This window comes from Rothia sp. HMSC065D02 (assembly GCF_001815285.1).
Lineage (GTDB): Bacteria > Actinomycetota > Actinomycetes > Actinomycetales > Micrococcaceae > Rothia > Rothia dentocariosa.
Window position 1 is genome coordinate 63,915 of sequence record NZ_KV820074.1, and the last position, 57,671, is coordinate 121,585.

Consider the following 57,671-nt stretch of genomic DNA (forward strand, 5'->3'; position numbering starts at 1 on the left):
CACATAAACAACCGGGAAAAAGACGTCATCCCACACATCAGTATAAAAACCCATAATATTTCTACTCCTTAATCAAAATAAACGCTCATCATGATGCGGAAATAAAAAATTTGAGGGTCATCCATGAAGTGGCAGTACCCCAATCATAAATAACCCTCAATATATACGAACGTGCTTATATACTATTCTGTATCGTCAACATCTTCACTATGCACCAGGTGCACCTTTGAGGCAAGAGCAGGGTCATAAAACGGTGATTCAGGATAATACCGAGGATCAGCAACATAGATACCCGTAGCCTGCGGATCATGGTTTATAACCCCACCAAAGAGCTGACCTGTCTTATCGTAGAGAGGGTCCGGGGCACCGTTCGGGAAATTCCTTCGCTGTTCTTCCTCAAAATCAGACCACGGATACCGCACACCCTCACCGGCAATCATCACATTCTCAGCACCCATCAGCTCCTCAAACTGCGGAATATACGAGGTGGGAAGACCAACACCATATCCCACCACCACAGGATACTCTTCATAGATATACCCACGAAGATCAGAATAGTAGTAGCTCATACGTTCAGCTAATTGAAGCGCATACTCCGGGGCATAAAAAGGCGAACACTCTTCCCGTACGCTAAAGAGATCTTCAAAGTTCTCATAGAATACAAAAAGACCCTGACGCATATCATTCCAATCAGCTTCCTCAACAGCATCTTTAACCCAAAACCCATTCACCCACTGATCTGGAGCAATATTAAACCCAAGCGCTCGTAAAAGCCTGCGCCCGAGTTCATGCGAACTATCTACCCCGGCACAATCCACCTCAACAATAAACCACCCCTGTTCCTGCAGGCGAGGCTTCATGATTTTCTCCCAGTACCCGCTCTCCCGAGTGAACACAGGAACAATGAACTCATCTTTATATTCGCGTTTGTATGCCATTATGACCTCCCTTAAAAGATCCGAACAAAGGTTTCATAATGATCTGGAGTGTAGTACATACTCCCGTCAGACCCCACAATTAAACGCTCTTCACCTGCAGCACTCATTTGATTAGGAATACGTGCTCGCCTCCTAACCTTGTATTTCGTATACTCTATCTCATTCCCAGCGTAATCATGCGTGGGAAGGATACGAGCTTCCTTATTATCAAAAGGCAGAGGATCCGGCACATTCCCAAAACCCTCAGGCTTATGATCCTTATTTTTCCAGTACACTTTCCCATCTTCATAAAGAGATTTAGCCGTTGGAACCACATCATCAGGAATTGTTCCGGTGTACTCATCCAGATTAGTCACTATAAATTTATGAGAACCAACCTGAGCCTCAACCGTATTACCATGTCGGGTAACATCCCTAAAACCAGTCATCGCCGTATCTAGATTAGGCTCACCAACTTCAGGACGCCACAGGGCAAACCTAGGTTCACCTTTAGATAGATCGGCGGGAGAATGCTGCCCATTGAGCTTTTTGTAGTAATCATCCCTCAATTTCCTAGCTTCGTCGAACCCGTACACGCTGTACGTTCCAGGCTCTTCAGAAGGCACATACCGAGAGCTGTCCTTAGTACTCGTCACAAGAGTCTTTTTGAAATCATCACCAGCAAGATATGTGGCCGTCTGATCACCATTTTGCAGCTTAGAACCCGGAGGATGCTCCACCCAAGATACATGCCTGTCAGCCGTAACAGGATTCTCCAATGCCGTAGAATCACCCGCCACACCTTTTGCTGGAGGCAACCCTTCAACCTTTGGTTCCTCAACAGGTTTCAGCTGCACCTCAGGCTCACGCACACCACCAGGCTTAACAGCCTGCATACCAGCAGCACCAGACCCAGCACCCGAAGCAGGCGGAACCTCGCCCACCTGCGGAGCCTCCACAGGCTTCACCGGAACCTGCGAAGCACCACGAGAAGCGCCAGAACCCTCTACCGGAGCAACCTGCGGAACATCAACACGCGACACCGCAACCGGCGGAACCTCCGTCGCAGAGCGAGCACCACCAGCACCAGCAACAGGCTTAACCTCGATCTTAGGGTAACGAGTTTCCTGCAACTCTCGCGCAGGAGATTTCAGAATTCCGTAACCGGCATCACCAGGCTTTAGGCGGGTGTAAAAACCAGATTCGCCTGCTTGAAGAATTTTACTCTCTGCGGCACCAACTAACCTAGTATCGAACTTAGCCATTGAGGAAGGGGCTTGCCCAGGAATAGACAAACGACCACCACTTGTATTAAATTCGACACCTTTGCCAGACCGAACAACCCTATATACACGACCTATTAGCATAAAGAGTGCTTCGCTACCAGCACCTATCAAACCGTCTATTTGTAATTGCCTAGGGTCAATCTTTCCATTTTCCCATCGCTGGATAATCCACGAGGTGCCAACTCCCCCAAGATACCCTGCAGCGAACGGGCTCAAAGGGGTACCGAGCATCATCACTGACAGAATCATGACTGCGCCATTACGCAGTTCTTCTGGATGAGAATTTATCCAGCCTACTGGGTCTTTAAGGAAGTCTTCCCAGAATTTATTCCAATCATCAATAGAACTGGACCAAAAACGATTCCATTTGTGTTTAACGTCTTCCCAAAACTTATTTAAGGCGTCTCGTTGCACATCTCCGTTCTTAACACGTCGTATATATTCCGTCATCACCTCAACCGGAATAGGCTCTAATCCTGTGGGGTCGTGCAAATTCACCGGATCACCCGATGCAAACAGATACGACGCACCCATATACCCCGCCCCGACCACAGGCTCCACAGGATCCGGCGACAAAAACCCAGCCGTCACAGGATCATACAAACGCGCACCCATCAACTCACCACCAACGGTTGCTAACGCGCCCTGAGCCGTCAAACCCACACCAGCAGGCAAACCCGGCAACCCATTACCAGCAGCTGCAGTGGTGTTGCTTCCCCAAGTTACCGGGGAAGCGGTACCGAAGATATCCGTGCCAAAACTATATACTCCCGCACCTGTACCGGTGAGGATACTATCGCGCCCGCCAAGCACAGACCCCGCCGAAACTACCTCGGTAACACCAACACCCACCAACGAAGCAACATCAGGTACCGTCGTATCCCACACCAGCGGCGAGACAACAGCCCCCTGCCCATCCTGCTGACTCCCAACAGCCACCGGCATATTCCGAACCGACGATGCCGCAAACCACACCGTCGAGTTACCCGTCAGGGAATCCTCACCACCAGCAGCCACATGACTGCCCAGCAAAGACTCAGGGGTGTGGTTGATGCGCTCCACCCGCTCTAAAGAACCCAGAGCATCCCAGCCCCACGTCACAGCAGCACCAGTATGATCAGTCGCCCCGGTACGGAAACCCCGCACATCATAGGAATACTGAATCGACCCTGTACACACCAAAGATGACGCATCTAAACCGGCTAGATCCTCCACCACACCCGCAACAGGTGCAACGGAAGAACCACCATCCTCCAGCGCCTCATACAGGCGTACCGTCTGCACCCGCTCCCCCACATAGGAAAACGCACGCACCCGAACCAGGACACCTTCCTGATGGGTTTCTTCCCTCATAAGCAACCCGACCGGATCATACACCCACACCACCGACACATCATCCGAACTCACCGCACGGATCAACCTGCCGGAAGCATCATAGGCGTACTCACACCAGGAACCCTTAACGGTATCTTCCACCCGAGTAATCTTCCCCGCAGGATTCCGGCGTACCCGCACACCCTGCACCATACCCGACGATGAACCACTAGGCTCGTCGGCCTCACCGAGAACTTCCTCGGTGTACCCCATAACGGCTCCGGACGTATCACGCACCCACGAAGAGATACACTCCCCAACCTGAACACGTTCCAAATACCCCAGCGCATCATAAGCAAACTCAGCCACGCCAGGCTTATCGCCAACACTCGATGAGTCCTCTACCCCGATACCGGCAGGGATCTGCTGCGTAGACCTAATACGCCCGCCCGGAGAATACCCATACACGGTAGAACCATACGGAGTAGTTCGCTGAACCACATTCCCATCAGCATCATAGGAGTACGCTAGACTCCACGCACCCGTAGATGCGAACACCTCAGCCGCAGAAGCATTTTCGGCAGCGGATACTCGATTACCCGCTGCAAAGAACGCCGTATCAGAAACCTCATCCCCGAGTTTCGGGGCAGAATCCACCCTCACCAAACGTCCCAAAGCATCTGAGACATAGGTCGTCTGGACATACACATCAGCTTCGGATTCCGCGCCATCTGAGACACCGATAGAAGACCTACCAGCAGTTGTTGTTGCACTCGCGTTAGCAGAACCAACGGTGGTTGTTGCTGTAGCGACCGTAGCAGCTGCAGACCGTTGAGCGCCCAGCCGTGCCAGGTTCTCCCCCGCCAGATAATCCTTCACCGTCAGGCACCGACCGGCTCGATCCCGCACCCACGCACACGCCAACTGGCCCAAGCGCTCACCTGGCTTAGCCACATGCATACTCGCCACCTCACCGGCGCCATCATACGCATACGACACCCGCGAACCATCCGGGTTCATGACTTCAGTGCACCGGTGCGCGCCATCATACGCATACTTGGTCACCGCCCCGAATGAGTCCGTAACCGACACCACATTCCCCACCGCATCATAGGCATACGAAGTCGTCGCAAAACCCTCAGACGTAGCTACCCGACGCGCTAGCAAACGCCCCGCACCGTCATAATCAAAAAAGCATGTTCCACCCACGCCGGAAACAGCCTTAACCACACGCCCACACGCATCATAGGAGAACGACCGGGTGCCCCAAGCAGCATCCACACACCGCACCACACGCCCGGCAGCATCATAGGCATACCTGCCCACCAGCTTAGTCCCAGCACGACGCTCCAGCAGACGCCCACAGGCATCATACACAAAAGACTCCACTACCACGCCAGCACGAGTCTTCGCCACCAAACGCGAATCCGCATCATACCGATACTCAGTCATCACCCCATCAGCATCTGTCACTGAGGCAACCCGACCACACGCATCATACGAATACTCCGTCACAGCCCCCGAGGCACTCACCTGCCTGAGCACCCGCCCGGCGGCATCACACACCTCACCCGAAACCTGACCAGCAGCATCAGTGCACGTCCGCAACGCATGGGCACCGGGGACCCTCACCAGATTCTCTGTCGGATCCTGTACACGAACAGGCTCTGAAGCACCCTGACGATGCGCGGGCTCCCGATCCCCTTCACCCGAGGAGGCAGTCGTAGTGTTAGTCAAAAACTGATACGCCCACGACGTGACTGCCCCAGACGGGTCACTACTGCTCATCACCCGGCCCAGCGCGTCAAATCCCACCGTCGCGGTGTTCCCAACACCGTCCTGATGCGTGATCTCACCGGCAGCACCATCTCGACTTACCCGTGTGAGCACACCCGTCGGATCGGTGTGCTCCACCAAAGTATCAGCAGCGTTATACCTGCTCGCCCACACATTCCCGGCTGGGTCAATCTTTTCTGTAACCCTGCCCATACCATCATGAACAAACTTCGTCACATGCCCTAACGGATCAGTCTCAGCAACCGTGTATCCCAGCTCGTTGATCTCACGCACGGTACGGGCACCATCAGGTGCCACCTGCGCAACCAGCTCCCCAGCGGCGTTGTACTCAAACCGGCGCACACCCCCAACCGCATCCGTGATACTGGCGACTTTACCCGCAGGAGTATATGTATATACATTTGGGTTCCCCACCGGGTCAATCACCCGAACAGGACGCGAGGCAACGTCATACTCAACCCGCATAGTTGCCCCCGATGGAGAGATCACCGCCACCGGTCGATCTTGGGCATCATACTCAACTTTGAGCATGTCGCCCACAGCGTTAAGCACCCCGGTCAGATTCCCCCGAGCATCATAGGAAAGCCGCGTCAAGACCCCTGTCGGATCTGTCACTGACGATATCTGCCCCGCCGACGTATAGGTATACCGGCTGGTGGCACCATCAGTCGTCACCGCAACCGGCTGACGCGAAAAACCCTCCTCAGCATACTCATATGAAATAACCTTCACAGGAGCATCTTTACGAATCCACTCATCCTTCGAGCCATATGTCCGCTTGTGAACCGGTCGGTCCAAGTCGTCATACTCGGTAATACTCATCGCACCTGTAGAAGCAAGCTCCTTCACCACAAGCCCACGAGTATTCGCAGACCGCACCGTCCGCGACCCTTCAAGGTCGGTCACCTGAATCCGGTTCCCAAACGCGTCATAAATAAACCGAACCGTAGACCCTTCCGCCGACGTAACCGAGACTAATCGCCCTTTACTATCAGACACCCACGTATTCGGATGCAGCGCCCGCTCAGCAGTATCCGCAGTACCAGAGTCCTCAGAATCGATCTCCAGGGTGTTCTCATGAGTACCGGTGGTAATCTGCGTAATCCCACCCGGCAAATACGTATAGTCAATCACACGACCATGCTCACTGACCTGCTGGGTAACACGCCCCGGATTATCCGGATCCCCATACACATTAGTCACCTCACGCACGCCGCCAGTGCCCGTGACCGTCTGCACCAAGCCATCCTCGGTATGCGTATACACGCGCGAGGCAACCACAACGCCGCAAGCCGCAGCAGTACCACCCTTGACAGCACTCTCAGGCTCATCCACGGGATCGGATGTTGTCTGCGAGGCTAGGGCGCAGGTTGTCGCCTCTGCCAGATGTCCCGTCTCACTATAGGCATACTCCACCCGAGATCCAGCCCCAGTAACAGCCACCGCACGCCCAGAAACATCATCATACGAGAGGCGGATAGCCTTACCGAAAGCACCCACCATAGCCCGCACACGAGAGGAAGAACCACTATTGGAAGCGTCCTCATAGATAGCGGCAACCGCAGAACCAGGTTCCGACCCCCACGAGCCCAGCCAGGCACCGCCCCGCGTATAGTAATGGTACTGCCCGGTATTATTCGACACCGCATAAAACTCACCGCCAGAGACCGCTTGGTCAGAATGCTCAGCGGCCAAAGAAATCACAGCAGCAAACCCAGCACGCGCAGCCTGCACACGCACGCCATCGTTAGCCTCATCATGAACAGCACCATTCTCAGAATCAGAAGCCTGAGACGCAGACGAATCCGCTGGGTTCACCGTATATCGATGCAGCCACCACGCCTCCCCAGCAGCCCGAGCAAATCCAGCTCCAGAACGGGCAAAGAAAACCTGCCGTCCGTCAACATCAGCCCACACCACGCCCGAAGCAGTAAACCCCAAATGCGTATCCACCGTAGAAGACCACCCAGGCCCAAACGCACCCACCGGAGCCGCATACCCCTCATGCGTAGACGCCGCCCCAGCAGCAGCGATACTGTTATACATCCGCACCAACGACACAGACCCGACAGAAAGATCCCGCTCTTCCTCAATGAAATTCCCCGTCGCCACATTCACGGGATCGTTTGCATAACCACTCGATGGCTGAGCACCATAAACCTGAACATCCGGTACATGAAGACGTTTACGACCAGCGCTCACGCCAGCTTGTTGCAAAGAAGCCGTCAAAGCAGCATCTGAGACCGTAAAATGCACTCCGGCTCCAGCCTGACGGAATGCTTGAGCAACCTGAGATATCCAAGTAGCATCATGCGTATTATCGATAAGCCATTCCATAGTGGCTTTCAGAAGACCGTCGATAACAAGCATTCCCCACTGACACTCGGTTAAATACCGGTTGTACGCAGTGTCAATAGAGGAAAAATAAAATTCCATATCAGGGTTAAGAGTGTCTTGTATAAAAGAAACATATTTTTCCAAAGCAGCTGGTTCAGCTGAGGAGACCCCTGCCGATGACTCAATCCTGTTAGCTAGTTTCTCGCTAGAAGTCATGGATGTATCAATTTCCGTGCTCCGTTTACCTTCAGGATCATCAGGGTTAACAACAATATTTGGTTCTTCAGAAGCTACATAGGAAGGCTTGGGATAATATGATCCAACCCGGTCTTTGCCACGACCGTTATTAACCTGCTTAGTTGTATTTAATTCTGCTTCACGTGCTTTACGCCGGTTCTCCTGTTCAATCTCAGCAGCATGTGCGATCTGTTGAACAGCCTTAGCTGCACGCCTACAGGCATCTGCTAAGCGTTTTGCATCATCCATGCATTGTCCATAGTTGAGGACAAACAACGTAGCATACTGACCCCGAAATTCTTGTGCGGCATGCATACCTTCAGTACGGATTTTTCCATAATAACTTTCCAACTTGTCAGCGGCACTATTAAAGGTATTTGCTAATGCAGCAGCTTCAACTTGTTTGTATTTCAGCTCGCTGGTGTTTACATGGTAGTACTCATTGGTCAGGTCTTCTTGCATGCGCCAAACTCTTTCCGGAAGAAGGCTTAATAGTGAAAATACCTTTTCATCTTACAAGGGTTCTTGAAAATAATCTGTACTTTCGGTAGAGGATTATAAAAATGTTCAAAATTTTTTACTACGATTTCATGTTCTTGAAGTCCTCCTTCTTTGGAGTTCAAAACCCTATATGCCATATGTGCATGCACATAGAAGAGCGGCCCTTCGGTCATGGTGACCGGAGAGCCGCTCGATGGGTGAAGCTATGTTTTAGGATCAGCGCAGCAGCCAACCATAGATGCGTCTATTTCGTGCTTGCCTCGCGGGCTGCCTCTTCGACTGCCACCCATGAGAGCATCGCACATTTGACGCGGGCCATAAACTTTGAGACCCCGGAAAATGCCGCCATATCGCCGTATTCTTCCTCATCCAGAGTAATCTGACCGCGCGAGCGCAGCATCTCGCGGAACGCATCCACATGGTTCTGCAGCTCCCCCACAGTCATGCCCGGTGCCATCTCAGAAAGTACCGATGCCGCCGCCATCGAAATGGAACAGCCGTCGCCTTCCCACGAGACTGATTCGACAACCTTTTCGCCGTTTTTCTGCTCATCAGAAAGCACGAGACGCAGGTTGATTTCATCTCCGCAGGTGGGGTTGTACTGGTGGTTGTCGGCGCTGGCGTGGCCGGCGGGTACCTCCACCAGGTGTTCGCCGGTGCGCTGCTTTGAGTGTTCCAGAATAATGTCTTGGTAGAGCGATTCTAGCGACATGAATTATCCAATCCTGTGTATATGAGTAACGGCTTCTTTACAGCCCGAAGTAGGGGCGTACCTCGGCGAGCGCGGCAAGGAATGCATCTATGTCTTCGGTGGTGTTGTAGAGGTATGCGGAGGCGCGGGTCGAGGCCGTCAGCCCGGCGCCGCGGTGCAGCGGCTGGGCGCAGTGGTGACCTACGCGCACGGCGATGCCTTTCGTATCGAGCAGCTGTCCGGCGTCGTGCGGGTGTACCCCGTCGATGCCGAGGGAGACGAGCCCGGCGCGTTTGTTCGGGTCGGTGGGTCCTAAAAGGCGCACGCCCTCAATGTTCTGCACGCCAGCCACGAGCCGCGCGCCGAGTTCTTGTTCCCAAGCGTGTACGTTGTCCATGCCGAGGTGCTGCAGGTAGCGTACTGCCTCGGCAAAGGCGACGGCTTGGGAGACGCGCTGGGTTCCCGCTTCAAATTTGATGGGGGCGGGCATATAGTCGGCGTCTTGGAGTTCGACGCGGGTGATCATGGAGCCGCCGGTGAGGAATGGGGGCAGGGCGTCGAGGAGTTCGGCGCGACCGTAGAGTGCGCCGATGCCGGTGGGGGCGAGCATTTTGTGCCCCGAGAATGCGGCGAAATCGACATCGAGTGCGGGGAAGTCTACCGGCATGTGGGGTACGGATTGGCAGGCGTCCAGGACAGTGAGGGCACCGACTTTTTGGGCGAGTGCGACGAAGCGCGGCACATCCGCAATGGCGCCGGTGACGTTGGAGACGTGGGTGAAAGCGAGTATGCGGGTTTTCTCGGTAACGAGTTCGGCGGCGGCTTCGTAGTCGATCTGTCCGTCGTCGGTGGCGGGGATGTGCTTGAGGGTTGCGCCGGTGCGTTGGGCGAGGATCTGCCAGGGTATAAGGTTGGCGTGGTGTTCGATTTCGGTGGTGAGAATTTCATCGCCGGGTTTCAGGGCAAAACGCTGGGCTTTTTCGCCGCCGAGTCCTTGGGAGGCGTTGCCTATTGAGTAGGCGACAAGGTTGAGCGCTTCGGTGGCGTTGGAGGTCCAGACGATGTTTTCGTCGCGGGCTCCTACGAAGGCGGCAACGGTGGTGCGGGCCTGCTCGAAGAGTTCGGTGGCTTCAACGGCAAGAGTGTGCGCGCCGCGGTGTACCGCAGAGTTGGCGTGCAGGTAGAAGTTGCGTTCGGCATCGAGAACTTGGAGTGGTTTTTGGCTGGTGGCGCCGGAATCGAGGTAAACGAGCGGGTTGCCGTTGACGACGGTGCTGAGAATAGGGAAGTCTGCGCGCAGCGCTCGCACGGTGTCGTCGTTGAGCGGCGTGTTGGCGGGGACTGAGTATTCTGCCACGGTTGTTCCTTTTCTCTTGACCGGTTTCAGGCGCGCCGCATGGCTTCGAGACCCCCTGCTGCTAGCACGTTAGGTCGGGGCTGTACGCCCGGGCTTAGTGTCTGTGGGGCTATAACGTCATGCTTTTCTAGCTTATTCCTTGGCGCGAGCAAAACCTAGTTAGGTGTGTGCAACAGCCTAGGAAATCTGCCTCACCATAGCTACGGGCGTAACGGGGCGTCATGTTTACTGCGGGGCGCACCCGGCAGATGTAATGTAGAGGCACCGAATTGTGCGGTTTGTTGAGCGTCCGTGCCCTGCACATATTTAGGATGCGCTGTGAAAGCGCTGCTGCGCCGCCGTCAACCCGTCGGTAATAAGCATGGCGACCGCATCGACGGAGTTGTCGATCAGGAACGGCAGGTCTTTGGCTTCGGCTGCCGTGAAGGGTTTGAGCACATAGTCGGCGGTGTTCATGCGCCCGGGTGGGCGACCGATGCCAGTGCGCACACGGTAATAATCTTTGGTGCCTAGCGCCTTGGTAATATCGCGCAGGCCGTTGTGGCCGCCTTCTCCCCCACCAATTTTGAGTTTGATGGTGTCGAAGGGAATATCAAGCTCGTCGTGCACCACGATTATGTGATCGGGGTCGATGCCATAGAATTTTGCGACCGCAGATACGGGCCCGCCCGAGGTGTTCATGTACCCGAGGGATTTCATGAGTACAACCTTGGGGCCGCCTATGCCTAGGCGACCTTCGACGACTACAGCGGATGCTTTGGAATGCTTCTTGAAGGTGCTGCCCATTTCATGGGCGATTTTATCGAGCACCATCTGCCCGATGTTATGGCGGGTTTTCGCGTATTGCGGTCCGGGGTTGCCCAGGCCGACGATGAGCCACGCATCAGACATGTTCTCGTGTACCTTCCTGCGGGTTATAGGGTGAGGAATAAAAAATGCTCGGTAGAGACTACTCGGTAAACCGGATAAAACTATGGACGGGTTAGGCGGTTACTAGTCGGCTATCTCGCACCTGAGCCAAACGGTAAAGATGGGTGTACGCCGTAAGTTGGCGGGGAATATGGAAGCGGCTCGCACCCGCCAGAAGCAGATACGAGCCGTACCGTTGCCGAAAAACCTCTAAAGCGGGTTCCGGCGTAAACGTTGATGCGCCGCGCGCTCCTTCGTCTACCTAACCTTAGTCGACGAACAGCAGGTCGATGTGCTGCAGTTCAGGGCGGATCGGGTGACGCTGAATATCCTGCACGCGAGTCTTGAACTGTTCACCATCAACCTCGATCACCAGAACGACGTCCTTGTTACGAACAGCCAGGGTGGTCTCGTGGCCGGGAAGGGTCACGTGCTTAGGCTCTTTGCCATTGCCGTAGATAACGGCAGGGATATCACCAACAGCGCGGATGCGGCGTGCATAGCCCTTACCGAAATCGGTGCGGGGCTCGGCAGTAATTTTAATTTCAGACATGGTAATCTCCAATCTTTGATGATGGGTAATGCGCCAAGAGAATAATGGCGCAAATCATGGGATTCCATGCGCCACCTCGTCGATAACGGCAGAACCTGCCCTCGCCTTGGCTAACACTATATTCTTACAGATTTTCCAGATACGAGCAAGGATAGTTTTTCCTAGTTCCAGACTCGCACCCCAACATCAAGCGTTGCTGAGGATCCTCAGATACTCGGCGAGCGCTCCACGGTTATCGCAAGGTCGTCTGAAAACTTAAAATATATTAACAAACCGCCCTCGCCCCCATACATCATCAAGATGTGGCTGACTGCGTTTTACGTTTTGCAAAATTACATATTTGGAATTTCGAGAACACTCTCATTTTTAGTGCTTGAATCGAAACAGAAAAAATACTACCCTGTTTTCAAATGACGTTGAATAAACGACCAAAAACCAAGAAAAACAACTAAAACCCAATAAATACAACTTAAGGAGACAGCATCATGGCAAAAGATTTGAATGTGTTCGATAAAGAGTACGGTCTTTTGATTAACGGCGCGTGGACGAGCCCCGGCACGCTTTTGGATTCCTACAATCCCGCCAACGGCGAAACACTGGCGAAATTTACCGACGCGTCCGACGCTGATGTCGATGCCGCCGTCGCCGCCGCGCAGGAAGCGTTCAAAACATGGCGCAAGACCACCACAACCGAACGCGCCGCCATACTCAACAAAATCGCCGATGTGATTGACGAAAACTTGGAATTGTTCGCCTTGCAGGAAACGCTGGACAACGGCAAACCCATCCGCGAAACCCGCGCCGCAGACATCCCACTGGCTTCCGACCATTTCCGTTATTTCGCCAGCGTCATCCGCGGCGAAGAAGGCACCGCAACCCAACTTGACTCCGAAGACCTGTCCATCGTATTGCGCGAACCTATCGGCGTCGTCGGTCAGATTATTCCGTGGAACTTCCCCTTCCTGATGGCGGCTTGGAAAATCGCACCCGCGCTCGCCGCAGGCTGTACCATTGTCATCCACCCGTCTTCCAGCACTTCGCTGAGCCTGTTGTCGTTCGCCCAAAAAATCAACCACCTGCTGCCTAAAGGCGTGCTGAACATCATTACCGGACGTGGTTCAAAATCCGGCGAATACATGCTGCACCACAAAGGCTTCAACAAACTCGCCTTCACCGGCTCGACCGAAATCGGCCGCCGCATCGGTATCGCTGCCGCCGAAATGCTCATTCCCTCTACCTTGGAGCTGGGCGGCAAATCCGCCAACATCTTCTTTGACGACATGCCGTTCGACAAAGCCCTCGAAGGCGCGCAAAAAGGCATTTTGTTCAACCAAGGCCAAGTGTGCAGCGCCGGCTCGCGTATCTTCGTACAAGAAGGCATTTACGACAAATTCGTCAACGCCTTGGCGGAAGAGTTCAAGAAAATCAAAGTCGGACTGCCTTGGGAAGACGATACCCAAATGGGTTCGCAAGTCAACGCCGGCCAGCTTGAAACCATTTTGAAATATGTCAAAATCGGTGAGCAGGAAGGCTGCCGCATCATCACCGGCGGCAAAAAACTCGAAGGCGAATTGGGCAAAGGCGAATTTGTCGAGCCGACCTTGATTGAGGCTGACAACAACAACGCCCGCGTTGCCCAAGAAGAAATCTTCGGACCGGTTGCCACCGTGATTAAATTCAAAACCGAAGAAGAAGTCGTCAAAATGGCCAACGACAGCGAATACGGCTTGGGCGGCGCTGTTTGGAGCAAAGACATCAACCGCTGCCTGCGCGTCTCCAACGCACTGGAAACCGGTCGTGTCTGGGTGAACTGCTACAACCGCCTGCCCGCAGGCGCACCGTTTGGCGGCTACAAAACTTCAGGCATCGGCCGCGAAACCCACAAAATGATGCTCGCCGCCTACACGCAGGTGAAAAACATCTACATTTCCACCCGCGAAGAGCGCGAAGGGTTATATTAATTGCCTGCTGAACGCTGATTGATATGGAGAAGAGGTCGTCTGAAAATCCGGATTCGGGTTGAACTGCCCCCATCTTGAACGCTCATAAAAACCTCTTCAGGCGCTCCGCATAAGCTGGGTTCTGTATGCAACAGAACCCAGCTTTTTCAATTTCAAACTGCAGCGCTCCCGCAGTCCCCCTGCGCTACATACTTTGAACCATAAAATGGTCGTACGTAAGTTCCTATACCCTGGCGTACGATATAGTACGCCTTAATCGGAGTGCAGTATCGTTCCTTTGTCGGCAGGCTTTGTGCAGCATTGTCCCCACCATGTCGCTGTTGGCCCTGCGGCTCACGACGTAAGCGACGATTTCGCGGTTGAACAGGTCCACTACCGGTGAGAGATACAGTTTGCCGTCGCTTTGGCCAACACTATATTCTTACAGATTTTCCAGATTTGAGGCGGGCACGCAAGGAATCCCAAGGATTTCGCTTTTGCTCCCCTGCGCCTGCCGCACGCCGCTTCACCGGCAGCGCCGCCGAAGCAAGCATCAAAAGCACACAAACCCAGAAGATGACCTGCAGCTGATTCTTATAGGGTGCATCATAGGTCAAATTCACCTCATATGTTCCTGCGGGTAAAACAGTCTTGATGTATCGCCCCGGCCCGGCAGACAGCGCCATCGCGTGGCATTTCTGGGTGTTTTCAGCGTCGCAAAGTTTGCCCGTCCAGCCGGTGTAATACGATTCGTTCAGGGCGACTTCGGTTTGATGCTCAACCTCAACCCGGTACGATATCTTGCCGAACCTGCTGTACGAGAGTGGGGTGTACTCTAACCCTGCGCAGCGGCCTTCCTTGAGACAGGCATCGGAAAGATCCGCGAAGGATCCGCCCGAAAGCGGCACCACGGCACCGGCAGCGGCATAGAACCGAATAAAGTCATTACCCTTTTCGCCTTTGAACGCCTTATGCTGTTCGCGCAGTGCCGAGCTTCCTTGAACATTGGCGTATCCGCTCAGGGAATCGGTGCAGGTGAAGGCGCCTCCCAGAGCAATATTATCGTGGTCCCAATCTTTGACGGGCTGATCGGAAACGCGACGTTCAGGGCGACGCGTGTAGTTCTGCTCGCACGCCTGGTTTTGGTGCATAAGCTGCGAAATCTCAGCCCCGTAGTGCCCGACCTCAAGTCGTTCACGCGCCGAAGCCCACGTGCTTGTCACCGAGTAGGCGAAATTCAGCCCGGAGGCTACCGACAGGCAAAGCATCAGGACGCCCAAGGTTCGGGCTGAACTCTGCCGTGCAAACCGCCATAAACCGTGTGTATAGTTCGTTACAGCAACCGCCGTTAGAGCAAAAAGTACCACCGGCACGAGCATCAGCACGAGGCGAGGACCGCTCAGATTCCACGACAGCGACAGGCCGAAAATCACGATGGCGGCAGCAACGATCGAGCATCCCACCAGGATGCGACGGCGCGACACGTTGCCTTCAAAAAGCCGTTTAAGTCCCAGGCTGCCCAGAATAATCATGGTAAGCGGCACGAAGTTTTTGAAATCGTTAATCCAGAAACGGCTCAGGCTCATACCCGGAATATTCCACAGGAGCCTGGGTGCGAAGGTCGCCAGCCCCAACAGCAGAATTGACAGCCCGCCCAGCAGATAGAGCGGCAGGTTACGCCGTGAACGCCACGGCACGAAGGTGAGGGCGAGCAGAAGTGGAATCACGATAAAGAAGGGGCGCATCGCAATATCCGAGCTCATGGCCGGGTTGTCGTACGGGTAAATGAGTGAGGCCAGGTTTGGGAAAGTCAGGTGAATGCGCTGCGGGCTCCAGTCGCGCTGCCCGGTTCCCGACAGTAGCGCCGGAACATATTTGACGATGCTCAACGGTAGCGCGATGAGAATGCTGACGATGACACGCCATATCCAGGCGCGGCTTCGAGAGACGATCATCCACCCGATGCCCCACCCACCAATACACACGGCAGCGGCGATCAGCTGCCCCGGGTATATGCCGACGAAACTCTGCCACAGGATTAAGACCGCAAGCGGAATCCCGTAGCGTTTATGCCACGCCCATAACGGAGAGATGACGAGCAGGACCCAGGGCCAGTAGGCGGCGGCACGGTGAAAATCCAAGAATTGGGCGTTTGCAAAGATCGCCGGGGCAAAGAATTGCCCCACGAGGGCGATCAGCGAAACAAGGTGGTGCCCGGTCAGCTGACGGACCAATATGTACATGCCCACCGCGCCAAGACCCGCGAGCACCGCCGACGTGATAGACGATACCGTAGGGCTCCACGGCGAAATACCGTTTGCGATGCCCTGCGGCAGCACATACGATCCGCCCTGAATATTACTCCCGGCGGGGCGACCCATCCAGGTGTAGGCAACCCATTCGGGCGGGTTGAAAATCCCGCCGTTATTCCACCAATAGTAAGAATCTGAGAGGTAGTGGGCATTCGCGTCGCCGTTAACCACCGTCAGACGCATGAAGTATGACCAGTAGGTGATAACCTCAAGCGCGATTACAAGGAGTGCAACCTGTATACCCTGGCGTGCGAGAAGGTCACGGATTTTAGTCTTCACGTGCCCCGCCTAGCTGGTGCAGATACTCGGCGAGCGCATCGCGGTGATCGCGCGGGGTGAATCCGGCAGCAATAAGTTTTGAAAGATCCAGGGCAGAGTTGGCGGGGCGCGGGGCGAAGACCTGGGCGTTGGCGAAGTATTCCTCAGTGGTGGTGTTGCTTACTCGGGCGGCATCGTGACCGGTTCCAGTGTAGACGGCTCGGGCAAGATCTGCCCAGGTGATAACCTCGCCGCTATTTGACACATGGTAGGTGCCGTAGGGTGCACCGGTAAGCAGCAGATGCAGTGCTGCCCCCGCCAAGTCTTGGGTGAAGGTGGGGCGCCCCCACTGATCCGCCACGACGGCAGGATTCACGCCGCGTTCGGCCAGCGATGCCATAGTCGCCACAAAATTTTTGCCCTCGCCGACCACCCAGCTGGTGCGCAGCAGGTAGTGTTTGCGCCATGCGGTCGCGGCGCTCTCCCCCGCCGCTTTGGAGGCGCCATATACGCTCAGCGGGGCGATGGGATGCTCCACCGAGTATTCTTGCCCTACCGGCAGAGTTCCGTCGAAGACATAGTCGGTGGAAACATGCACGAGAGGAATATTCGCTTCTTCGCAGACGCTCGCTAGGGCGGCGACTCCGTGAGCGTTGGCAGCCCAGGCTTCGCGGCGCCCCTCGGGGGTTTCGGCGTTATCCACTGCGGTGTAAGCGGCGGCATTGATGACCGCACGGTATGACCGCCAGCGGAAGGCGTTTCGCCATTTTTCGGGGGTACCGAGATCGAGCTGATCACGATCCACCGCCTCAAAGGGGATATTCTGCGCGGTCAGCTGGCGCACGAGTTCACGCCCGAGCTGCCCGCTTGCACCCACAATCAGAAGAGGGTCGGGGGTAAGCGGGGTGATCTCATGTAAGCGCGGGTGTTTGCGGTCCTTCTCGGAAAGCTCAGCCTGCGCCAGGTCGATAGGCCAGTCGATGGCGGTGCTTTCGTCCGCGAGGTTCAGGAAGCTGTAGGCGGTGAGAGCATCCGCCGACCAATGATCGTTTACTAAGTAGGTGTAGGCGGTGTTTTCCTCTAGGGTTTGGAAGGCGTTGCCAACCCCGCGCGGAACGAAGATAGCGGTGTCGGGACCGAGTTCGACGGTCACGACCCGTCCGAAGCTCTCCCCCGCACGCAAGTCTACCCAGGCGCCGAAAATTCGGCCGCTCGCCACCGAAACGTATTTATCCCAGGGTTCGGCGTGAATACCGCGTGTGGTTCCTACCGAGGTGTTAAAAGAAATATTATTCTGCACCGGGTCAAAATCGGGCAGACCGGCGGCACACATTTTCTCACGCTGCCAGTTTTCCTTAAACCAGCCGCGATTATCGCCATGCACGGGCAGATCGATGACGAGCAGCCCCGGTATATCGGTTGCCCTTACGTTCAATTCTTTCGTCATTTACTGCCCCGCCTTCGCGTATTTAGCCTCAACTTCTGCCTTGAGCGGTTCCCACCAGGAACGGTTATCGGTATACCACGCGATGGTATCGGCAAGACCCGCCTCAAAGTCGGTGAACTGCGGTTCCCACCCGAGTTCTTCGCGCAGACGGGTGCCGTCAATGGCATACCGCATATCGTGCCCGGGACGGTCTATCACGTGCTCAAAGTCGTTCTCGTCTTTACCCATGAGGCGAAGAATAGTGCGCAACACGGTAATATTATTCTCCTCACCGTCTGCACCGATAAGGTAGGTCTCGCCAATTTTCCCGGATTCAAGGATGCGTAGCACCGCCGAAGAATGATCGGATGCGTGAATCCAGTCGCGCACGTTCAAACCCTCGCCGTAGAGCTTAGGAGTCAGCCCCGAGAGGATATTCGTAATCTGCCGGGGAATAAATTTTTCGATGTGCTGGTACGGCCCGTAGTTATTCGAGCAGTTCGAGATGGTCGCCTCAATCCCGAAAGAACGCACCCAGGCGCGCACCAGCAGATCCGAACCTGCCTTGGTGGAAGAGTACGGGGATGACGGGTTATAGGGCGTAGTTTCGGTGAACTTTGCGGGGTCCTCCAGCGCCAAATCGCCGAAGACTTCATCGGTCGAGATGTGGTGATAGCGGGTTCCGTGCCTGCGCACCGCCTCCAGCAGGGTAAACGTGCCGACCAGGTTGGTGTGAATAAAAGGTTCTGGGTTCGCCAGGGAGTTATCGTTATGGGATTCTGCGGCGTAATGGATGACTGCATCCGCCTGCGCTACGAGCTCGTCTGTGAGTTCACGGTCTGCAATATCGCCAACCATAAGATTAAATCTGGTGACATCAAGACCATCAAGCGAGGCTTTATTGGCGGCATAGGTCATTTTATCGAGCACTGTAACAGTGTGTTCAGTATTATCCAATAGATAATGAACAAAGTTAGAGCCAATGAATCCGGCACCGCCGGTAACGAGTAAGTGAGACATACTTTAGATTTTAGCGGTCAAAACCGAGTAATTTATACACAGGTTACGAGATAAACATGACACAATAGATATTATGAAGGGAATTATTCTTGCCGGTGGTACCGGCAGTCGTTTACACCCCATCACTCAGGGTATTAGTAAACAACTCACTCCGGTTTACGATAAACCAATGATTTATTACCCGCTTTCCACTCTTATGCTGGCGGGAATTCGTGACATTCTTATTATCACGACCCCCGAAGATCAAGAACAATTTAGACGTCTTTTAGGGGATGGAACTCGTTTTGGTGTACATTTCGACTATAAAGTGCAACCTTCACCTGATGGTTTAGCTCAAGCATTTATTTTAGGTGCAGATTTCATAGGCGATAATCCCGTTGCACTCGTTCTAGGTGATAATATTTTCTATGGTCCCGGTTTAGGAACCCAGCTTGGAAAATATGAGCAAAAAGACGGTGCAACCGTTTTTGCTTACCAAGTTGCAGACCCGCGCGCCTACGGGGTGGTGGAGTTCGACGAGAATTTTCACGCCGTCTCCATTGAAGAAAAACCGCAGGTACCTAAAAGCGATTATGCTATTCCGGGACTATATTTCTATGACAAACATGTTGTGGAATATGCGCAAAACATTAAACCTTCTCAGCGTGGTGAACTAGAAATTACCGACCTCAATCGTGTATATCTAAAACAGGGTAAACTAAAGGTTGAGGTACTGCCACGAGGTACAGCATGGCTTGATACCGGCACCTTCGATTCACTCGCAGATGCCAGCAACTTTATTCGCACCGTCCAAAAACGTCAGGGACTTTCTATCGGATGCCCTGAAGAAATTGCATGGCGCGCAGGTTGGTTAAGCAATGATGATCTTCACAGTATCGCCACCAAATTCGCCAAAAGCGGTTATGGGGACTATCTGATGCACCTGCTCAAATAGTCACAAAAAAAATTACTGCCCCGCACGGGGTTCACCACTCAAACTCAACACTCTGGAGCAATTTCAGAAATGACAATTTTAGATTTTGTGCGCACCACAAGAGCCAATCTCTTGTTGCTCATTGCTGGTATCGTGATCGGTGCCATCGCAGGGCTCGGCTATTCCCTGTTGCAGCCTAAAGTTTATGCCGCCAGTGCCTCCGGGTACGTGACCGTCGGTCAGAGTGGCACTATTGACGTACTATCCGGCTCAAACGCCGCCAAAGAACGTGCCCGCTCATACTCGGCAATCGTCTCATCAGAAGCAGTCGCCAAGATCATTCAAGAACAGAACTCTAACCTGAGCATCGGGACGATTCGCGGCAGCCTGAGCGCAACTACCGAAGAAAACAGCTCACTCATTAAGGTGCGGGCGACCGCTTCCAGCCCTGAGCAGGCACGGGTTTTGGCGAATTCGGCGCTTCACGCCACCGCTCAGTACATCGAAAATATTGAGAAGAACGGTTCGGGGAACAACAATACCGCCACCCCCGCACCTGCTGGGGAGGAAAACCAAGAAAGCGCTCAGAACAAGGTTTCTTCAACCAACCCGTCCGATACCACCAATACTCTGATTCGTGTGATTCCGCTGGATAACGCCAGCGTGAACCCGCCTCTCGTATCGCCCAACTACATGCAGAACGGACTCATCGGTGCCGGTGCCGGGCTGGTGCTCGTGTACCTGGCGATCTTCCTGCGCCGTTCCGTGGATCAGCGTATCCGCACTCGTGACGATGCCATTAAGGCGACAAACAGCAATATTCTGGGTGTGCTGCCCGTCAGCGATGATCTGGCGGAAGAAAACATCGTGCGTGCAAGCAACGATGACCATATTGCCCACGAATCTATCCGTCAGCTGCGCACGAATCTGCGCTTCGTGAATATCGATAACCCGCCGAGCTCCTTCATTGTGACCTCCGCAGTTCCTGGCGAGGGTAAGTCTACGGTCTCGCTGGCGGTGGCGCGCTCTATGGCAAGCTCGGGGCAGCCGGTCATCCTGATCGACGCCGACCTGCGCCGTCCCACCGTCGCGAAGAAACTGCACATTAACGCCAAAATTGGTTTGACACAGGTTCTTGCCGGTCAGGTTGATATTGCTGAGGCCGTGCACCAGGTAGAGGATTCCAAGCTCTTTGTGCTTCCCGCCGGGCGTATCCCTCCGAACCCTTCCGAATTGTTGGGTTCCGACAAGATGCGCCAGCTTATTGAAGAGCTCTCCAAGGAATTCCTGGTCATCGTGGATGCTCCTCCGCTGCTGCCGGTGACCGACGCATCGCTGCTCTCCCACGCCGTGGACGGTGTGATTATGGTCGGCACCGTGGGCAAGAGCCACCGCGAGCAGATGACCGAGGCGGTTGCCGTGCTGGAGCGTGTGAATTCACACCTCTTCGGTGTGGTACTCAATAAGGCTCCGCGTAAGGGCCTGGGCAATTCCTACTATGGATTTGGTTACGCCAATAGTTATGTAGGTTATGCCAGCTACTACGGTTATTCCAAGGATGGTAAAAAGAAAGTTTCTTCCGGCGCGCACGGAGCTTAAGAAAATTTCTGAATCAGATTCTTGAGTATAAAGGGCGGGAAAATAGGTGGACTATTTTTCCCGCCCTTATATTCAAAGGTTTTCGTTGTGTGAAAGGATATCGTGCACACTACACCGCAGCACAAACCTGGTACGCCGCTCAAGGCGCGTATTATGCTGGCGCACGCCTACTTTCAAAGGCTCGCGAATCTTCACGGAATAGATATTTTACATATCAAAGGATATGCGTTTAATTCCGAAATTTTTAAACCCGATAGACATAGCACCGATGCAGATCTTTTAGTACGGCCTTCTCACGTAAATACTTTTGTTCACATACTTTTAGCTGATGGCTGGAGTATTCAGGCGCATTTTGACACCGGATCCGTTTTTGAACATGCAATGACGCTTTATCACGAATCCTGGGGTCTCACCGATATTCACCGTTTCTTTCCGGGGCTCGGAAAAGATCCCGAACGTGTTTTTCAGCAGCTCTGGGCGGCACATATGCAACGCGAGATAGCGCACCGTTCCTGTGCCGTACCCTCGGTGCTCGATTCCCGGCTGATTGTAGTACTGCACCGCGCTAGGGCTAGTTCCGCCTATAACCCGGATCTTGAGTATCTGCGCGATATTCTCGACTCCTACGACTGGGCTAAACTGCGCGAACGCGCCGCCGAGTTGGATTCTTCTCTCGCCTACGCCGCCGCAATGGGTGGCTTAGAGGCGTACCGTCACGAACGCGACTACCTGCTATGGAAGTCGGTTTCCACGCGGGTGCCGAGCTATATTCAATGGGTGGGCAGGCTGCGGTCGGCACGTGGATTCGCCGAGAAAATGCGCACGCTCAAGAATATTCTTATGGTCAATCAGGATCATTTGGCAATGGAACTGGGGCATAAACCCACGCGCGCCGAAATTCGCACTAGGTTCTTTGAGCGTTTTGGGTTGGGAGGCGGCTCCCGATGAGCCCTACTACCGCGCCGGTGAGGTACCGCATCCCAGAGTATGTTGCCTTCGTACACGCTGAGGAAATTTCCGAATACGCTTCCGTCACGACGTATCTTGCCGACACACGGACCGCGCAGGTTTCGGTGTTGGAGGGGTCAGCATCCATTATTTGGGGTATTTTTGAGGAGCCGTTTTCCCTGCCCGAGGCCCTTGAGCTGATCGCCGAGCTTACCGAGCAGAACCCCGAGGATATTCGCGGGGAGGTTGAGGATTTTGTGCATCAACTCGTCGAAGACGAACTGCTGGAAGCCGTCTAAACCCCGCCCTGCCCCACTATATGAAGAGCCTTGAGAGTAAAGATCTTTACTCTCAAGGCTCTGTGTTTACGCCGGATAGGTTAGGTCTACTTACCTGAGGATGCGGTAAGTTCATCAACCGCCTGGCGTATTTCGTCGATAAAACGTTCCTCGCTAAAACGCGCGATATAGTTCTTAATCGCCTGCTTATCCCACTCTTCGGGGTTGAACTTCCGTATCGCCGCCTCAATCTGTTCCGAGGTCGGCTGTTCAATAAACACGCCGTTGAGGCCTTCGCGGATGGTATCGAGGTACCCGCCCGCGCGGTATGCGATCACTGGTTTTCCGCTTGCCCCGGCTTCTAGCGGGGTAATGCCGAAGTCCTCATGAGATACCGCGAGAAGTGCCAGACAATGCCGGTAGGCAGAACACAGCTGCTCATCGGAAATCCCGGAAATAATGCGCACATTGGGCCCTGAGAGTTTGAGGAGCTTATCTTTTTCGGGTCCATGCCCGATAATCAGCAGCTTCTTACCCGCTCGATTGCACGCCTTAATCGCCTCATCCACGTTCTTATAGGACATCAGACGTGACACCAGCAGAAAGTAGTCTCCCGCAGCCGTGAATTCCTGCAGACCCGCAATCGGTTCTTCCACGCGGGTTGCACCCCCGCAGTAAGGCGGGAAAATAATGGGTACGTCTTTGCCGTACACCCGCGCAATACGTTTCTGAATTGCGGTCGAGTTCGCCACGTAATGTTCCGACCGCGCCGCCGCGCGCTGATCCCAGAACCGCAGCAGCGGGTTTATCACCCGTAACCCCACCCCAATCACACTGTTCTTTTTCTCGTCGCCCAGGTATTGGTCGCGCAGGTACAGCCAACGCGCCGGGGAATGGCAGTACACCAATTTTTCGCCGGTGAATTTGAACCCGTGCGCCCATCCTGTGGTCGAAACTACCGCAACGTGCGCCGGAACTTTCAGGCAGGATGCGGTCAGCGGCAGCAGCGGCAGCGCCAGTCGGTGGTAGCGCCGCAGCAAGCCCACCCGATTGAGCGGACTGGTGATGATAGTCGCATTCTCAAACTCGGGGAAAGTACCTTCAGGATTGTAGAGGGTCGTGTAAATGGGGGCATCAGGGAACGCCCGGTGCAGGGCCAGAACAACCCGCTCCGCCCCACCGCGCTGCGTCAGATAGTCGTGAGCGATAGCGAGCCGAGGGGCGGTGGCAGAACCTGTATCTGCCAAACCTGCAGGCTGAGATTCCGCCGATGTCGGGAATTTTTTTGAGGCCAAAGAACGAATGTGAGCGGATGCGCCGCGCCAGGATTGTGCTACTCGATTCAGCATTAGAACACCTTCCGTGCACGCTGCGGGTACTTCACGCCTGCGTAGGATGCCGCCTCCACCTGAAGCGCTACCAACTTTTCGGCGATCTTCGCGGGAAGTTTCAGGAGTACCGCATCGAGAGTATTGCCTATCCGCCGAATATTTGCCTCGGTACTGACCACCGCGAGAGCCTTCACCGCTGCGCCCCAGAGCCCGTCGGGGTTGGGAGCCGCATGCGCATCTTCGCCGTGTTTACGCACGAAAATGGTGCGCGCGCTGCCCGCGTGCAGGGCGCGGAGAGCTCGCACGGCGGTCGTGGTCGCCTCAGCATAATGCTTCGTTTCAACCGCATCGGAAATTATGATTTTCCCGCCGGCATCAGCGATCATCTTACCCAGATCGACGTCTTCCCAGCCGTAAAGACGATAGGCGGGATCGAAGCCGCCGATAGTTCGGTACAGCTCTGCAGAGACGGACGAGTTTCCATTCCAATAGTGCCAACGCTCGGATTCGGGGGTGCTCAGCGCCGCTTCCTTAAACTTTGCGTCGTGGTAGGTTCCGTACACCTGAGAGTAAGCGGTCTTGGGGAAAATATTGTTCAGGGTGCCGATCACCCCGTCATAGTCGCGGTGTAAGCGAAGGTGGTTCGCCACATAGTCGGGCTCGGGTTCCAGATCGTCGTCGCAGCGAATCAAAATATCCGCATCCGCCGCATTATGCCCGGCGTTGAGAGCCGCCACACGCCCAAGATTTTCGGGGAACACAATCTTCGTGAGGTTCAAGGTTCCGCGGGCGATATAGTCGTCAACAACTTTTTCGCTCTGGTCGATGTCACCATCGAGGACAACGATAACTTGAAAGTCTCGTTCCGTCTGAGCAGAAAGCGCGTCTAAGGGATAGTGTAAAACCCCTGCTCCACCCCGCGACGGGATGATGACGGCTGCTTGATAGTGAGCCATAAACTGTCCTGTAGTTGTGAGAGTGAGTAATTGGCGGGAACAAGCGTGGGCATAGCGAATGCACTAGAGATATTTCTCTAAAAGGTGGCGAACTCGTTCTCTGCCTGAGTCGGGTGAATATAGTTCCTGCCAGCGCCAAAATGCCGCAGAAACAATGTCATTAAGAATATCAGATTCTTGATAGAAAGCCTGAGTTAAATGTCGAATCTTTTCAACGAGGGCCGAGGGATCCTGGGCGGGGTAAATATACGGGTAGTCCTCCCCCACGACTTCGGGAAGGGCACCCGCATCGCTGACGATCACCGGCACGCGGGCACTCATCGCTTCCGCAGCGACAAGCCCAAAGGATTCCGGGGCTTGCGAAGGCACTACCAGCAGATCGACCGTGTCGAAGAGCTTTTGCGGGGTGCTCCAACCGAGACGATCGGTGTAGCGTTCAATATTTTCAAGGGCACGGGACACTTCACGCTCTTCCTCGGCGGAAGCGAAGACGGGCGCTCCGGCAACTACGAGGCGGTATTCGGGGACGGTAACAGTACTGTTGAGGCGCTCGATCGCCTGGCAGAGGACGCCAACCCCTTTGGAAGGTGTGAGTCTGCCAAGGTAGCCGATGCGCACCACCCCGGGGACGGTGGACTTCGCCAGCGAGAGGGGGACTTCCTGCACCCAATTGGGGAAGACGGTCGCACCGGGTACGGATGCCGCAACATACTCGCTGGGAACGAGGGTTTGAAGGGCCTTTTTGCGGGCGAACGGTACTAATTTAGCGTTGGTACCCGTCGGCAGCTGATGTAGGTGCACGATGCGCCCTGCCCGTCCCCCGGTGGCGGCGGCAGGAACCAGCCCGTTACACCACAGGAGCGCATCCCGGTGCACCCGGTGCCAGAGCCGCAGCTGAACCATATACTGCATGCGCGTTTTGGCGGGCAGTACGATGCGTGTGAACCCTTCATCGGCGGCCGCTTCAATGAGATCCGGCGGGTTTGCCGGACCGATGATGACAACCTGGTAACCGAGCCCTCGCGCCACCCGAGCGATATTCAGGAGCATGACTTCGCCCCCGCCTATATCGCCGTTATTGGTGGCTAGGTAGAGTTCTTTACTCATCTCGGGTGTATCTTTCTAGGTTTTCGGTACCGATATGCCAATTATCATAAGTGAATAGTCAAATATTTGGCGATGGTTCTAGGAGTTTTTGATCCGGTTCGCGATATAGGCGGTGATTTTTTCGGGTGATTTTGGCGGTTCGATACGCCGGTCTACCCCCACGAAGTTTTCCGCCTCATACCCCGGCATGCCAAGTTCTCTGTTCCGGGAGATGGCACCCGCGCGAACCGCATAGGCCATGACAATTGCCCAGGTAAAGGTGTAGAAAACCTCGCCCAGGCTCAAACCGCAGATAAGCAGGGCGATCGCTGCGCCCTGTCCCACTCTTTCTTCGACGGTCCAGGAGGTTTTTGAGACGAAGATGCGCATCCCCACAATAATCGTGATAGCGATAACGAAGACTGTCCAGACCCAGCCGCCCTCGGTACGAAGCACTAGATAGGAGTTGTGATACACCCAGTTCCTATCCTGCAGGGGCGCGTAGGCTTCTCCGAGTCCGCTTCCAAAGAACCCCGCAGTTTCGGCTTTTTCCTGTGCCACCGCATCAATACGTTCACGGAGCATATCGGAGCCCACGCGCGAGGCAAACTGCCCTACCTGGGCATAGTCTGTGGCGAGCGTCTGCACAAGCGCCCAGACCCCGCCCAACAGGAACATCCTCACCATAAAGTTGAATCGGGAAGCGAGCAGTACCCACAGCACGCCTACCAGGTATGCCGTGATGGAGGTACGCGAGTTCGTCAGCCACACCACCGAAGTTCCCAGCACGAAGGCGAAAATACGCTCGGGCATAGTGCGCATAATGGCGAAAGCGAGTACACCGAAGATAGCGTATGCCAGGCCCGCATAGTTTTTATCGTGGAGGAAACCCACCAAAACGTTGCCATCCGAGCGCTCGGTGATTCCCAGATAGAAGGCGGGAACGTTGATCAGAAGCGCCGTGAGATATCCTGCGATGGCGGACCTAAAATGCAGCCGCCCCTCGGCAAGATTCCACATCAGAATGGTGGTGAAGATCATGCGAACTAAGCGTTGTCGCCAGTCGAAAGCATCAGCACTGGCGGTATGCAAAAGCGATACGAACATCATGTAGACCAAGCCCAACCACATAATAGTTTTCAGAGATTTAAACCTGCCAAGTTCGTACTGTGCAGGCTTAGTAAGCCCGTAGAGTGCGCCGATAACCACGGCAATCTGGCTGAGGGGCTGGTTAATGACCGGCAGCACGGTAGCGAACACCATGGCACCGAAAATTACGAATTCGGGTATGCGCAGCTGATTGCTGTTGTCCCGCACGTAGTCACCGCTCTTTTTGAGCCCGTGACTAACGCGCGCGGAGAGGTTTGCGCTATCGTTCCGGTGCTGCGAGCTAGGCGATAGCGATGTTCCTAGGTGAGTGCTCATGCTAGTCCTTGATGCTTTTGTGTTTGAGTGTAGAGTTCTGCGATCTGCGCCGTCATCTCGGCGTTGGTTACCCACGTCCATGCTGAAGGGGCCGAGGCTTCACAGTTCCGCATAAGAGCTTCTAAAACGCTATCACAGAATGCGTTCTGGCGGCGGTTAACAAGCTCGTTGGGGGCAAGAATTTCGGGGTTTCCGCCCACGTTGGTTGCCACGGTTTTTAATCCGGCGGCTTTAGCGTCCAAGAGTGTATAAGAACAGTTCTCCCAGATGGATAGCTGAACCACCATATCGCTGCGGCCCATCGCTTCTAGGGGATCGACGAACCCACTGAAGGTTACGGCATCGCTGATATGCAGCTCCCGCACCTGCTGCGCTAGGGTATCGGCAAGGTCACCTTCCCCCGCGATTTCAAGGTGCGCCTTGGGGTACACGGTGCGCAGCTGAGCGAATGCTTCTATCAGCACGTCAATACCTTTTTCGGGCGAAAGCCGTGAAAGCGAGAGGATGCGCGGCGCATCCGGTTCGGTCGGCACGCGATGCTTGTGTACGGCGGCGCGCAGCCGGGGCGCATCCACCCCGTTATAGATGATGCTCACCCTGCGAGCGCCCCATTTACGGCGCATCTGCTCGGCGGTAGAGCGCGAGACGGCAATAGCCGCATTGGTGCCCCACAGACGCACCCGGTGCACCTGTTCCATGAGTTTAGAACGCCAGGAGGTGCCGTGGTAGACGGCATCATCCCCCGCGATTCCGTGCTCGGTAGTGATGAGCGTGGGAACGGTCAGTGAGCGGTTGGCAAGCCGCCGCATCTTGAGGGAGTTGATGACGGCGGCGGCGATAACATCCGCATAGGCAAGGTGACTGTGCACGATAGTGGGCTTCTCTCGTTCAATCACGTGTGCGAGCGAGGCGAACGAGGTTCTAAAACCGCGGCTCGGTCCGAAGGGTACGGTGTGAACGGGAATATTAAGCTCGCGAAGGCGCTCGGTGAGTTTTCCCTCGGGCGCGCAGACAACCAGGCGATACCCGGGAATACCGGTTTGGGCAACGTCAAGAACATGTCGCGCCACTCCCCCGAAGTCGGGAACCGGAACAACCCAGAGCACGGTCAAAGTCTTGGCTGTACTCATGCCCCCACCAGCTTTCGTGTCAGAACGTTACGCAGGGCGGCAGAAACTCGTGTCTCAACCGTACTATGCACGCACCACGCCCAAAGTAGAACCAGCGTGAGAGCCAATATACGCGCGCCCCACGCCCCCGCCCAGGGATAGAACATATCGATCAGCATATAGCCAAGCATCGCGTGCCCCAGATACAGGGGGTACGATATTGTGCCAAGCGCGTGCAAGGGCCCGCGCGCCAAAAACGGCACGTGGCGCACATAGATAACGGCAAAAAACACCGCACATATGATGGCGACTCCCACCCCGTGGGCGCTATCGTGCATTAGGAAGGCATTGATAGAGGCCGCCGCAACGCAATACGGCATCAGCCAGGTAAACCTGCGGTCGTGGCTGTACATAAAGAACACCATGCCCAGACTAAACAGAGCCGCATGCTCGGCAACTACGCCCCACACCAGCATTTTGGGGGCACCCGTCAGGGACGCCTCCGGGTGGAATATGCAGCAGATGAGCAGCCCTAAGGTTGTCCAGCAAAAAATACCGATCGTGATCTCGCGGCGATATATTTTTCCGCGCCGCACAGCCAGGTAGAGCCCCATGAGCAGATAGAACTGTAACTCGATGGCGAGCGTCCAATACACTTGATCGACATTATCGACCAGCATAAAACGCTGCATCATCGTCGCATTAACCAGAGTCTGCGCCACCGTAATATTCCGGTCGGGATTACCGTAGAGAAAATACACAGCCGCGGCAACTGCGAGCGCCAGCCAGTAGGTTGGGTACAGGCGGGCGAAACGCGAAATACCGAATTTTAGGGCGGAACCGCTTTTGATGGCGCTCAGCAAAATCACGTACCCCGAGATGATGAAGAAAAGCTGCACCCCTAGTTCTCCGAGCGGAATAGAGTACGGTTCGGGGGCGATGCGTGGGTAGTTCTGCACGGCGGGGTACCCGAAATGGTAGGCCACAACGACCAGTGCTGCTATTCCGCGCAGCCCGTCGAGTTCGCTAAATCGTCCGGGGGTGATAAAGCTGTTGTCGAGTACTTCGCCGGGTTTTCGGGTGTGCTGAACGGTTCTTGGTGGTGTCACGAAACCGACCTACAGCCACTTTTCGAGGCGGTCTAGGGCGGTGAAGAAGCCTTCGCCGTTGTTGATATGCCCCTGCCAGATTTCGGGGATAAACGATGCTTTCGGCGCCAGCTCGCGCAGCTGCTTGCCCAGTGCAGCCCAATCGACATCGCCTTCGCCCACCTGCACACCTTCGCCGTCTACGCCGATACCGTCGACCAAGTGCAGGTGGATGGAGTGCGGTGCCAGCTGTGCTACCGCCTCCGACAGAGGAATTTTGAGGAAGTTGCATGCAAGCATGGTGTGTGAAATGTCCAGGCAGAGAGCGCTGTCGTAGGCGCGCGCGAATTCGGCGGTGTCCTGCGGGTCAAGGAAGAGGTTGTGGTACTGCTGCCCGCCCATCAGCCAGGGGTAGGGCGGCAGAGTCTGTGCTGCTAGGCGCACCCCGGCGGTATCTAGCCGTCCCAGGGCTTCGCCGATGCGCTCGTATTTTGCGGCTCGGGCGCTCGCCGGGATGTGCTTATCTTTGGTGAAGCCGCCCATCGTGACGACCATAACGGGGTCTTCATCCACCGTGAAGTAGCGGGTCAAATCGCGGGTAATGTCGATGGTGCGCTGCACCTCGGCGATGGAGCGTTCCCAGACTTCGGGGTCGCGGGAGGCCAGATCGACCAGGAAGTCCCCGGCGAAGAGGTCGGGCAGGTGGGTCGTGAAGCTCATAGGCAGTTTCTTCTCAAAGACCTCGTCAATATTGATGTCAAGGTCTTTGTAAGAGAAGTGGAATTCGAGGAAATCCGGTGTTGCCTCTTCAATCAGAGGTTTGTAGTCGTGGTAGCGCACCGGCAGGCCCCAGGGGCGTTCGAAGGTGAAGTCGCGGCGGGTTACGAGGTCGTCCTTCAGATCGCCCTCAAAAAAGAACGATCCTTCTTCAACGTCGCGTTGGATGGTACGCCCGAGCAGCTGCGGCAGGTAGTTCGGCTGCAGGCCGCGGCCGGGTGACTTGACGGCCACATCCGCCTCGGTGATTACCTCACCTTTGGCTATGCTGCGGGTCGCAACCAGTGATTTGGCCAGGTTCACGCGGTTCATCAGCTCACCGGTGGAAACTTCACGGGGCGCGGCCGTGCCGATGGATTCCTCAATGTCACGAATCTGCCGCACCATCGCCGCGAACTCTTCGGGCAGCAGCGATACAGTGTGATCGTTGCCTTCCAGGGTTTTATCGGTCGTGAAATGCTTCTCGATAATCTTCGCACCGCGCGCAACAGCAGCCACGGGCACATGGTAGCCGCGTTCATGCCCGGAATAGCCAACCAGGCATTGGCCGATCTCGGCGAGGCGGTCCATATACGCCAGGTTCACGTCTTTGAAGGGTGCCGGGTAGGTGGATTGGCATTGCAGCAGGGCGTAGGATGCGCCCGCTTTACGCAGCAGGTTCACCGAGTCCAGGATTTCTTCTTCGCGACTCATACCGGTGGATACCAGCATGGGCAGCCCGCGCGATGCAACATCACGCAGCAGTTCGTGGTTCGTCAGGTCTGCAGAGGCAATCTTCATGCCCGCAATACCGTAATCGACGAGCGCCTGCACGGATGGAGCATCCCAGGGGGTGCACAAAATATCCAGACCATGCTCCTTAACGTGGTCGAATACCTCGTACATCTGCTCAACACTCAGCGAGAACCGTGAGAGCAGATCCAAGGTGTACTGCACACCCAAGTCTTCGCCCGCAGTGGCGCCGCCGCGCTGGCGGTAGAGCGCATCCAGATCGCGCAGCTGGAATTTCACGGCGTCCGCACCGGATTCCACCGCGAGGTCCACCAGCTCTTTCGCGAAGTCCACGCTCCCCTGGTGGTTATTACCGATCTCGGCGATGATGAAGGCGGGCGCATCCTCGCTGATGGTGTGCTTTCCGATGCGCAGCACGTTCTGCTCGTCCATCGCCAACGCCACCAGATGGCCGCGTTCGTCAATAAGTGGAATATGTTCGATACCGCGCGCGAAATAGCCGCGCAAAGATTCTGGGTCGCTATCGGCGGGGGCGGTCTGCGGGTTCGTATTCGCCGCCGCCAGTGCACTGGTCTCTAGGGATGCGGTGGGATTGGCGACCAGCCAGCGTCTGAAGTCCCCGTCCGAAAGCGAACCGCGCAAGATGCCGGATTCGTTGACGAGAAAGATAATGCGCTGACCGTTGGCAGAAATTTTGTGAAGCGCAGTCAGAATCGGGTCTTCGGCGAAGACCACATAGGGCGCGATATTACGTTCGATAATCACGGTTTATGATGCTTTCTTCAAGAAAACTTGTGTTTAGTGAGAGTGAGTGTTGGATCTTTTGACGCTGAGGCTTAGCTTCTTACGCCGGGTTGGCCCTCAAGAATCTGCTTGAGCTGATGCTCGGCGACCGCAAAATCAATAGGGGCATCAATATCGACGCCCTCGACCTCATGAAGCGTGAAAAGATCAATGGTTCCTCCAGGATACCCCGCCAAACGGTTGTGGTGCTCGGTGTACACGTGAGTTTTGGTGATATAGAGCGAACCGTTCTCCCGGTACCGGAAGGTTTCTCGTGTGAGTTCCTGGCGGCGCGGGCGCGCCATAATCTCGAACTCTGCGGTAGGTTCAGCATCCGGGTGCCACCGCCAAATAAACGGGCCGATCGGGATAACCCCAACCAATGAATCTTTGCCGTTCTCGGCAAATTGACGCACCGCGCGGGCCAAGGTGCCGGGCAGGCGTACCGGGCTGGTGGCTTGCAGCAGCATGACCGCATCCGGCGCCCAGCCTTCGCCCGTGTAGAAGTCGATGGCGTGCTCGATCACCGGTTCGGTGGCTGTGGTATCTTCGGCAAGATGCGCGGGACGCATGAACGGAACCTCGGCTCCGTAGTGGCGGGCGATAGCGGCGAGTTCTTGGTCTTCGGTTGAGACCGCAACCCGCACCTCGTGCTCCCCCGCCAGTTCGTCGCGGGCGGCGAGCGCCTGCAAAATAGTCCACGCCACCAGGGGTTTTCCTGCGATCTCGCGCAGGTTTTTACGCGGTATGCCTTTGGATCCGCCGCGCACGGGAATAACGCAGAGAACTCGCATTAGTATGCCTCCAGGTAGTCGATGATGAGCTGAGCGATAGTGTGGGCGGGCTCGACTGCGGGTTGTTCGGGCGCTGGCGTGGGTTCTTCGCCCCAGCGGTTCATGCCGTAGCGTGCCCAGAATTCTTCGAGCCAAGCGGGCGGGTTCGGGTGGTATACCCATGCCGGAATACCGCGGATTGCGGCCTCAAGCACGCCGGTTGAAAAGACTGAGACTACCGGGTTCGGCACCTCGTTCAGGGGCGTGGAAGAGCGATCTATGGCGATGCCTTCTATCTCCCAGAGCGCGTGGGTGGCGCAGGAGAGTTTATCGGTTTCGCTCGGATGCGGCCGGTAGATGCCGTCGTGGCGTTTCAAAAAGCTGTGCGCGGCGCGGGCGAAGGATGCGCGCGGTAATTCCGCACCATGCATCTGCCCCAGAAATAGGATTTTGCCCAGGGATTTGGTGGTTTCGCCGTGCGTATTTTGGATAGCGCGGTAGAGCAGCTGTGAGCCGACGGTATGCGTCTGCACATCGCGACGTCCGGAAGCCCAAAATTGGGCGTCCTCGTCACTGAAGGCGAGCAGAGTTGAACCGATGGGCAGCGGCGGGGCGTGCGGAACCAGTAGCCCGTGCTGTACTACCCAGTAGGCTATGCCGCGTTCGCGGGCGAATCGGTAGGCCGCGTGACCGCGCGGCAGGTAGTGCCCTAAAGACAGTACGAGGCGCACGCCGGGCAGTTTTTCGGCGAGCTCATCGGCGCGTATCGGGGTTGCGGTCCAGTCTTTGCGGCTATAGCGTGTGCTGGCGTATTGTCCGTTGAGATATTCTGAAGCGTCGCTCGGGCACCAGAGCGCGACCCCCACCCCTTCGAGGTGTTTGAGCGGTTCCAGTAGGGCGTTGCGACTTGTGGGTGAGAACGAGTCGAGCACGATCAGTACCCGCGGTATTGCCCCACGCGTATAGAGTATGCCGGAGACCATGTCCTGTTGGTCACCTCTGCGGGCGTGCACCATGTTTTGGGCGTGTCCTTTCACCCAGCGCAGGGTTTTTTGGCGCTGCTGCCAGGCATGCCAGGCTTCGAGATCGACGGGGTAGTTTAGGCCCATAGTTTCTCCAAAATTTTGACGCGATCATCGAAGGTATGCTCGGCGAGGGTGCGTCGCTGCCCGGCCTCACGGATTGTATGCGCCCAGCGGGGTTCACGGAAGATGCGGGCGCACAGGTCAATAAGTTCTTCGGTACTCTCGTAGACCAGTACTTCGCGCCCGGGTTCGTAGTAGCGCGCCACATCGGCCCGGTCGATCAGGTGAAGTGCTCCCACTCCGGGGGCTTCAAAGGTGCGCATCGTGAAGCCGTCTTGGTTGTGGTGGATATTCAGGGTCGCCGGTGATGATGCCATGACCCCGTAGGCGGCGGATCGGTCGATATCGCGGTGTGCGGGAATTCCAGTGCCCTTGAATCTGCGGGTTCGGGCTATATCCCAGGGGTGGCGCGACCAGTCTCGCCCGTAGGCGCGCACGGGTATCCCCGCCTCGTGTAGGGCACGCAGCGTATGCTCACGGTTGGGGTAATTCGCCCCAACGAAACTGATGGCGTCTTCGGTAACCGGCGCGATCGTGCAGTGCGAATCGTAGGCGTTGGGCATATCCAAGACGGCGTACCCTAGGGAGCGCAGGTATTCGGCGTCCTGCGGACTGTAGCTTGCGAGCGCTCCGAGGCGCGGTAAATCTTCCAGGGTGTATGACATGCGACGCAGCTCGTCGTAGAGCCAGGTTCCGTAGCGCACCCCGGATTCTTCAAGTTTTTGCCACCAGGTATCCCCCAGCAGGTCCCCTTTGATGACGAGCACGATATCGGGGCGATACTCCTCAAACGCGGCGATAGCACGAGCGGTCGCCTGGACCGCGGCGGATGCGGGCCGATATTTTTCGGGCAGTTCATGCGCGAGTTTATTGCGGATACGGTCGGCAACTGTGCCGGGAGCATCGTAAATATGGGTGCGAACCTCGTATCCGGCAACGCTTAGCGAAGCCTCAATAGCCTTCCAATACCCGTGGAACGCTGGCGAAACCAGCAGAATCGTGGGGGCTCTCATCTCGTGTATCCTTTGTGGTTCTTCTCTGTCCTGTGGTCCTTCGTGCGGGAAAGCCAGGTTCGGCGCGATTACCCGACTAGTTTTCGTGCCGCGTTCCCCGCCGGATCAGCTCTAGTTCGTGGTTCAGAATCTCGCGCGGGTTCACTCGGTGGTTTCGCAGGGATCGCACCAGGTTGAAGCCGTAGTTGGCGTAGCTGGTGAGGGTTAGGGCGCGGCGCAGGTTTTTCTCGAATCCCCATTTTTCGGCGTAGATAAACCGTGCGGTGGTAAGCCATTGGCGGCGCCGGGCTGAGGGGCTGGATGCGCCTCCTTCGTGGGTGACCGTCACCTCGGGCACCAGGATGCGCGGCACCCCAATCTCGGCAAGGCGGCGCTGGAAGTCTACTTCTTCGCTGTTCATGTAGAAGCGCTCGTCCATGCCTTGTACCCGTTCATATACCGTGCGGGGCACCATCATGCAGGCGCCCATAACCCAGTCTGTTCCGTGGGGCCTCAAGGCGGTGCAGGCACTTATATCGTGCCCTACCCCGCGATGCCACAGGCGTGTGGGTTTGAAGCGTGCCAGGGGTGTGAACCATTCCCACACGATATGCCCCACGGTGGGGAATTTGCGGGCTACCCACTGGTGGTTTCCGTCGTGGCCGATTACTTGGGGGCTGGCAAGTGCCTGCGGATAGACGGCGAGCGCCGTGAGCATTGAGCTGATGAAGTTTTCGCCGAGTTCAAGGTCGCTGTTGAGGATTATCAGCCAGTCTCCACGTGCGCGTGCAACCCCGGAGTTTACGGCACTGCCAAATCCGCCGTTGCGCTCGCGGCGCACGATGCTCACGCCTTCGGTGTCGGGGAAGGGTACGGGTGAGCGGTCGTCAGAAACGATAATCTCAAGATTTTCGGGGGTTATTCCCCGCTGCGCGCGCAGGCTGGCAATTAAATTCAGTACGGGAGCAGGTTCGCCATAAAAGGGAATAATGGCGGAGATAGTTTCTGCTGACGAAGTCACAAAAATGCTTTCTGTTGCGGTTTACATCTATGTTCCGGTCATCAAACATTGTCTGTAAACGTATGTGTTTATTCGTGAGGAAACTCTCGGCATACTGTGCATAGTTGTTACCGTCATATCCTCGTGAGTGAGTGTTACTTTATAATTCTAATATAGTATCGACATATCAGGTGACTATACAGCGTATTTTGCCTCATAATAAAGGTATTGCGTGTGTAAATCCCAGGGAGTTATGTGTGAATCGTCGTTCTGAGTCTGAAGATAAAACCCGGTTAACAGAACTTGAGGGTATGCGCCCGCCGCATGTTGAAGCTTATTTTCGCGTGATGGGGTTTCTACGCCCCGGTATTGCACGGGTTTTGGATACAGTTCGCCATTCTCGCGAGAAAGTGTATATTGCGCCTCCTTTTTCTCGCGGCGGTAATTGGCTTTATCTGTTGGCGGCCGTTGATGCTGACCGTCGCGCCGATGCTGGGGATTTTTCATATATGCTCAATACTGCTGGTTTAGAACCTTGGCTTACAGAATTTCCTGCTTTGCAGGAACTCATGATGGATCCAAAAGATTTTAAGTTTTTACACCGGCGTTATTCTGGTCTTGATACCAATGTAGAAGATAGTTTTGCGCCCGGTTCTCTTGAGATTTTTGCCCGTGAACGATTACTTTCTTCTGAGAATTTTAGGCAGCACATTCTTACAGTAGGCAATATTGTAGGAAGCAATACGGTGGTGCTCAGTATTCGGCGCGGTGATTATTATTCTGTTCCCGCAATTCGGCAGCGTTATGGTATTAATACTGTGGCCTATGTACGTGAGGCCCTGGATCAGGTGCTTAAACGTATGAGTCCCAGTAATTTTGTGGTCACAAGTGATGATCCGCAGTGGTGCCGTGAAAACCTGAGTTTCCTCGAAGATATTGCCCCGGTAATCTACGATAAGACCGGCGAGGGTATGTTCGCGGATTTAGCGGTTCTTGCGAAGGCGCGCTGGCTTATTCTTACGAACACTACGTTCGGGTACTGGGGTGCTTATATGGCGCAGGCAGATCACCCCGTTGAGGTGTACGTACCGAATGCCCACGAGTACGATGCGAAAACCCGCCAGCCTATCGTGGTGCCCGGAACCGTAAGGCCGCATCCGCATTTCTCCCGTTGGCATGCGGTTAAGCCGCCGCATGGGGGTACCTGGCTTCTGCCTGAAGAAGGCGATATCGCGTAAAACCCTATAACTTCACTCTTTCACAACTCACTCATACTCAAGCACGGAAGATAACCCATGAACATCAAATTTCTCGCGCCGTTTAAATTTTCGCAGCGAATCGTATCTAACTCCCGTAGTTTTTTCTCTGGACGCCTTGAAAACTCGCGCTTTAAACCCCGTTTTCTAGACCCGGCGGTTCGCGGACTTCGCACTGGAAAACATCGGCTTTTTCTGGCGCAGCGCGATCTGCGTACCCGGCGTGAGGCACGTGCCCTGCTGAGCTCGGGGGATTTTAAGAACCGTTACCGGGAGCTAGAGAAAACCTTTGAGCTCCCTCCCCTGCCCACGACCAAGGGCGTGTGGGCGGTCGCGATGGTCAAGAATGAGGCGGATGTGCTCGAACGTTCCCTACGGCACCTGCATGCCCAGGGGGTGGCGCGCATCCTGGTGGTCGATAACGGTTCAGATGACGGTACTTTTGAGCTTCTTCAGCGACTTAGCCGTGAACTGCCGCTGAGCGTGGGGCGCGATCGGGAGCCCGCCTACTATCAGTCCGAGAAAATGACCTATCTGACCCATCGTGCCCAGCGAGCCGGTGCCACCTGGGTAGTACCTTTCGATGCGGACGAGTTCTGGTTCGGCGTTGAAGGTACGCTTGCCGAGGTTCTGTCCACCAGCAAAAATACCGTGGAAATCTCGCAGCTCTACAACCTGTTTCCTACGGCCTCGGGAGACCTGGTGCTCGATACAACCGCGCATTTTGACCCTAAGGTGTGCTTTAAATCCTGGCGGTCATCGGTCGTCACTATGGGTAATCATCGGGTGCTTCGGCCTGGGGCACAGGGCACCGATCGGGTGGTTATCTTACATCTGCCTTGGCGTTCACGGCAGCAGCTGCAGCGCAAGCTCATGCAGGGGGCAAAGGCGCTTGAGCTCACCGATTTGCCGGAAGATTTGGGGTATCACTGGCGTAAAAATGGCGAGCTGAGCGAGAAACAACTTGCCGATATTTGGTTGGATCTTATCGCGGGCAGGCCCATTCCCGTAAATCTTGCGTGGCAGCCGCGCGGAAGCCTCTACCCCCTAGGCAGCGATATACCGCAGGATGCGCACAGCCTTAAACCCTTCCTTGAAGCCCGGCCGAAGACTGCCTAAAACTAGCAATAGACCTGTGCCCGCCTTCCCCAAGATTGGGAGGCGGGCACAGTCCTACTGTTTTCAGGTCGATTCGCCCGACTACTCGGGAAGCTGCCCTAAACGCACCAGATTGGCGAACTCTTCGTTCTGCTGCTGCACCTGCGTGAAGGTTCCCTGCGCGGCGATTTCGCCCTGCGAAAGGTAAATCAGCTGATCCACATTGCGCACCGTCGAGAGGCGATGCGCCACGATAATCACTGTAATATCCCGCGAGATACGCTCGATCGCCTGGGTAATCTTATGCTCGGTCTCGTTATCCAGGGCGCTGGTAGCCTCGTCCATAATGAGCACGCTGGGGTTGCGGTAGAGTGCACGGGCAATGCCTAGACGCTGGCGCTGACCGCCCGAAAGCCGAACAGCATTGTGCCCGATCATCGTCATCAGCCCGTTCTCCAGGGAGTCCACAACCTCGGTAAGCTCAGCGACAGCCAAGCATTCACGCACCCGCGCCTCATCAATCTCATGCGGTTCAAGCCCGAAAGCAACCGCCTCCAGCACCGTAGAATCGGCGATGAAGACGTCTTGAGGCACATACCCGATGCGCTGAAACCACGCGGGCAGATCCTGCTCGATCGGCACTCCATTGCACAACACACGCCCCTGCTCGGTGCTGAAAAGCCCCAAAATTAAATCAACCAGGGTGGTCTTTCCCGACCCAGAGCCGCCCACGAAGGCGATTGACGTACCCATAGGAATCTGCAGGTTAATGTTCTTCAGCACCGGCTGATCACCGTCGGGGTAGGTAAAGGAAAGGTTCTCCACCGTAATAGTGATGGGCTCAATCTCACGGTTTACGTACTCTGCCTGAATATCAGAGTCGGGAGCAGGCGGAAGGTCGAGCTTCTTCCCCTGTTCATCAAGCATCCCAATTTCGCGGACAAGCTCATCGCTGGGTTTCTCACCGGAACGAATATTACCTAGGGACGCCACAATGCGCGTGTAGTTCGGCAGAATACGGATGCAGGCACCGGCGAAAAGGAGCAGATAGGGTGCGCTATCGACACCCTGAGTCATGCTCATGATCGCTAGAAGTGCGGCGATTCCGAGAATAAAAATAATTTCAAGGGTATACTTTGGAAGTTCTTGAAGGAAAACGTTCCGCATATTCGCATTCACCGAGTCCATGCGCTTGCTCTGGTACCGGTGCAGGTACCGTTCGGTCACACCGTGCATACGAATCTCGCGGAACCCAACCACAGCATCAAGCGCTGCATTCATCGAGCCGCGCGTAGCTTCCAGGATAATCTCGCCCTGCTCCTTATTTTTCCTTCGCAAAACGTATTGAAGCGCAAAGGCAGCCACGCCGAAGTAGGCAAAAGCGAAAAGCGCGGGAAGCGGCATAAGAACCAGCAGCATCACCATGAGCACCACGATGGAGAGTAAATCCCCGATAAAGCTCATTACACCATTTACGAAAGCGCTGTACGCCTGCCCCACAATGTCATTAACCGAGTTAAGCACCGCCGCTGCACCGCGCTTACGGTGAACCAGATAAGGCTCACGCATATAGCAGTTGAGCAGATTCACCGAGGTAATGCTCTGCTGGGTAGCAATAAACCCCAGACTCCAGCGCTTAATAACCAACGACAGTACACCCTTTATGACAAAGGCGAGCACCAGCGCGACGCCAAAAATCACGATAAGCTGCGTGCGGTCGGAGTTGCCGAAAAGTTCCGCGACAGTTCGTAAATACCCGGTAATAGGGGCGCCCATCGCCAGGTTAACGATAGGTAGAATAGCCGCCACGCCCAACATCTCGAAAAGAGACACCACGAAAAGCCCCAGGATATTGAGGATTAAAATATAAAATTTTCGTCCGGGAAAGAAGATTCTGAGTTTACGATAAATATTTTTCATAAAAACCTCACAGAGTGCGCGTGGATGCCTTGAGAATCATAATACGAGCGGGACGTTCGATCGCATGATGTGCAATAATCGCTGCAAGTATAGAAATCACCAAGATTATGAGCATCATCAAGATTCCCCGTGCATCCATGCGAACCATATCGCGCCCTAAAGAGGTCTTGATGAATCGGAAAATAACAATTTCATGGACCAGATAGAAGGCAAAACTCACCTCACCGAAATACACGAGAGAGCGGCGTATCCAATTCCCCGGTACCGGCTCACCAACCTGATGATGCGATTGCGCGCGCTGTATATAAGGCAAAATATCTATTTCATCTTTAACCATCGCAATACCCCATACTTCTGTACGGGGACCTCGATAGTGTACAGATGGCGTGTTAAAAATGCGGATACCACGAATTGCGACGTATTGATCTCGCCATTGTTGAGGGGTTTTACGAGCTTTGAGTGAATAGCTTAGCTGCCCCAGTTCAGTCCGCAGTGCGGTGAGGAATTTCATGAATTGTGCTTTCGTAAAACGGCTGGTGCCGATAAAAAATACACGTAAAATACGTATGTAGATTTTAGCATGCAGATCAGAATTATTTTCAGACTATGCATATTTCTACTTAATCTTTGCGGCGTATAAGACGTATTATGATACATAGTTTTTTCGCGAAAATTTATTCGCGTAAACACTACCGTCGTGTACTCTGCTCGTGCCTAACACAACATCGAGATACACGCTAGGAACCCTCCAAAGACTGACAAATTGTGTTCTACAGGTAAAATAATAGGTGAGTAGCCCTGCCCTGGAGGCAATGCAATGCGCTTCTGGAGCGTCCGAGACTCTGAAAGGTATCCATGGGAATTTTTAATATTCAGTCCCTCAGGGACAAATATCTGTCTGACTCTGGTGTACCTGCCGGGCAGGATAACCGTGAGTCCCCCTCCGCCGATACCGCTTCCGGACGCCGCCGAGCAGGAGGCTCCTCAAGGTCTTCCCTTCAGGACGGGGTCGCACGTTTGAGCGCGCGACACGACCTGCCCCAACGTTCCGCACGCAGCACCTCCCGTAGGTCACAGGATCTTCCACAAGAAGTACGCTCGCTCGCTGCTCAAAAGAGGAAAGCGCGAGAGGACGAATCCCGCTCCCAGGGTTTGCATCACACTGGGCCGGTAACGTCTAGCATTAACATACGCGCGGCACGCGATATTGCGGTCGCCGAAGCAGAAGAACGGCGTGCTGCAGAACGTGCTGCCGCTGAAAAACAGGCCGCAGAGAGGCGGGCGCAGCAGGCAGCCGATGCTCGCCGCCGTGCCGCAAGCATACTTTCTTCCGCTACGGGGGCACAGCGTTCCGTGGGCGGCAACCGTAAAAATTCTCAGGCGGCACCGCAGACGCAGTCAAGCCCGATGGTTCGGAAAACTAGGTCGATTAACATCGGCGAATTCCACGGCAAGATTTCAAAGCGTAAAAAGAAGCCAGAGCAGCAGATCACCAAGCCGACGACGAACAGCGCAGAGCTGGATCAAACGGTTCTCATGGATACCAACGATGTACAGGCTGCGGCGCAGCGTTACGCAAAACAGCATAAATCTCAGCAGCAGACTCCTCGCGTGGAAAATACTGCTGCGCGTACAAATTCTCCGCGCCCGAAGACCGCGCGGATACCCATAACCCAGCGTTCCACCTCGTCCCGTTCACAAGCACCCGGCGCAGCTGCGGCGCAGAACAAGCGCCCCAAGTCTGGCACAGCGCCGCAGAGGTCAGCTCAGGCGCGCACCGCATCCGCAAAAACAACCGGCGCAAAAAAGGTACGCCCCAAGAATTCGATTGCCAAGAACCCTGCAGCTCGGAATGCTGCCTTGAAGAATACGGTGCGCACCAACCTTGCGCGTCAAGCAAATGAGCAAATGGCGCAGCGCCAGCAGAGTCCTTCATCGGCGCAGCAGAACCAGAGCCAGCACACCCAGCAGCGCGCCCAGGCACATCAACCGCAGCGAAGGACCCACCAACAGCCAAGGCCCGCTGAAGTAGCTTCGCGTTCCTCGGTGCAGTCTAAGCCGGTTCAGTCGCATCTTGCGCAGTCCGACCCTGGCTACTCCCCCGCCAAAATTGTTGCCGCAGCGCAGGCTCGCGCACGTCAAGATGCTCAGACTCATAAAAAGCCTGAAACTCCCCAGCAACAGAGCACGGCATCAGCATCTACAGCAGCAACCCATAACCCGTGGAACAGCATTCCCACACCCCAGAAAAAGTCTGCTGCCGCTAATCCGTGGAATAGCATTCCGGCAACATCCAAGCAGACCCCGGAGGATATTCCAACGAGGCAAAAGCAGAGCGAACCCTCTATCAGCGAGAAACTTGCGAACAAGCCCGAGTTCGCGGGCTTCGATATGGAGAAGCTTCTGCAGCCCGGGTATAAGCCGCAGACCCGTAAAGAGGCAATCGCCATTCGCCGCGCACAGGAAGAACTGAATCTTCACAGTGGAGAAAGTCAGCAGTCTCAGATAGAGGAAACGCAGCGCCAGGAAGATGAAGCAGCCCGGCGCGAACGCGAACGTGCGGAAGTTCACCGTCAACGTCTAGAGGCTCGCCGTCGCCGAGAGGAACAGGCTCAGCGCACGCGCGCTGAAAAATCCAATGCCGGGCAGCAGAACGAGCAGACTCAGTCTGAACGAGAACAGCGCGAGCAGAATCAGGCTCAGCTGGCGCGAAAACTTGCTCAGCGTGATAATGCTGCTCGTCCCACGTCTAACGAGAGCACCCGCACAGAGCCCTCGCGGCCCGCTCACCAGACCTTGAAAGTGCGTGATGGCGCAAACAACACGCTCTCCACTTCCGCCCAGGATGCGCAGGATACGGATACGCAGAGCATCCAGCCAACAGCTCAGCCGACGGGTTTCCGTTCGGCTCCTGCTCAGGCATCTGTGCATCCGACAGCTTCCGTCCGTCCCGTAAAACGCGCAGCATCCCATGCCTCTCCGTTTAAGCTCGCGCCGGGCGAAGTTCGCTCGGGCGTGGTGCGCAGGCGCAGGCTCGCTCCCAGGCTCCAAGGGCCTATGGAAGCGGTCTTCGTGTGCACAGGGAACGTAGCGCGCAGTGCGGCGGCAGAGATTATTGCAAGCCAGCTCTCCGAAGAATACGGTCTGACCGACGACTGGATTTTCACCAGCGCCGGAACTTCGGCACTTTCGGGCTCGCGTGTATACCGTCACGTGGGTAAACAGCTTGACGAGCGCGGCTACGATATTTCCGGGTACCGCGCCAAGCAGCTCACCGAAGACATGGTGGAACGCGCTACCCTGATCCTGGTGGCGGAGGCGGAACACGCCGATTGGATTATCCGCGAATGGCCGCAGTACCACCACAAGGTTCATCTCATCAAGCAGGTAGCTAACCTGAAGCAAGAAATCGGTTCCGAGGCAGAACCGATCTCATACCTGTACAGCCATAATCAAGCACCGCGCTCAAGCGACAACATTGGTGATCCGTACCGTCAGGGTAAAGAGGCGGCACGCATCGCGGTCGATGAGATTGAAAACTCGCTCTTCGAGATTCTGCCGTGGCTCTCACAGGCACAGGTGCAGAACTAAAACAGCAGATTATGAGGTGCATAGCCTCTAAGTAGTTAATATCCCCGTCTGAGCGCTAGCGTTCTCAAACGGGGATATTTTCTCGATCCAATAACATCAACCCCGTGTCCGAACTGTCGAAGCTCGGCCACGGGGTGAATGCGATATATACGATTTAGGCGTGATCGTTGAATATGTTGGTCACGGATCCTTCGTCGAAAACCTCACGGATAGCACGTGCTATCAGCGGAGCAATCGATAGAACCGTCAGATTATCGAAAGACTTCTCGGCAGGCACGGGCAGCGTGTTAGTGACAACCACTTCGGAGGCACCGCATCCGGAAAGGATATCGACGGCTGCACCGGAAAATACGGGGTGGGTTGCCGCGATAATGACTTCTTTCGCGCCTTTATCCTTCAGAACCTTAACCGCACCAGCAATGGTTCCGCCGGTATCAATCATATCGTCGATCAGTACGCAGGAACGCCCTTCAACGTCGCCCACGACGGTTTTCGAGACGGCGTGATTCGGCACGTTAATATCGCGTGTCTTATGCACGAAGGCCAAAGGGGCACCGCCGAGCAGGGCAGCCCAATGCTCAGCCACGCGTACACGACCGGTATCCGGGGAAACGACGGTCACGTTCTCGGGGTTCTCAACGCGCCCGCGAATATAATTCGCCAGAACTGGGACAGCAAAGAGATGGTCGAGCGGACCATCAAAGAAACCCTGAATCTGCGAAGTATGCAGATCGACGCACATCAGGCGGTCCGCGCCAGCGGTCTTGTACAGATCGGCAATCAGACGAGCCGAAATAGGCTCACGTCCCTTATGCTTCTTATCCTGGCGGGCATAAGGGTAGAAAGGCGAAACTACGGTAATCGAGCGGGCGGAGGCACGCTTGAGCGCATCAATCATAATGATCTGTTCCATCAGCCATTCGTTGATGGGCGCCGGGTGCGACTGAATCACGAAAGCATCGGCGCCGCGCACAGATTCCTCGAAGCGCACATAGGTCTCACCGTTGGCGAAGGTATACGCAGAGGTCGGCAGCAGGTCATGCCCCAGTTCAGCAGCGATTTCTTCGGCTAGTTCCGGATGCGCCCGCCCGGACACCACTGCCATTTTACGCATCCCAGGATTGGTAATCTCGCTAGACATGATTGTGTTCGCTTTCCTTGTGAACTCGGTGTGTAAAAACTACTCCTGCGCGGCCTCAGCAGCCTGTGCAGACTCGGTTCCTTCACGATTTTTTAGAACCCAGTCATCAATATTGCGCTGGGAAGTCTCAGAAATAGCGAGCGCACCCGCCGGAACATCCTTGCGGATCAGGGCTCCCGCACCGGAATATGCGCCGTCTCCAACGGTGACAGGTGCCACGTAGATGCCGCCCGAGCCCATGCGGGTATGCGCGCCGATAACGGTTCGGTTCTTAGTAACCCCGTTATAGTTGGCAAAAATGGATCCCGCACCAATATTGGCGCCTTCGCCGATTTCGGCATCCCCTACGTAGGTGAGGTGGGGTACCTTGGCGTCCTGTCCGATCTGTGAGTTCTTGGCTTCGCAGAAGGCCCCGAGTTTTGAGTTTGCACCTAAAACGGTACCGGGACGCAAGTATGAGAAGGGGCCTACGGTGGCGTTTTCGGCGATGGTTGCACCAAAACCGTGGCTGCGGATGACGGTGGCACCAGATTCAATGGTCATGTCGTTTAGAGTCGTGTCCGGACCAATAGTTGCACCGGTGGCGACCGATGTTGTCCCGTGCAGCTGCACGCCGGGCAGCAGGGTTGTATCGTTTTCAAGGGTAACGGTTACGTCGATCCAGGTGTTGCGCGGGTCCACGATAGTTACACCATTACGCATATGTTTTTCCAGGATGCGTTCGTTGAGTTTACGCCCAAGCTGCGCAAGCTGTACGCGGTCATTCGCACCTTCAACCTCCCAACGATCCTCAATAGCGAGGGCGGCGGTGCGGTGCCCCTTATCGCGGGCTATAGCGAGCACATCGGTAATGTATTTTTCGCCCTGCGCGTTGTCGGTCGTGACCTCTAATAGGGCTTCACGCAGAACCTTGGCGTCGAAAGCGTAGATACCCGAGTTGATTTCGGTAATCGCCAGCTCTTGGGGGGTTGCGTCTTTGGCCTCCACAATGGCGGTAACTTCGCCCGCCTGGTCGCGCACGATGCGCCCGTAGGCACCGGGCTCTTCGATATTGGTGGTGAGCACGGTAACGGCGTTGCGTCCCTCTTCGTGGAAGTCCATTAGCTCGCGCAGGGTTTCGGCGCGAAGCAGGGGAACATCGCCGTAGGTGACCAACACGGTACCATCAACGAGATCGGAATTATCGAGGGCATTAAGACCGACTTCAACGGCTCGACCGGTGCCGGGGATGTCGTCCTGATCAACGATGGTGACCTGGGCATCAAAGTCGAGAATATGCTGGGCTACCTTATCACGCTGGTGCCGCACCACAACGGCTAGACGCTGAGGGTCTAGGTCTCGGGCGGCAGCTACGGCGTGTTCCACCATGGAACGGCCGCCTATCGCGTGCATAACTTTGGGGGTAGCAGATTTCATACGAGTGCCAGCTCCCGCAGCCAAAACAATAACAGCCGAAGGTGCCTTCCGATTTTCTGCGTTCACCTAGATGTCTCCTTGTTAGGTGTGGGATATAGCCGGAAGTCTACCCCCGAACTATTCGCTCCGCCACCAGGATTCGAACCTAGACAAACGGCTTCAAAGGCCGCTGTGCTGCCATTACACCATGGCGGATTATCCGCATGAACACCCGTCGGTTTGACGGACAAAGAAACGGATACTCCATAGTGTAGCAAAAATAGCAGCGTTCTCACACACGCCGCTCTGTGCCATCGTGAAGCCCTAATTTTTGCATTAACACGGTGCCTGTGGTGCCTCAGATGCCCTGGGATTTATCTCTCACCGGCGTGGTTTTCGCCGGATTTATACGAAGACTTCCAGGCGTGTGGGAGTCAGGCGTTACCCTGGATATGTGGCACATTTACTTGGCGGCGAAGCGCTGCACCTTCAGTTCCCTACCCGCACTATTTTCGAGGGGGTGACCGTCGGCATTAATGAGGGCGACCGCATCGGTATTGTGGGTCGCAACGGCGACGGTAAATCCACACTCATGAAGATTCTGGCGGGGCATCTTGAGCCGGACTCCGGGCGCGTGACGGCGCGCGGTGGCACGCGCATCGGGTACCTGGATCAGTCCGATGTCCTCAACGATTCCCATACGGTCGGTTACGCCCTGGTGGGCGATACTCCAGAGTATGAGTGGGCCTCCCAGCCGCGTATTCGTGATGTTATTGCCGGTTTAGTGCCTGATCTGCCCTGGGATGCGCCGGTTTCTTCACTCTCGGGCGGGCAGCGCCGCCGCGTAGCGCTGGCTGCTCTGCTGATACAGGAATGGGATGTGCTCATGCTGGATGAGCCCACCAACCACCTGGACGTGCAGGCAATTACCTGGCTTGCACATCATCTGAAAAACCGCTGGATCAAGAACGCGGGCGGCTTGCTTGTGGTCACTCACGACCGCTGGTTTCTTGATGAAGTCAGTACCGATACCTGGGAGGTTCACGATAATATCGTGGAACCATTTGAGGGCGGGTATGCGGCTTACGTTCTGCAGCGTGTGGAGCGCGATCGGCAGGCGGCCGCCGCGGAAGCGAAGCGCCAGAACCTGATGCGCAAAGAGTTGGCGTGGCTGCGTCGCGGCGCCCCAGCGCGCACCTCGAAACCGAAGTTCCGTATTGATGCGGCGAATGCCCTGATTGCCGATGTGCCACCGGTACGTAATACCGTGGAACTCAAGCAGATGGCGGTTTCCCGTTTGGGTAAGGATGTGGTGGATCTTGAGAACGTCTCGGTCACCTTTGAGGATTCTTCACTGCCCAACGGCAAACGTGAGGTGCTGCGTCGCGTAACTTGGAGGATTGCGCCGGGTGAGCGCACCGGTATTTTGGGCGTGAATGGTGCCGGAAAATCGACCCTGCTTGCCTTGGTCACCGGCTCTTTGGAACCGACTGAGGGGGGCGTGAAACGCGGTAAGACCGTCAAGGTTGCCACCCTCACCCAGCAGCTGGATGAGCTTAAAGAGGTTGAGAACGACCGCGTGTCTGATGTGATCGGCCGCAAGAAGCGCAGCTATATTGCCGACGGTAAAGAGATGTCACCCTCGCAGATGTTAGAACGGCTAGGTTTTACGAGCGCACAGCTTTCTACCCCGGTGAAGGATCTATCGGGTGGGCAGAAGCGACGACTGCAGCTTATGCTCATTCTCTTGGACGAGCCGAATGTGCTGATTCTGGACGAGCCTTCAAACGACCTGGATACCGATATGCTGGCGGCGATGGAGGATCTGCTTGATACCTGGCCCGGCACCCTGCTGGTGGTTTCTCACGACCGTTACCTCATGGAGCGTGTGACCGATCAGCAGTATGCGGTGATTGACGGTTCCTTCCGGCATCTGCCCGGTGGGGTGGACGAGTATTTGGCACTTTCTGCAGCGGGTCGGGGCGGTTCTGCCGCCGGTGTTACGGGCGCTGCATCCGCTCCAACAAAAAAGAATGATTCTTCGGTTTCTGGCGGCCAGGCTGCATCAACGAACCCTGATCCCAAGAGCACACCGAAAGTATCGGGGGCGCAGGCACGCGCGGCGCAGAAGGAATCCGCCGCGATTGAGCGTCGCCTCGGAAAATTGGGCGAGGAACAGAGCAAGCTCTCCGAACAGATGAGCATGCACGACCCCGCCGATTACGCCGGGCTTGCCGACCTGGGGCAAAAACAGCAGGCGCTTCAGGATGAGATCGACGAGCTTGAGATGCGCTGGCTGGAGCTCTCAGAACTCCTCGGATAGCCGCTCCCCTACTAAAAGAGCCTTGATGCGAATAAAACGGGTTCCTCAACGTTGCATTCACTATCAAGGCTCTTTTTATAAACTCGGGGAAACATCCGCAAGTTCCACAGCCATAGCCTTTAGGTCCGCATCCAGCCGGGGGCTGCGCAAACCCGCAGCCTGAAATAGCTCGGTGAAACGGTGCCGCCAATCTAGTCTTTGCAGCGCCATACGCACCTGGTTGCGGCTCTGCTCAGGTGTCCATTCGCTCACAAGTTGCGCCACCGCATCCAGCCCGGCGTGAGCATCCTGCGGGTCAATATCGACGGTCGCTCCATCCCACAGTATCTCGCGCGTGCTTTCGGTTTTAGGCACCTGCCCCACCACGGTCGCCCCGTGGGCGAGCGCGTCCGTCCAGCGCCCGGTAATGTACTCCTTGTTTGGGTGCGTGTACGATGCGGGGCTCACCAAAGTACTAAAAGCCAGTACAAACTTGGCGTCCGCGAGTGCTCTCTGCAAAGACTCGATGGATTCTTGATCGGTTACGCCGAACGGCGGGCGCCCCGCGAAGGTTATTCCCACTTGCCGGGCAAATTCTGCGGTGCGTTCATCGTCGTCATAGGCGGAGGGTTGGCGCCCCACACGAAGTATATCGGTGGTTTTCGGATGCGCCAGATGCTCATCGAATTTACTCCACACGTCTGCACCCCAGGGAAGCACCCGCACGTTTTTAACCCCGGCGCTGCGCCAATCGTGCACGTCGTCGCGGTCCGCCACAAAAACGGTATTATAGGTTCCGTTGGTGGCGATGGCGGGAATGCGGTCATCCCAGAAACTATCGATAACCCACCCGTAAACCCCAGCATAGCGTCGTGCAGCGAGGCGTGGCTGCACGATAGCGTAAAGCTGTCCGGGGTCGCTGGCGATAACAAGGGCGGTACGTCTTCCGCCGGGAATACGCGGCAGGCGCCCCAAAATTTTGGTGGCGGGTTTGAGCGATGCGCTCGGGTCAGGGGTGACGATGCGCGCGTCCAAGTACGATGCCATCAGGTGCGCCATCTCATGGATGGGCGCCCACCCGGCGCCTTCGGGAACGCCTACGATAATATCTACGTCGTGGGGCATGGGGTATTCATTTCGTGCGAGTTCGAGCGGGAATAGGTCGCGCGTAATTTTGACCTGAACTATGCAAAATGTGCGTCATCACACCGCGCGATATACCACTTAGTATATACGTTTTTAGGTATCGTCCGGGATACTTGGTAATCACCATGACGGAGTGGGTTTTATATCACAGACTATTGAGAGACACGGAGGCAATACTCAGTGCATCATAAATTCCGGGAGTGTTTTCTTCATGTGGATGTGCATAAACTGATCCCGTATAAAGAAAACACTCTCGCATTGCTCCCTACCAAAAAACACTCCGCTGACCGCCGCCTGCAGGTAGGCTACAATATCTTCAGACGGGCTTGCCACGGTGGTAGAGCCGCATAGGTCACACTCACTCACACGAATTCTCATGATTCAGAAACTCAAAGATTTGAAATACCGCCTGCATCTTATGCGGCGAGAACGCACAAATGCGCAAAAACGACGTGAACTCACCAAAAATGGCATTGTTTTTGGTGCCGGAACATATTGCGATCCTAGTTCCACTATTATGCCTAAGGTCGTAATGGGCACGAATTGTTTTGTCAATAAAGAAACTTTGGTGGGCGCGCATACGACTCTGGGAAATAATGTTTTTCTGGGGCCGCGCGTCACCATTTTTGCCGACACCCATGAATTTGGTTCTGCCGCTCAGCGCGCGGGAGCAAATATTACTCGTCCCGTACACATCAAAAACGGCACGTGGGTGGGGCAAAACGCTGTCATTACCGCCGGGGTTACGATCGGCGAAGGATGCGTGATTGCCGCCGGTGCCGTGGTGGTGCACGATTGTGCTCCCCATGGCGTGTATGCGGGCGTTCCGGCGCGGCGCATCCGTGACCTTGATACCGAAGGGAACTCGTACCCGGTAGCCGAGCAAGTGAAAGGAGACCGGTCGTGACTCATCCCGAGCCCGTAGCGGCATCCGTCATCATTCCGGTGTATAACGGCGCCAACTACATTACGCAGCAGCTTGATGCACTCGCAGCCCAAACCGGTAACCCTAGTTTTGAGGTGCTCATTTGCGATAACGGCAGTACCGACAGTACCAGCACCGTGGTCGAAAGCTACAGTGCCCCCTATCCCCTGCGGGTAATAGATGCATCCCAGCGTGGCGGAGCCAGCCACGCCCGCAATATGGGGGCGGTACAAGCCGCAGGTGATATCCTCATCTTCTGCGATGGCGATGATCTTGTAGAACCTGACTGGGTGGCTTCACATCTGTACGTACAAAACCTATATTCCCCTGTCATAGCAAGCGGGTCTCTGCTTCATGACCGGGTTAATACTCCCGAAGTTCTACAGGCTTACGGTCTTGAACCCGGCGATGATCAGAAGACTCTGAGCACACGCACCAGGATTTTCTACGACGATGAGCTCACCCCCTATGCTGGTTTTCTGCCGACGGTTGCCGGGGGTAATTTTTCGATTCCTCGCCGCGTATATCTTGAGGCCGGGGGTATGGATTCTTCGTATAAGAGTTCCGAAGAGACCGATTTTGCCTGGCGAGTGCAGCTTGCAGGCGTTCCGGCGGCGCTCACGCACGGGCCGCTTCTGCACTATATTCTGCGGGATAAACCTAAACGCATTTTTCATCAGCAGCGCGCCTACCAAAAATACAAGGTACTGCTGTGGGTACACTATCGACGGCATGGAATGCGCGGTCCCAGTACGAAGGCGTCTATCCTGGAGGTTCTGCGGCAGGCCCCTAAGCTTATAAACCCTGCAACCCGTTTTCGGGCGGCGTATCTGGCGGGCGGTAACCTTGGGGCGCTGGAGGGTATTCTTCAGTACCGCATTCTCAAGCGTATTCCGAAGCCGCTGCGGCTGGATACTGCGCCTATTAGAGGATTAAGGGACTATTCCTAAGGAATTAGAGCATCGCGGGGGTTTGGGTGGCGATCGCGTGACGGCCTCGGCGGCGAAGTGCTGCGGCGAGTTCATCAGCTGCGGTCGCGCCCTCCGCAAGAATAGCCACGGTAGGCCCTGACCCAGAGACAAACGCCTCAACCATGCTCTCATTATCCATGGTTAAAATAGTTTCAAGATCGGGTGTTAGGGTCACGGCTGGGCTCTGCAAATCGTTGCGAAGCTGCCTGCCAATTTCGTGGATGCGCGCAATCGGCGCCTCCGTCTGGGTTAGCGCGTGCAGCAGCCCCGAAGGAACCTGCAGCTCGCCAGCTTCGGGGTAACGTCCGGCGGCGCGTCCCTCATCGAGCTCGCTAAATACCTGCGGGGTCGAGAGTCCCTCCGAGGCGGCGACCAGTACAATATCGAGCGGAATCATGTCTTCAGGCAGCTCCACGATGCGCAGCTCGGTTCCGGTGCCCTCCCCCACGGCTAATCCGCCCAGCGGGAACGCGGCACGCACCACAAAAGGCACGTCGGCACCCAAAGGCGCAGCTAGGGCAAGCAGCTCTTCGAGTCCGAGGGTACGTTCGGTAAGCCGCTTCTCATAGAGATACTGATCGACGGCAAGAAGCGCGGCGGCGGCATCTGCCGAGCCACCCGCCATGCCCCCGGCCACGGGAACGGCCTTATCGATATGCAGGTGCAGGTTCAGATCGTTCACGGTGAGCCCGTGCGCCTGCACCATAGAGACGGCTGCACGATGCGCCAGGTTCGACTCGTCCAACGGCACCTCGGCTAGATCAAATTCTCCGGCACGGTGCTGCTGATCGACCAGGGATTCGGACACAATATCCAGGCTCAGGGTAATTCCCGGCTTCTGACCATCACGTGCGGTTACGGTTTCGTAGATATTGACCGAAGAAAAGAGCGTGGCGAGCGGATGGTAGCCGTCTTCGCGGGGGTTACCCACGGCAAGATAGAGATTTACTTTGCCGGGCGCTTTTGCCCGAGTTTCTAGAACATGCATTCTTTATCCATCTCCGGTTTCCCGGTCTTAACTTTCATCCGCCACTAAAGCTGGCACCCGATGCGCCGCCTGGGCAATCCGAATATACCCGTGAATATCTAACTTTTCGCCACGCTCAGTAGGAGTAATGCCCGCCTCGGTCAGGATCACTTCGGCACGAGCACCGGAACCAGCCCACGAAGCAAGCGCGGCCCGCAGGGTCTTCCGCCGTTGGGCGAAAGCAGCGTCAATCACGGTAAAGACTTCGTCGCGGTCAATATCGGCGAGCGGCTGCGGGCGCATCCTGAAACCCACAAGCCCGGAGTTAATCTTCGGGGCGGGCCAGAATACGTTTTTACCAATAACCCCCGCTTTAAAGACCTCAGCATACCAGCTTGCCTTCACCGAAGGAACCCCGTAAATCTTGGATCCGGGTTTCGCCGCCAGACGATCGGCAACCTCATCCTGCACCATCACCAAGGCGTGGCAAATGCTCGGAAATTGCGCGAAAAGGTGCAGAAGCACCGGAACCGCCACGTTATAGGGCAGGTTAGCGACCAGCGCATCCGGCGTGTGGGGAAGCTCAGTCACCTTGAGAGCGTCCATAAGCACCACATTAACGTTTTGTGCCTTATCGGGGCGGAATTTGGCGATAGTATGCGGTAGCTGCTGCGCCAATGGCGGATCGATTTCAACCGCTACAACCTGGCGCGCGGCATCTGCCAACCCCAGGGTGAGAGAGCCTAGTCCGGGACCGATTTCGAGCACGGTTTCGTCGTCGGTAATATCCGCTGCGGTAACGATGCGGCGAATAGTATTCGGGTCAATCACGAAGTTCTGCCCCAGGGTCTTTGTAGGGCGAATGCCCAGCTGCGCGGCAAGGTCGCGGATTTCTTGGGGACCCAGCAGGGGTTTATCGCTCAGATTTTCTCTCACCCTATCTATTCTACGGAAGGTTGCAGGTCTAGGTCGAAGGACGCTGCTCACTGGTGCGGGTAGTTACTTGAGAACTCTGCGTTTCTTCCGTATCTGCCAGAGAGTAGATTTGACGATGTTTTGGGCGTTCTTCAAGCGAGCTTTGGGGGCGGCGTAAATCCGCAGCTTGTTAAGGAGCGGCTGTTTTTTTGTCTGGTTTGCTTTATGGTACACAAAATGCGTCCCGTCTTCCTCGATAAGACTATTTCCTGTCCAACCGCACAGTCCTGGCTGCACAACCTTAATATCCACCCCAAAATCAGCGGCGAAAAGGGGCCAATCATCCGCCAGCCAGTATTGTGAGCCGCGCGCATCAATCTGCTCAATAATTTTCTGCGCCGCCGACCGAGAGATCAGGTACAGCCCTGTACAGGCAGTCCAATCACTAGCGCAGTACCCTAAACGATGACGGCCCCAAATAAACGGAGAAAACAACGACAACCGGGGATAAGGAGTGCGGGGGTTCATACGACCCATCTGGGTGGACCAGCCATCCGCAAAATTCACCACACCAATGCTGCGGGATTTTTCAATAACCCGAGAGACAATTTCATCAATGGAGGCGTGTATCAATGCATCGTCCTCAGCAACAAGCGCCCATTCTTCCCCGCTTTCTAGAAAATCACGCCACACATAAGTATGACTCAAGGCGCATCCTACTTCCCCGGGACGGGCTAGACGGCCTGCTCTCTTCTCAAAATAGACAGCATCAAATTCAGGGCTTTCCCCAGGAGCAGGTAAAGCACGCCCATCTATTCCCCAAAATATATCGAAACCTGCGCTCCCCGGGGCATTGAAGAAATGCTCAAGGCGATTTTCGTCCTTAAGAGCAACAACATATTTTTTCATTTTTCCTCTTTATATTTGAAACGGCAGCAATTTACCGGTACCCACCAGGGTACGTTCCAAATTTCATATCTTTAACAATTTTTATACGGTCAATATATTTAAGGCTTAGGGGGCTCGTGATCCTTCCCGCCAACTCAAGCCAGGGAATAGGATACTCCGGCATATACCCAAAAGCTTGAGGATCTCCGTAGCTCTCCAACAAGGATGAAAAATAGTCCATCCTACGGTTTAATTCGGTAAGCCATTCATCAGTAAACCTGCTATATGGTTTACACCCAAAAGCAGACATATTCACAATCGATTTATAATAGTTACGCTGGTCTTTCCCCAATACCCCACTTGCTGGTGACGAATTCCGGGAATTTTTTTCATGCGGCGCGATCACCCACATATCTGGGGTAGCATTAAGCTCCTCAAGAAGAGGTAACCAGGGCTTATCCATAGGTTTTATATCCATATAGACACCACCGTGATGGTGCATCAGGTAGGCACGCATATAGTCGGAACGCTGAATGTAGCTCAACTTCACGTATGAAGGGTGTAAAGGATACCCAGGAACTATATAGTCATCCAGATTATCTGGAGTCACCAGAATAACTTTACTCTCAGGGTTAGTGGAGCGAATAAGATTAAGTGATTTCCGACGGGCAGGCGTTATTTCGTTATCTCCTGTCCACACTACAAATATCTGGTTAGGGGCATCTCGAAGATTATCTTTAGGAAGTTGGGAATCGTAGAATAAGTGATTAACAGAGAAGGTACTAGAGTTTGGCACAACAACATCACCAATACGATGAGTGTATTTCTCAAGGTCATAAGAATATGGGTTTTTCTGCGAGTACCAACTGCGCATCTTATCTATCCCCGCGCCATCTTTGACATAATTAATCCATATATAATGTTTTATTCTTTTTGAAAAAGAAATGATTGACACAGCTTTACCCTAGTTCTCTCACATTAACATGCTATTGATACGTTACGGGATAGAAAGCTATTTATCGGGATACCACATCGCACAAAGACAAAATTTACTCCAGAAATTATGAAGTAAAGCCTTAAGGTGAAATATAGTATCTATCATAATAGCATATACGCGTGATAGTTCATGCAGGCTTCGACAAAGGTGGCACAAAAAATACTTATACCTTATGCACTGATCGTTACCATCGTCTAGAACCCCTCAATTCCCCAGCTACCGTACACACGCATCGAGTTCGCGCGGATAATTCGGCACAGGTCCTCTAGGTTCTGCTCGCGGTGCGCCGCCATGAACCGCACCGTATAGTTCGTCATGTACGAGGCATTCGGGCGGCCCCTAAACGGGTGCGGGGTCAAAAAAGGCGCATCCGTCTCGGCAAGAATCAGCTCAGGGCGTGCCATACGCAACGACTCCTGAATATCCTTCGAGTTTTTGAAGGTCACGGTTCCGGCGAAGCTCATGTACCAGCCCTGCTCATTGCACATGCGAGCCAGTTCAGCCCCGCCCGAGTAGCAGTGAAATACAGTACGCTCGGGGGCGCCCTCCTCAAGGAGGATGCGCACTACATCATCGTGCGCCTGCCGGTCATGAATCTGAAGCGCCAGATCGTGCTTCTTCGCCAGGCGAATATGCTCGCGAAAGCTGCGCTGCTGGGCCTCGGTGCCCTCTTCCCCGGTGCGAAAATAGTCGAGCCCGGTCTCGCCGATAGCTCGCACACGCGGTTCGGCGGCGAGCACATCCAAGGTCTCCAGAGCCTCATCAAGGGTACCGGAGGATTCCAGTTCGGGGGCGGTGTTGGGGTGAACGGCAACCGCCGCCAAAACCCGCCGGTCGGCGCGGGCGGCGGCAACCGCATACAGCGAGGAGGGAATATCGCAGCCGACCTGCACAATGGCACCTATGCCGAGTTTTTCTCCGGTATCGAGGGCATCCCGGGCAGTAATTTCTACTTCGCCATCAAGCAGGTCCATATGAGTGTGGTTATCGACGATGGCGTACGGCAGAGGCTCGGGTGCAGGCGGGAACACAAGGTTGCGGGACCGTCCGTCATCGCCCTTCGTGGAGCGGCGTCGGGTGCCTTCACCCGAAGGTTCCTGTGCTATGCCTCCCCCGGTCTCGTCCCGGTAAAGCTCGGCTCGGTAGGGCGCGGGAGTTTGCCCTTCTTCGATCTGCCAGCCATGCGGAAGCACGCTCGCCGTCAGTTCTTCTTCGCTCGGCATCTTATAGTGTGCCAAGGTTGCAAGGGAGTCTAAATATTCCTGGGTGAGTTCGGTTTGCTCGGAGTGGCTATGGCACACGGTATTCTCCTGTGGGCTGTGTTGAGGTGTGTTTATACGTTTGCATTTCGAGCGGCGAGGGCGGCTTCATAGAGTTCTCGTTTGGAGGCACCCGTTTCGGCGGCGACTGCGGCGCACGCATTTTTGAGGCGTTCCCCCGCATCCACCCGTTCGAGGACGAGACTTACTACGTCTTGCGCCTGCGGAGTTTCGGGAGGCTCGGCGCCAGCAACCACAATCACGATTTCGCCGCGCACCTGGGTTGCGTGTGCCCAGTCAGCGAGTTCGTTCAGGGTGCCACGCAGGGTTTCTTCATGCAATTTGGTGAGTTCGCGGCATACGACGGCACGCCGTTCTCCCCCGAAAACCCGGGCAAAATCTGTGAGTGTGGCGTCTACACGATGCGGCGATTCATAGAAAATCATGGTGCGCTCTTCCGCCGCCAGGGAGTTCAGCCTTCTTGTACGTTCTGAGCCTTTACGCGCCAGAAACCCCTCAAAGGTGAACCGTCCGGTGGGCAGTCCCGAGAGCGCGAGCGCGGTCAGTGCCGCCGAGGGACCGGGGATCACGGTCACCGACAGGTCGGCGGCGGCAACGGCGGATGCAGCAACATAGCCGGGGTCTGAGATGGTTGGCATACCGGCATCCGAGAGCAGCAGAACTGTGTTCCCGTCGCTGACCGCTTGCACGAGCTGGGCACTGCGTTCCGCCTCGTTATGGTCGTGATTTACGATAATTCGTCCCGTAGTGTGCACTCCCAGCCCGGAGGCAAGGGTGCGGAGCTTGCGAGTATCTTCGACGGCGATCACATCAGCGGTAGCGAGCGCCTGCCGTAACCGGTCGCTGGCATCTGAGAGGTTGCCAATAGGGGTTCCGCCGAGAATGAGAATACCTTCCTCACGCTCATCAGACGCTAGGGGCTGCATTGTTGTATCGGCGGAGGTGGTACTTTGTGTATCGCGCTCATACATTTCGTTTTCGCTCACTCCCCCAGTGTATCGTGTGTGCTTTTCATCTCGGAGGTGCTCTATGCCGCCATAGCGCTTAGTTCCGCATGATGCCGGTGTAGTTTTATAGATTTTATATATGGTCTGAGCCAGATTTTTGTGGTTTCAGGTATTTTCAAGAAGACGTGGAGGCTTACACCCT

Annotated in this window: 42 protein-coding genes, 1 tRNA gene and 1 pseudogene; 11 read left to right on the forward strand and 33 right to left on the reverse strand. The window is 55.4% G+C overall.

Translation table 11 applies throughout. The features are described from left to right. Positions 1-182: 182 nt before the first annotated feature. The 6 genes from HMPREF3016_RS01565 to HMPREF3016_RS01590 form a co-directional block, all read right to left on the reverse strand. Positions 183-938, reverse strand: coding sequence for a hypothetical protein (locus HMPREF3016_RS01565; RefSeq protein ID WP_070739652.1), 756 nt, complete (start codon positions 936-938; stop codon positions 183-185). Between the two features lie 11 nt (positions 939-949). Then, positions 950-8,350, reverse strand: coding sequence for a DUF6531 domain-containing protein (locus tag HMPREF3016_RS01570; protein ID WP_070739655.1), 7,401 nt, complete (start codon positions 8,348-8,350; stop codon positions 950-952). A 283-nt stretch (positions 8,351-8,633) separates the two neighbouring features. Further along, positions 8,634-9,101, reverse strand: coding sequence for a Fe-S cluster assembly sulfur transfer protein SufU (sufU, locus tag HMPREF3016_RS01575; protein WP_048753443.1), 468 nt, complete (start codon positions 9,099-9,101; stop codon positions 8,634-8,636). Positions 9,102-9,138: 37 nt separating this feature from the next. Beyond that, positions 9,139-10,437 carry an aminotransferase class V-fold PLP-dependent enzyme gene (locus tag HMPREF3016_RS01580; RefSeq protein WP_070739658.1) on the reverse strand — a complete coding sequence of 433 codons (1,299 nt, stop codon included), beginning with the start codon at positions 10,435-10,437 and terminating at the stop codon, positions 9,139-9,141. A gap of 306 nt (positions 10,438-10,743) precedes the next feature. After that, complete coding sequence (pth, locus tag HMPREF3016_RS01585; RefSeq protein ID WP_004006136.1) at positions 10,744-11,328, reverse strand: aminoacyl-tRNA hydrolase; 585 nt, start codon at positions 11,326-11,328, stop codon at positions 10,744-10,746. Positions 11,329-11,614: 286 nt separating this feature from the next. Further along, positions 11,615-11,899, reverse strand: coding sequence for a 50S ribosomal protein L25 (locus HMPREF3016_RS01590; RefSeq protein ID WP_037231874.1), 285 nt, complete (start codon positions 11,897-11,899; stop codon positions 11,615-11,617). Positions 11,900-12,384: 485 nt separating this feature from the next. Here HMPREF3016_RS01590 and HMPREF3016_RS01595 point away from each other — a divergent pair, with 485 nt between their 5' ends. Beyond that, positions 12,385-13,860 carry an aldehyde dehydrogenase family protein gene (locus HMPREF3016_RS01595; RefSeq protein WP_070450729.1) on the forward strand — a complete coding sequence of 492 codons (1,476 nt, stop codon included), beginning with the start codon at positions 12,385-12,387 and terminating at the stop codon, positions 13,858-13,860. Between the two features lie 223 nt (positions 13,861-14,083). On the opposite strand, the pseudogene HMPREF3016_RS11450 reads toward HMPREF3016_RS01595, so the two are convergent. From HMPREF3016_RS11450 to rfbB, 4 genes and pseudogenes are all read right to left on the reverse strand, one after another. After that, a pseudogene (locus HMPREF3016_RS11450) lies at positions 14,084-14,281 on the reverse strand (DDE-type integrase/transposase/recombinase); the annotation flags it as partial. After that, positions 14,274-16,430, reverse strand: coding sequence for a Tat (twin-arginine translocation) pathway signal sequence (locus tag HMPREF3016_RS01600; protein WP_070450731.1), 2,157 nt, complete (start codon positions 16,428-16,430; stop codon positions 14,274-14,276). The pseudogene HMPREF3016_RS11450 and the gene HMPREF3016_RS01600, both read right to left, overlap by 8 nt. Then, positions 16,420-17,856 (reverse strand): dTDP-4-dehydrorhamnose reductase, encoded by a 1,437-nt coding sequence (gene rfbD, locus HMPREF3016_RS01605; protein ID WP_070739661.1) that lies wholly within the window; start codon positions 17,854-17,856, stop codon positions 16,420-16,422. The genes HMPREF3016_RS01600 and rfbD overlap by 11 nt, the downstream gene beginning before the upstream one ends. Continuing rightward, the gene (gene rfbB / locus HMPREF3016_RS01610) at positions 17,857-18,855 is read right to left on the reverse strand and encodes a dTDP-glucose 4,6-dehydratase (protein WP_070739664.1); all 999 of its coding nucleotides are present in this window, start codon (positions 18,853-18,855) and stop codon (positions 17,857-17,859) included. A gap of 73 nt (positions 18,856-18,928) precedes the next feature. Between rfbB and rfbA the strand changes: the two genes are divergently transcribed. The 4 genes from rfbA to HMPREF3016_RS01630 all read left to right on the forward strand — a co-directional run bounded on the left by rfbA (position 18,929) and on the right by HMPREF3016_RS01630 (position 22,614). After that, on the forward strand, positions 18,929-19,789 hold the full coding sequence (gene rfbA, locus HMPREF3016_RS01615; RefSeq protein WP_004006131.1) for a glucose-1-phosphate thymidylyltransferase RfbA: 861 nt from the start codon (positions 18,929-18,931) through the stop codon (positions 19,787-19,789). Between the two features lie 69 nt (positions 19,790-19,858). Continuing rightward, complete coding sequence (locus tag HMPREF3016_RS01620) at positions 19,859-21,367, forward strand: tyrosine-protein kinase domain-containing protein (protein WP_048752898.1); 1,509 nt, start codon at positions 19,859-19,861, stop codon at positions 21,365-21,367. A 102-nt stretch (positions 21,368-21,469) separates the two neighbouring features. Continuing rightward, a complete protein-coding gene (locus HMPREF3016_RS01625; protein WP_246828414.1) occupies positions 21,470-22,315 on the forward strand; it encodes a nucleotidyltransferase family protein in 846 nt (281 codons plus the stop codon). Continuing rightward, positions 22,312-22,614: a PqqD family protein gene (locus HMPREF3016_RS01630; protein ID WP_070536177.1), complete on the forward strand. Its 303-nt coding sequence runs from the start codon at positions 22,312-22,314 to the stop codon at positions 22,612-22,614. Before HMPREF3016_RS01625 ends, HMPREF3016_RS01630 begins: the two co-directional genes overlap by 4 nt. A gap of 86 nt (positions 22,615-22,700) precedes the next feature. On the opposite strand, the gene HMPREF3016_RS01635 is transcribed toward HMPREF3016_RS01630, so the two are convergent. From HMPREF3016_RS01635 to HMPREF3016_RS01685, 11 genes are all read right to left on the reverse strand, one after another. Further along, on the reverse strand, positions 22,701-23,942 hold the full coding sequence (locus tag HMPREF3016_RS01635; protein ID WP_070739667.1) for a glycosyltransferase: 1,242 nt from the start codon (positions 23,940-23,942) through the stop codon (positions 22,701-22,703). Then, positions 23,942-24,880, reverse strand: coding sequence for a glycosyltransferase family 2 protein (locus HMPREF3016_RS01640; protein ID WP_070536183.1), 939 nt, complete (start codon positions 24,878-24,880; stop codon positions 23,942-23,944). Before HMPREF3016_RS01640 ends, HMPREF3016_RS01635 begins: the two co-directional genes overlap by 1 nt. Positions 24,881-24,943: 63 nt before the next feature. Continuing rightward, a complete protein-coding gene (locus HMPREF3016_RS01645; RefSeq protein ID WP_070739670.1) occupies positions 24,944-25,987 on the reverse strand; it encodes a glycosyltransferase family 4 protein in 1,044 nt (347 codons plus the stop codon). A gap of 78 nt (positions 25,988-26,065) precedes the next feature. Next, positions 26,066-27,391, reverse strand: a complete 1,326-nt coding sequence (locus HMPREF3016_RS01650) for an O-antigen ligase family protein (protein ID WP_246828415.1) — start codon at positions 27,389-27,391, stop codon at positions 26,066-26,068. After that, positions 27,388-28,521 carry a glycosyltransferase gene (locus HMPREF3016_RS01655; protein WP_070739676.1) on the reverse strand — a complete coding sequence of 378 codons (1,134 nt, stop codon included), beginning with the start codon at positions 28,519-28,521 and terminating at the stop codon, positions 27,388-27,390. The genes HMPREF3016_RS01650 and HMPREF3016_RS01655 overlap by 4 nt, the downstream gene beginning before the upstream one ends. Beyond that, the gene (locus HMPREF3016_RS01660) at positions 28,518-29,609 is read right to left on the reverse strand and encodes an acyltransferase family protein (RefSeq protein ID WP_070739679.1); all 1,092 of its coding nucleotides are present in this window, start codon (positions 29,607-29,609) and stop codon (positions 28,518-28,520) included. The genes HMPREF3016_RS01655 and HMPREF3016_RS01660 overlap by 4 nt, the downstream gene beginning before the upstream one ends. A gap of 9 nt (positions 29,610-29,618) precedes the next feature. Continuing rightward, complete coding sequence (locus tag HMPREF3016_RS01665) at positions 29,619-31,862, reverse strand: N-acetylneuraminate synthase family protein (protein WP_070739682.1); 2,244 nt, start codon at positions 31,860-31,862, stop codon at positions 29,619-29,621. Between the two features lie 71 nt (positions 31,863-31,933). Then, positions 31,934-32,674, reverse strand: coding sequence for an acylneuraminate cytidylyltransferase family protein (locus HMPREF3016_RS01670; protein WP_037231865.1), 741 nt, complete (start codon positions 32,672-32,674; stop codon positions 31,934-31,936). Next, positions 32,674-33,762 (reverse strand): hypothetical protein, encoded by a 1,089-nt coding sequence (locus HMPREF3016_RS01675; RefSeq protein WP_048754399.1) that lies wholly within the window; start codon positions 33,760-33,762, stop codon positions 32,674-32,676. The genes HMPREF3016_RS01670 and HMPREF3016_RS01675 overlap by 1 nt, the downstream gene beginning before the upstream one ends. Beyond that, entirely contained in the window at positions 33,753-34,751 is a 999-nt protein-coding gene (locus tag HMPREF3016_RS01680; protein ID WP_070739685.1) for a CgeB family protein, read from the reverse strand. Before HMPREF3016_RS01680 ends, HMPREF3016_RS01675 begins: the two co-directional genes overlap by 10 nt. Positions 34,752-34,827: 76 nt before the next feature. Next, entirely contained in the window at positions 34,828-35,751 is a 924-nt protein-coding gene (locus tag HMPREF3016_RS01685; protein ID WP_048754401.1) for a glycosyltransferase family 2 protein, read from the reverse strand. Between the two features lie 236 nt (positions 35,752-35,987). Here HMPREF3016_RS01685 and HMPREF3016_RS01690 point away from each other — a divergent pair, with 236 nt between their 5' ends. Together HMPREF3016_RS01690 and HMPREF3016_RS01695 are read left to right on the forward strand one after the other, a co-directional pair. Continuing rightward, complete coding sequence (locus tag HMPREF3016_RS01690; protein ID WP_048754402.1) at positions 35,988-36,968, forward strand: alpha-1,2-fucosyltransferase; 981 nt, start codon at positions 35,988-35,990, stop codon at positions 36,966-36,968. A 57-nt stretch (positions 36,969-37,025) separates the two neighbouring features. Continuing rightward, positions 37,026-38,105 (forward strand): glycosyltransferase family 2 protein, encoded by a 1,080-nt coding sequence (locus HMPREF3016_RS01695; protein WP_048754403.1) that lies wholly within the window; start codon positions 37,026-37,028, stop codon positions 38,103-38,105. A gap of 81 nt (positions 38,106-38,186) precedes the next feature. Here HMPREF3016_RS01695 and HMPREF3016_RS01700 read toward each other — a convergent pair whose 3' ends face one another. Both HMPREF3016_RS01700 and HMPREF3016_RS11100 read right to left on the reverse strand, forming a co-directional pair. Further along, entirely contained in the window at positions 38,187-40,004 is a 1,818-nt protein-coding gene (locus HMPREF3016_RS01700; protein WP_048751351.1) for an ABC transporter ATP-binding protein, read from the reverse strand. Positions 40,005-40,011: 7 nt separating this feature from the next. Further along, positions 40,012-40,515: a hypothetical protein gene (locus HMPREF3016_RS11100; RefSeq protein ID WP_048754404.1), complete on the reverse strand. Its 504-nt coding sequence runs from the start codon at positions 40,513-40,515 to the stop codon at positions 40,012-40,014. Positions 40,516-40,859: 344 nt separating this feature from the next. On the opposite strand from HMPREF3016_RS11100, the gene HMPREF3016_RS01710 reads away from it, so the two are divergent. Next, positions 40,860-43,595 (forward strand): arsenate reductase/protein-tyrosine-phosphatase family protein, encoded by a 2,736-nt coding sequence (locus HMPREF3016_RS01710; RefSeq protein WP_053089329.1) that lies wholly within the window; start codon positions 40,860-40,862, stop codon positions 43,593-43,595. A gap of 154 nt (positions 43,596-43,749) precedes the next feature. Here HMPREF3016_RS01710 and HMPREF3016_RS01715 read toward each other — a convergent pair whose 3' ends face one another. The 3 genes from HMPREF3016_RS01715 to HMPREF3016_RS01725 form a co-directional block, all read right to left on the reverse strand. Beyond that, positions 43,750-44,736: a ribose-phosphate diphosphokinase gene (locus tag HMPREF3016_RS01715; protein WP_048754405.1), complete on the reverse strand. Its 987-nt coding sequence runs from the start codon at positions 44,734-44,736 to the stop codon at positions 43,750-43,752. 39 nt (positions 44,737-44,775) lie between these two features. After that, positions 44,776-46,218 (reverse strand): bifunctional UDP-N-acetylglucosamine diphosphorylase/glucosamine-1-phosphate N-acetyltransferase GlmU, encoded by a 1,443-nt coding sequence (gene glmU / locus HMPREF3016_RS01720; protein ID WP_048754406.1) that lies wholly within the window; start codon positions 46,216-46,218, stop codon positions 44,776-44,778. Between the two features lie 58 nt (positions 46,219-46,276). After that, positions 46,277-46,347, reverse strand: a tRNA-Gln gene (locus HMPREF3016_RS01725). A gap of 238 nt (positions 46,348-46,585) precedes the next feature. On the opposite strand from HMPREF3016_RS01725, the gene HMPREF3016_RS01730 reads away from it, so the two are divergent. Continuing rightward, positions 46,586-48,454: an ABC-F family ATP-binding cassette domain-containing protein gene (locus HMPREF3016_RS01730; protein ID WP_070739688.1), complete on the forward strand. Its 1,869-nt coding sequence runs from the start codon at positions 46,586-46,588 to the stop codon at positions 48,452-48,454. Positions 48,455-48,529: 75 nt separating this feature from the next. On the opposite strand, the gene HMPREF3016_RS01735 is transcribed toward HMPREF3016_RS01730, so the two are convergent. Next, complete coding sequence (locus tag HMPREF3016_RS01735; protein ID WP_048754408.1) at positions 48,530-49,558, reverse strand: glycosyltransferase family protein; 1,029 nt, start codon at positions 49,556-49,558, stop codon at positions 48,530-48,532. Positions 49,559-49,955: 397 nt separating this feature from the next. Here HMPREF3016_RS01735 and HMPREF3016_RS01745 point away from each other — a divergent pair, with 397 nt between their 5' ends. Both HMPREF3016_RS01745 and HMPREF3016_RS01750 read left to right on the forward strand, forming a co-directional pair. Further along, positions 49,956-50,486: an acyltransferase gene (locus HMPREF3016_RS01745; protein WP_048754410.1), complete on the forward strand. Its 531-nt coding sequence runs from the start codon at positions 49,956-49,958 to the stop codon at positions 50,484-50,486. Next, positions 50,483-51,454 carry a glycosyltransferase family 2 protein gene (locus HMPREF3016_RS01750; RefSeq protein ID WP_048754411.1) on the forward strand — a complete coding sequence of 324 codons (972 nt, stop codon included), beginning with the start codon at positions 50,483-50,485 and terminating at the stop codon, positions 51,452-51,454. Before HMPREF3016_RS01745 ends, HMPREF3016_RS01750 begins: the two co-directional genes overlap by 4 nt. A 4-nt stretch (positions 51,455-51,458) precedes the next feature. Here HMPREF3016_RS01750 and HMPREF3016_RS01755 read toward each other — a convergent pair whose 3' ends face one another. From HMPREF3016_RS01755 to rsmI, 6 genes are all read right to left on the reverse strand, one after another. Then, positions 51,459-52,463, reverse strand: a complete 1,005-nt coding sequence (locus HMPREF3016_RS01755; RefSeq protein ID WP_048751343.1) for a GHMP family kinase ATP-binding protein — start codon at positions 52,461-52,463, stop codon at positions 51,459-51,461. Between the two features lie 27 nt (positions 52,464-52,490). Then, entirely contained in the window at positions 52,491-53,378 is an 888-nt protein-coding gene (rsmA, locus tag HMPREF3016_RS01760; protein WP_239661929.1) for a 16S rRNA (adenine(1518)-N(6)/adenine(1519)-N(6))-dimethyltransferase RsmA, read from the reverse strand. Between the two features lie 63 nt (positions 53,379-53,441). Then, on the reverse strand, positions 53,442-54,266 hold the full coding sequence (locus HMPREF3016_RS01765; protein ID WP_004006103.1) for a glycosyltransferase family 25 protein: 825 nt from the start codon (positions 54,264-54,266) through the stop codon (positions 53,442-53,444). A 31-nt stretch (positions 54,267-54,297) separates the two neighbouring features. Next, the gene (locus tag HMPREF3016_RS01770; protein ID WP_048754412.1) at positions 54,298-55,200 is read right to left on the reverse strand and encodes a capsular polysaccharide synthesis protein; all 903 of its coding nucleotides are present in this window, start codon (positions 55,198-55,200) and stop codon (positions 54,298-54,300) included. A 236-nt stretch (positions 55,201-55,436) separates the two neighbouring features. Next, positions 55,437-56,543 carry a TatD family hydrolase gene (locus HMPREF3016_RS01775; RefSeq protein ID WP_070739691.1) on the reverse strand — a complete coding sequence of 369 codons (1,107 nt, stop codon included), beginning with the start codon at positions 56,541-56,543 and terminating at the stop codon, positions 55,437-55,439. 32 nt (positions 56,544-56,575) lie between these two features. Then, positions 56,576-57,448 (reverse strand): 16S rRNA (cytidine(1402)-2'-O)-methyltransferase, encoded by an 873-nt coding sequence (rsmI, locus tag HMPREF3016_RS01780; RefSeq protein ID WP_070739874.1) that lies wholly within the window; start codon positions 57,446-57,448, stop codon positions 56,576-56,578. Positions 57,449-57,671 lie beyond the last annotated feature (223 nt).

What these genes read in the sequence shown, in the direction of transcription:
- HMPREF3016_RS01710 (WP_053089329.1), top strand. Translation starts at nt 40,860, where the DNA reads ATGGGAATTTTTAATATTCAGTCCCTCAGGGACAAATATCTGTCTGAC.
- HMPREF3016_RS11100 (WP_048754404.1), bottom strand. Translation starts at nt 40,515, where the DNA reads ATGAAATTCCTCACCGCACTGCGGACTGAACTGGGGCAGCTAAGCTAT.
- HMPREF3016_RS01675 (WP_048754399.1), bottom strand. Translation starts at nt 33,762, where the DNA reads ATGGGCCTAAACTACCCCGTCGATCTCGAAGCCTGGCATGCCTGGCAG.
- HMPREF3016_RS01695 (WP_048754403.1), top strand. Translation starts at nt 37,026, where the DNA reads ATGAACATCAAATTTCTCGCGCCGTTTAAATTTTCGCAGCGAATCGTA.
- HMPREF3016_RS01655 (WP_070739676.1), bottom strand. Translation starts at nt 28,521, where the DNA reads ATGAGTACAGCCAAGACTTTGACCGTGCTCTGGGTTGTTCCGGTTCCC.
- HMPREF3016_RS01635 (WP_070739667.1), bottom strand. Translation starts at nt 23,942, where the DNA reads ATGCTGAATCGAGTAGCACAATCCTGGCGCGGCGCATCCGCTCACATT.
- HMPREF3016_RS01595 (WP_070450729.1), top strand. Translation starts at nt 12,385, where the DNA reads ATGGCAAAAGATTTGAATGTGTTCGATAAAGAGTACGGTCTTTTGATT.
- HMPREF3016_RS01735 (WP_048754408.1), bottom strand. Translation starts at nt 49,558, where the DNA reads ATGCCCCACGACGTAGATATTATCGTAGGCGTTCCCGAAGGCGCCGGG.
- HMPREF3016_RS01645 (WP_070739670.1), bottom strand. Translation starts at nt 25,987, where the DNA reads ATGAGTAAAGAACTCTACCTAGCCACCAATAACGGCGATATAGGCGGG.
- HMPREF3016_RS01640 (WP_070536183.1), bottom strand. Translation starts at nt 24,880, where the DNA reads ATGGCTCACTATCAAGCAGCCGTCATCATCCCGTCGCGGGGTGGAGCA.
- rsmI (WP_070739874.1), bottom strand. Translation starts at nt 57,448, where the DNA reads ATGCAGCCCCTAGCGTCTGATGAGCGTGAGGAAGGTATTCTCATTCTC.
- HMPREF3016_RS01570 (WP_070739655.1), bottom strand. Translation starts at nt 8,350, where the DNA reads ATGCAAGAAGACCTGACCAATGAGTACTACCATGTAAACACCAGCGAG.
- HMPREF3016_RS01700 (WP_048751351.1), bottom strand. Translation starts at nt 40,004, where the DNA reads ATGAAAAATATTTATCGTAAACTCAGAATCTTCTTTCCCGGACGAAAA.
- HMPREF3016_RS01650 (WP_246828415.1), bottom strand. Translation starts at nt 27,391, where the DNA reads ATGAGCACTCACCTAGGAACATCGCTATCGCCTAGCTCGCAGCACCGG.
- HMPREF3016_RS01565 (WP_070739652.1), bottom strand. Translation starts at nt 938, where the DNA reads ATGGCATACAAACGCGAATATAAAGATGAGTTCATTGTTCCTGTGTTC.
- HMPREF3016_RS01765 (WP_004006103.1), bottom strand. Translation starts at nt 54,266, where the DNA reads ATGAAAAAATATGTTGTTGCTCTTAAGGACGAAAATCGCCTTGAGCAT.
- HMPREF3016_RS01680 (WP_070739685.1), bottom strand. Translation starts at nt 34,751, where the DNA reads ATGAGAGCCCCCACGATTCTGCTGGTTTCGCCAGCGTTCCACGGGTAT.
- HMPREF3016_RS01620 (WP_048752898.1), top strand. Translation starts at nt 19,859, where the DNA reads ATGACAATTTTAGATTTTGTGCGCACCACAAGAGCCAATCTCTTGTTG.
- HMPREF3016_RS01755 (WP_048751343.1), bottom strand. Translation starts at nt 52,463, where the DNA reads ATGCATGTTCTAGAAACTCGGGCAAAAGCGCCCGGCAAAGTAAATCTC.
- HMPREF3016_RS01670 (WP_037231865.1), bottom strand. Translation starts at nt 32,674, where the DNA reads ATGCGAGTTCTCTGCGTTATTCCCGTGCGCGGCGGATCCAAAGGCATA.
- rfbD (WP_070739661.1), bottom strand. Translation starts at nt 17,856, where the DNA reads ATGACGAAAGAATTGAACGTAAGGGCAACCGATATACCGGGGCTGCTC.
- HMPREF3016_RS01630 (WP_070536177.1), top strand. Translation starts at nt 22,312, where the DNA reads ATGAGCCCTACTACCGCGCCGGTGAGGTACCGCATCCCAGAGTATGTT.
- rfbA (WP_004006131.1), top strand. Translation starts at nt 18,929, where the DNA reads ATGAAGGGAATTATTCTTGCCGGTGGTACCGGCAGTCGTTTACACCCC.
- rfbB (WP_070739664.1), bottom strand. Translation starts at nt 18,855, where the DNA reads ATGTCTCACTTACTCGTTACCGGCGGTGCCGGATTCATTGGCTCTAAC.
- pth (WP_004006136.1), bottom strand. Translation starts at nt 11,328, where the DNA reads ATGTCTGATGCGTGGCTCATCGTCGGCCTGGGCAACCCCGGACCGCAA.
- sufU (WP_048753443.1), bottom strand. Translation starts at nt 9,101, where the DNA reads ATGTCGCTAGAATCGCTCTACCAAGACATTATTCTGGAACACTCAAAG.
- HMPREF3016_RS01745 (WP_048754410.1), top strand. Translation starts at nt 49,956, where the DNA reads ATGATTCAGAAACTCAAAGATTTGAAATACCGCCTGCATCTTATGCGG.
- HMPREF3016_RS01715 (WP_048754405.1), bottom strand. Translation starts at nt 44,736, where the DNA reads ATGTCTAGCGAGATTACCAATCCTGGGATGCGTAAAATGGCAGTGGTG.
- HMPREF3016_RS01590 (WP_037231874.1), bottom strand. Translation starts at nt 11,899, where the DNA reads ATGTCTGAAATTAAAATTACTGCCGAGCCCCGCACCGATTTCGGTAAG.